Genomic DNA, 56,738 nt, shown 5'->3' on the forward strand with positions numbered 1-56,738 from the left:
GGAGCGGGATCGGTGAGGGTCAGCCAGACGTTGAAGCCGAACGAAACCAGCGTGACGACCCCGATCGTCACGAGCACGGCACGGCGACGTGCGCCGCGGAACCAGCGGACTCCGATCCATGCGGCGAGCAGGAGCAGGAGCGGCCAGACGAGATAGAACTGCTCCTCCAGTGACAGCGTCCAATAGTGCTGGACGGTCGTCGGGTCACCGGCGTTGTTGAGATAGTCCGCGGATGTGAGTGCCAGATACCAGTTCTGGACGTAGAAGGTGGACGCGATGATCTCGCGGACCTCGGCGGGCAGTGCCGAGGTGGGTGTGAGGTAGGCGGACCCGGCGACCAGGGCGCACACGAGGAGCACCAGGAGCGAGGCGGGAAGGAGACGCCGTGCGCGTCGCGCCCAGAACTGCCCGAGCCGGACGGTCCCGGTCGCGGTGAGCTCGCGCATGAGGTGCGCCGTGATGAGGAAGCCGGAGATGACGAAGAAGACGTCCACGCCGACGTAGCCTCCGGGGAAGCGGCCCGGCCAGAAGTGGTAGAGCACGACGCACAGCACGGCGATGGCACGCAGCCCCTGCACGTGCGGGAGGAAACCGGTGGGTTCGGCGTGTTCGGGAGAACGATCCTTCGGCTCCCGGGTGACGACACCGGCGGGGGCGTTGAGATTCTGGGGTCCGAATCGATGGTCGGCGGAAGGCACGAGACGACGCTAACCCGTCGGACGGCGCACCGTGCGCTGCGCCCCGCCGTCGAGGGCGACGCGCGGCATCCGTCGGGTAAGCGTTGGCTTGGCTTGCTTGCGGAATGTACTGCGTTGAGTAGCGTTTTCCTCCTGAGGCCCCGTCGAGCACGCGGGCCCATCGAAATGGAGGCGAACCCATGAGCAACACGAAGACCACCCCCGCTACCGCCGCCGACCCCACCGCCGCGTCCGCCGCCGCGCAGTTCCTGACACCGGTCGTCCTGGGCCTGCAGGCCCTCGGTGTCAACGGCAAGCAGGCACACTGGAACGTCCGCGGCGCCAACTTCATCGCGATCCACGAGCTGCTGGACACCATCGTCGCCAACGCCCAGGCCGGGGCCGACAGCGCCGCGGAGCGCATCGTCGCCCTCGGTCTTCCGGTCGACGCGCGGGCCGCCACCGTGGCGGAGAAGTCGGCTCCCACTGCGGTCGCGGCCGGCTTCGCCCCGTGGCAGGACACGGTGCGCGCGGTCATCGCCGACATGGACGCCGTGATCGCCGACCTCAAGGCCGCCATCGACGGTCTCGACGAGTTCGATCTGACCAGCCAGGACATCGCGATCGCGATCACGCAGACGATCGAGAAGGACCGGTGGTTCCTCTTCGCCCACGTGGCGGAGTGATCACGCGACGTGGGTGAGGCGTCCTCGGAGGAGGGTCGCAGAAACGCCTGTCGCCTGCAGAGCCGCGTCGTCCGCAGCCACCGGGTCGGTGTCGCACAGTGCCAGATCGGCCGGTGCGCCCGGCTCGATGCGCTGCGGTGACTGCGACCCGCCGTGCGTGGACGCGGCGAGGGCCGTGAGCGGATCGATCCGTTCGTGCCCCTGCCACGCGTCGCGCCCGTCCCGCGTCCGGTGCACGGCCGCGGCGATGGCGGCCCACGGATCGAGCGCCGACACCGGCGCATCCGATCCGAACAGCAGGTTCGCCCCGGCATCCGAGAGCGCGCGAAGCGGATAGGGCTGGGCCGTCTGGCTCGCCCAGAGCCGGTCCGTGAGGTCCCGATCATCGAGCGCGTGCTCCGGCTGGACGCTCGCTCCCACTCCCAACCGTGCGAATCGCGGGATGTCAGCGTGCGCCACCAGCTGCGCATGCTCGATGGTCCCCCACGCCCCCGTCGCGGCGAACGCGTCGAGGGCGTGGGAGTTGGCGACATCGCCGATCGCATGGATCGCGCACGCGAGACCCGCGCCGGCGGCGCGCGTCATGAGATCCCTGAGCTCATCGGGTCCGACCGTCAGCGCTCCACGGCCGTCGAGAGGGCCCGGATACGGGTGCGAGCAGGCGGCGGTGCGCGTCCCCAGGGATCCGTCGGTGATGACCTTCAGCGGTCCGACCCGGACGAGGTCGGACCCTGCCCCGCGCGCCGGATCCCCCGTGCGCAGACCTTCCGCGATCGCACGATCGAGCCACCCGGGATAGACGCCGAACTCGACGTGCAGCGCGTCGAATCCCGCCCGCGCACGGCGCGACCAGGCTTCCTCGTTCCAGGCCATGTCGAGGTCGACGATCCCCACGACGCCGCGCGCTGCGGCGCGACGCGCCATGTCCGCGACGAGACGGTCGGATTCGGCCGGCTCGACCGCGTTGAGGCGTCGCGAGATCTCGAACGCCGGTTCTTCGCGCAGCATCCCGTCGTCCGTGGGGGCGACGCCCTCGCGTCGGAACGCGGCGGAATTCAGCCACACGCTGTGCACATCGGCGTTGATGAGGTAGCTGGGCACATCGCCGGTGGCGGCATCCAGCAGGGCACGTGTCGGCTCATCCGGCCAGAGGGCGTCGCGGAAACCGTTGCCGACGCGCCGCCCGTCCCCGAGGACGGGGGCGCGCCCCATGAGTTCGGCCGCCGCCCGAGCGGATGCCGTGGCGTGCAGCGCGGTCCGCTGCGCGACCAGCGCCCACTGGGTGACGTGGACGTGGTGGTCCCAGAGGCCCGGGATGACGAATCGTCCCTCACCTTCGAGGACGTCGCCCGTCCGCGGCAGCGCGCCGGCCGGGGCGATGTCGACGACGACGCCGTCCGAGAGGTGGACGTCGACGAGGTCGTCCTCGAAGGGATCGGTGCGTTCCGCGGCACGGAGACGGACGTCCGCGATGACGCGGACCGCGGCACCGCGGTCGGGGCTCATCGTGCTCCCCCTCGTGCGCCGAAGCATGCGCGGCGGAGCTGAGGGCTCCTCGCACTCACGCCTGGCACGACGGACACCAGTAGAGCTTGCGGCCCGCCGCCTCTTCCACGACCACATTCGTCCCGCACACGCGACACGGCAGACCGGCGCGGTGGTAGACCCAGTGACGATCGTCGCGGTGCGCCATCGCGCGACGGTGGTCCTCGGGGGACAGATCGTCCATCGTCATCATCTGGCCCGTCTCGACGCCGATCGCGAGAAGTCGGGCCCAGTCGCGCCACAGCTCGCGCAGCAGCTCGACGGGGACGTCTCGAGCGGGCGTGTGCGGATTCAGGCGCGCGCGGAAGAGGAGCTCGGCGCGGTACACGTTGCCGATCCCGCTGACGACGGCCTGGTCCATGAGCACGAGACCGATCGCAGTGGGCTTGCGGGACGCGACCGCCACGAAACGATCCTCCCCCTCGCGAGGGTCTCCCACGAGAGGATCGGGGCCGAGTTTCGCGATGGAGGCGAGCACCTCGTCGGGATCCTGGATCCGGCAGGCGGTCGGGCCGCGGAGATCCGCACACGTCCGCTCCGTGAGCAGGCGGAGCCTCACCTGTCCGACCACCGGCGGGGGGAAGTCCGCGTCCCCGTCGGCGAGACCGGTGGTCTGTTCCGACATCCGCACGTGGACGCGGGCGCGCCGCGGCGCACCGATCGAGGCGAGCGAGTTCTCCCCCGCCTCGTCGAGGATCGGCTCCTCCATGGGGACGCCCCGCTGATTGGTCTGTCCCATACGGCCGTTCGCCGCGGCGATGGTGGGGTCCACCTCGATCTCGCCGGCGAAGTCCCAGGCCCCGTACATCCCGAGGTGCACGCGAAGCCACACGTCATCGGTGAACTCGGCGAACATCTGCTTGCCGACCGCGCGCACCGTCGTCATGCGCCGACCGTCCAGGAGGGCGGCGCCGTCGGCGAAGCGGCCCTGAGGACTCGACGCGCCGACGGTCTGGTCGACGAAGTTCCGCGCGAACTGCCGGGCGATGCGGTGGACGGAGTGCCCCTCCGGCATCCGGTTCAGCCCGCCTCGGGGTCGAAGGAGCTGTTCGGTGCGTCGAGGACATCTGCGGCCGACGTGTCCGCCCGCGGATCCGGCGCGAGGGAGCCGTCGATCTCGTAGTCGGCGAGCTGCCCGATGCGACGGACATGACGCTCCTCCCCCGAGAACGGCGTCGCGATGAACGTGTCGATGAAGGATGCGGCCTCGGCGAAGGTGTGCTGACGGGCGCCGATCGCGATCACGTTCGCGTCGTTGTGCTCCCGCGCGAGCTCGGCCGTCGCAAGACTCCACGCCAGCGCGGCGCGCACTCCGCGCACCTTGTTCGCCGCGATCTGCTCGCCGTTGCCCGAACCGCCGAAGACCACACCGAGGGCCGCGATCCCGGATTCCTGGTCGCGGACCACCGCCTGGGCGGCACGGATGCAGAAGGCGGGGTAGTCATCGAGCGGGTCGTAGTCCAGCGGCCCGTGGTCGATGACCTCGTGCCCCTGCTCGGCGAGGTGGTGCTGCAGCTGGGTGGAGAACTCCAACCCGGCGTGATCGGTGGCGATGTGGATACGCATGGGCCTCATCCTAGAGAGCCGGGAACCGTCGACCGGTCACGGTTTCAGACCGGACGCCGCGGGCTTGAAGCCCGCACGGACGTTCTCGCAGCACGCGGTCCGGCAGACGTCGAACCAGGGCCCCAGATCCGTCTTGTGGGGGCGATCCCCCGCGGGCGTGCCGTTGAGTCGCTCCTCGACGAGGTCCACGAGTCCGGACACGAAGACCGGGTCGATGCCGGGTGTCGGCGTGCGGACGGCGCGGAGCCCCGCCGCTTCTGCGGCCTCGAGCGCCTCGGTGTCGAGGTCCCACATGACCTCCATGTGGTCGCTCATGAATCCGACCGGGACGATGGCGACGGCCTGGGCTCCGCGACCGGGCAGCTCCTCGATGACGTCGCACACGTCGGGCTCCAGCCAGGGCTGCGTGGGCGGGCCCGAGCGCGATTGGTAGACCAGCTCCCACGAGACGTCCGCGGCCTGGGGGATCTCCGCGGCGACGGCCGCCATGACGACCTCGGCGACGGCCAGGTGCTGGGCGGCGTACGCTCCGCCCTCCCCGAAGTCACGGTGGCGGGGGTCGCCCTCGCGGGGGCCGGAACGCTGCGCGTCGGCGGTGGGGATGCTGTGCGTGGAGAACAGCACGTGCACGGATGCCGCGGGGACGCCGTCGGCGAGAAATCCCGACACCGCGTCCCGCACGCCGTCGATGAACGGCTGCACGAAGCCCGGGTGGTCGAAGTACTGGCGCACCTTGTCGATCGTGACGGTGTCGGCGAGTCCGGAGTCCTCGAGCGCGCGGGCGAAGTCCTCGCGGTACTGGCGGCAGCTGGAGAAGGACGAGTAGGCGCTCGTCGCCAGGCCCAGGAGCGTGGTGTGACCGGCATCCGCCGCCTCGGTGACCGCTTCGGTGAGGTACGGCGCCCAGTTTCGGTTCCCCCAGTACACCGGGAGCCGGAGCCCGCGCCGGGCGAGCTCCTCCTCCAGGGCAGCCTTCAACGCACGGTTCTGCGCGTTGATGGGGCTGACCCCGCCGAAGTGACGGTAGTGATGGGCCACCTCTTCGAGGCGTTCGTCCGGGATCCCGCGGCCGCGCGTGACGTTGCGCAGGAACGGGATCACGTCCTCCTGCCCCTCGGGTCCTCCGAACCCGGCGAGGAGGATGGCGTCGTAGGCCACGGGGACCTCGACGTGGGCGGGACCGGATGCCGCAGCATCCGAGGCGTACGAGACCAGCTGCTCAGTCGAACTCACCCGGCAATCCTCTCACCGTGTACGGGGGGTGGCGCCGTCTGCTGGCGTAGGCTGGCACGGTTGCCGTCGGAGCCAGCAGCGCCGGCGCGGTCCCCCTCACCCTCACCCATGGGAGCAGAACCACAGTGCCTGGAGAGAACCTCACCCGCCTGGAGGCGCAGGAGCGCCGCGCGATCGTCGACACCGCGTCCTACGACGTGGTCCTCGACCTGACGACGGGACCCGAGGTGTTCGGCTCACGGACCACGGTCCGCTTCGCAGCCACGCCCGGCGCCTCCACCTTCATCGACCTCATCGCACGCGGCGTCCGCGAGATCACGCTCAACGGGCGGTCGATCGATGCCGCTGCCGCGTTCGCGGACTCGCGGATCGCACTGTCCGACCTCGCCGCGGACAACGAGCTCATCATCGACGCGGACTGCGAGTACACCAACACCGGCGAGGGCCTGCATCGCTTCGTCGACCCGGTCGATGACGAGGTCTACCTCTATTCGCAGTTCGAGGTGCCCGACTCGCGTCGGATGTACGCGGTCTTCGAGCAGCCGGACCTGAAGGCCTCCTTCCGGTTCACCGTGACCGCCCCCGCGGCGTGGAAGGTCGTCTCGAACTCGCCCACCCCCACCCCCGAGGACCACGGGGATGGGCGGGCGACGTGGCGTTTCGAGCCGACGCCGCGGATCTCCTCCTACATCACCGCCCTCGTCGCCGGACCGTACGAGTCGGTCTTCTCCAGCCTCACCAGCTCCGACGGCCGGGAGATTCCGCTGGGCGTCTACGCGCGGAAGAGCTTGTGGGAGCACCTCGACGCGGACTACGTCTTCGACAAGACCCGTCAGGGGTTCGCCTACTTCGAGGAGAAGTTCGGCTACCCCTACCCGTTCGCCAAGTACGACCAGCTCTTCGTCCCGGAGTTCAACGCCGGTGCCATGGAGAACGCGGGAGCGGTGACCTTCACCGAGACGTACGTCTTCCGGTCCAAGGTCACCGACGCGGTCCGCGAGCGTCGGGTGGTCACGATCCTCCACGAGCTCGCCCACATGTGGTTCGGCGACCTCGTCACCATGAAGTGGTGGGACGGACTGTGGCTCAACGAGTCCTTCGCGGAATGGGCCTCGACCATCGCTACCGCCGAGGCGACGGAGTGGACCGAAGCCTGGACCACCTTCAACGCGATGGAGAAGACCTGGGCCTACCGCCAGGACCAGCTCCCCTCGACGCACCCCGTGGTCGCTGAGATCAACGACCTCGAGGACGTGCAGGTCAACTTCGACGGGATCACCTATGCCAAGGGCGGATCGGTCCTCAAGCAGCTCGCGGCCTGGGTCGGTATCGACGCGTTCTTCGCCGGCGTGGGCGCCTACTTCCGCAAGAACGAGTGGTCCAACACGGAGCTGTCGGACCTCCTCGTCGAGCTCGAAGCCACGAGCGGGCGGGAGCTGACCGGCTGGTCGAAGAAGTGGCTGGAGACAGCCGGGGTCAACACACTGTCGCCCGAGATCGTGACGGATGCGGATGGCGTGATCACGCGGTTCGCGATCGTGCAGACCGCACCCGCGGATTACCCCACCATCCGCCCGCACCGCCTCGCCGTGGGCTTCTACGATCTCCAGGAGGGCGCCCTGGTGCGCGTCCACCGTCTCGAGCTCGACGTCGACGGTGATCTCACCGAGGTGCCCGAACTGAAGGGGCGCCGCCGTCCGGATCTGGTGCTCCTCAACGACGACGACCTCGCCTACGCGAAGATCCGACTCGACGCGCGGTCCCTCGCCACGGCGATCGATCACCTCCGGGACATCAGCGACCCCCTGGCGCGGTCGCTGGTCTGGGGCGCGGCCTGGGATCAGACGCGGGATGCCGAGACCGCGGCGTCCGACTACGTCGACCTGGTCCTGCGCAACATCGGGTCCGAGACGGAGTCCACGACCGTCCGCACGACGCTCGCGCAGCTCCAGCTCGCCGCGAACTCCTACGTGGCCCCCGACGCACGCGCCGCCACCCGGGAGCGCGTGGCCGAAGGGCTGTGGACGCTCCTCCAGGGTGCCGAGGCCGGCAGTGACAGCCAGCTCCAGTTCGCCACCGCGTTCGCCTCCGCCGCGGCGACTCCGGCGCAGTGGGACCGCGTGGCGGGGCTGCGGGACGGATCCCTCGTCATCGACGGGCTGTCCGTCGACACCGATCTCGCCTGGGCGCTCCTGGTCTCCCTCGCCGCAGGCGGCCGGGCGGACGAGGCCGCCGTCGACGAAGCCCTGGAGGCGGACAACACCGCCAAGGGCGGCGAGTTCGCGGCGCAGGCCAAAGCCGCGATGCCGACGTCCGCCGCGAAGTCCGGTGCCTGGGAGCGGCTCGTGACCCGTCGGGACGCACCGAACACGATCATCCGCGCCGCGGCGGCCGGGTTCGTGCACCCGGCCGGGACCGAGGTCCTCGCGGAGTGGGTGGCGCCCTACTTCGAGATGCTTCTGCCCGTCTGGGAGTCGCGCAGCTATCAGATCGCTCAGTATCTGGTGGTGGGGCTGTACCCGGCGCCGCTGGCCGATGTGGCGTTGCGCGACGCGACGCGTGCATGGCTGACGGAATACCGGGACGCCCCGCCCGCACTGCGACGCCTGGTTCAGGAGAACCTCGCCGGCGTCGAGCGGGCTCTCGCGGCGCAGGATCGCGACGGCCAGTGATCATCGCGTGCGCCTCGGCATCCGCCCAGCGGGTGCCGAGGCGCACGATCTACACTCGGGACGATGATGCCGTTCGTTTCCCTGTTCGCCGCTGAGGAGGCGCCGCCCGAGGCTCCGCTCACGCCGGAGTGGTGGACCGACATCCTCGCCTTCCTGACCGAAGCCGGGAGGAATCTGATCGCGGCGGTCGGGATCATCGTCGGGGCACTCCTGCTCGCCTGGATCCTCCGGATCGTGATCCGGCGGGTGGTCGACCGAATCGTCGGCGGCGCGAAGTCCAAGGCCAACGTGGACGACACGCAGGCGCTCGAGCGGTCTCCGCTCGCGTCGGTGCGCGTCGTGCAGCGCACACGCACGCTCGGGTCGATCCTGCACAACATCGTCAACGTCACGATCGTGGTGATCGCGCTGCTGCTGATCGTCAACGTCTTCGCGCCGAACGCCCTGGGATCCTTGACGCTCCTGACCGCCGCCGTAGGCGCAGGCCTCGGATTCGGCGCGCAGAACATCGTCAAGGACGTCCTCAACGGCATCTTCATCGTCGCGGAGGACCAGGTGGGGATCGGCGACGTGGTCGACCTCGGGCTCGCGACCGGCATCGTGGAGTTCGTCAGCGTCCGCGTGACGCACGTACGGGACGCCAACGGCACGCTCTGGTACGTACGCAACGGCGAGATCCTCCGGATCGGCAACCTCTCTCAGGGGTGGTCGCGCGTGATCGTCGATGTCGCCGTGCCGGCGGACGCCGACATCGACGAGGTGGAGGCGACGATGCTCGACACGGCCAAGGCCCTGGCGACGGATCCGAAGTGGCGGACCCGGATGGTCGACAAGCCGGAGGTGTGGGGACTGGAATCGGTCACGGGCGACACGTTGATCATCCGCTTGGTGATGAAGACCCGCGCGAACGCCAAGGACGACGTGGGGCGGGAGCTCCGCGTCCGTCTGAAGCGGGCGATCGAGGGGATGGGGTTGAGCGTCCCGCAGCTGAACTCGGTGCTGCTCTCCGGTATCGAGGGCGCGCAGAGGGTGCGCGGGGCCAATCCGCCGCGCACCCGACCGAACCCACTCGCCCCCGCGACCGACGAGGTGCCCGCCCCCCGACCGAAGTGGCGACCCAAGCTCAAGCCCGAGGCGCCCAAGGAAGACGGACCGTCATGATCACTCCCCCGACCGGTTCGCCGACGCCGGACACCGATTCCCCGATGACCTTCTACGACCAGGTCGGCGGGCACCCGACCTTCGTGCGGCTGGTGCGTCGGTTCTACGAGGGCGTCGCCGAGGACGAGGTGTTGCGCCCGATGTATCCCGAAGAGGACCTGGGCCCCGCGGAAGAGCGTCTGCTGCTGTTCCTCGAGCAGTACTGGGGCGGCCCGGGCACCTATAGCGCGCAACGCGGGCACCCGCGGCTGCGGATGCGTCACGCGCCGTTCCGGGTCAATCCCGATGCGCGCGAGCGGTGGCTGCGCCACATGCGGGACGCGGTGGATTCGCTGGAGCTGTCACCGATGCACGAGGAGGTCCTGTGGGACTACCTCGACCGGGCGGCGCACGCGATGGTCAACACCTTCGATCGCGACTGATCAGGGCGAAGCGATCGAGCCGGTGCTCCGCACAGGTCCGAGTCCCGGAGGGCGGGAGGCGCGCACCAGAACGTGTCCGCGGACGAATGACAGTCGGGTCCAGGGTCCCGCGGTCCGCACAGGCACCTCCTCCTCGCCGGCGATGAAGCCCAGGGCGAAGGCCGCGAACGCGCAACCGCGCGCGATGTCGAGCAGGGCGGTGTCGGACTCGCCCCACACCGCCGCGCGCACGGTGTGGACGACATCCTCGCCGGGGTCTGCGGGCATGGATTCCGCCACGGCGGCGATCCCCCACTGCGCCCGCGCCGCGAGGACGGACGCGGGGAGCGTTCCGACCCTCGTCCACCCGCCGGTGGGCGCGGAGATCCCCGCCCACGGCGCCGTCCGGGCGGTCTCCGGGAGCGCGATCGCACGGGAGTCACCGGCATCCGCTGCGAGATCCGCGGCATCCACCACGAGGTCGCAGACGAGCTCGGCATCGACCTCGACCGCCCGCATCCCGAGCACCGTGGGCGTGGTGTCCAGGAGCGTCTTCGGAGCCAACGGTGCCGAGGACAGGACGAGGACGCCGTTCGCGGCCTTCAGTCGCACGTTCCCGTCACCGAGGGCGGCGGCGCGTCCGGAGAAGGTCAGGACATCGGCGGCCGCAAGCGGATCGGGGAACATCAGGCGGGGGGACATCCGACCTAAACTACCGGAGTGACCGACGACGCCTCGCCCGCCCAGGACTCCGCCGATCCCGATCCCGTGGGCTCGATGCTCGCGGTGCTGGATCTCTCCGGATCGGATGCCCGGACCACGGAGGACATCTTCGTCGGCCGTTCGCAGATGATGCCGCTCGGACGCGTCTTCGGGGGCCAGGTGCTGGCTCAGGCGATGGTGGCGGCTTCGCGCACCATCGCGGAGGACCGTCTGATCCACTCCATGCACGGCTATTTCCTCCGGCCGGGCGACTCGACGAGAGACATCACGTTCGCGGTGGATCGCATCCACGACGGGCGTTCGTTCTCGACCCGCAGGACGCAGGCCTTCCAGGAGGGGGTGCCGATCTTCTCGATGATCGCCTCGTTCCAGGATGTCGATCCCGGACTCGACCATGCAGCCGCTCCCCCGACCGACGTCCCGGCGCCGGAGGATCTGCCCGCGATCGAGGAGCACCTGCGCGGTTCGCACCCGATGTCTCAGAGGCTTCTCGCGGACCGCCCGGTCGAGGTCCGGCATGTCCCGTCGCCGGTGTATCTCCGGGTGGAAGGCGCGCACGTGCCCCGACAGGCCGTGTGGATGAAGCTGCGCCGTCCGATCGGGGACGATCCCCGACTGCACTCCGCCGCTCTGGCCTACCTGAGCGACCTGACGATCCAGGAACCCGTCCTCCGCGCCCACGGGTTGCCCTGGATCACGCCGGGCCTCAAGGTCGCCAGTCTCGACCACGCCATGTGGTGGCACCGCCCGGGACGCGTGGACGACTGGCTTCTCTACGTTCAGGAGTCCCCGAGCGCGCGCGGCGGTCGCGGGCTGTCCACGGGTCGCATCTTCACGCGAGGCGGTACGCTTCTTGCGAGCGTCGCGCAGGAGATCATGGTCCGCGCCCCCGCCGGCGCCGCCGACTGAACGGTCAGCGCCGCCGGGCGTAGACGATGGGCGGGCCCACAAACGGCTCCCACGTCGCCCGCTCGTGCTCGCTGAGCTTCAGCGGACGCCCCGAAGCGGCATCCGCCTTGACGACGATCGTCGTCGCCCGCGCGTACACCGTCTGACCGCCGGCGATCTCCCGCGGAGAGCACACCTCGTAGCAGACCTCGATGCTCGAGCCGCCCAGGCTCCCGAACCACATCTGGATATCCAGCGGATGCCGCTGGTAGGGAACCGGTGCGGTGTACTCGATCTCCTGACGGGCGACCAGTGTGAGCACTCCGCTGTGGATGCCGGAATCCAGGATCGCCGTCGGAGGGGCGGTCTCCCCTGCCGCCGGGCGCCAGAACGCACGGACACGCGCCTCTTCGAGGAGCTTCAGCATCGCCGCGTTGTTGACGTGGTTGAAGGCGTCGAGGTCACCCCATCGGAGCGCGATCGGGATGTGCAGCCGGCCGGCCTCCGCGGAGACGTCAGTCACGGGTGAGCTTGCGGTAGGCCGAACGGTGGGGCTTGGCGGCATCCGGTCCGAGACGCTCGATCTTGTTCTCCTCGTATGCCTCGAAGTTGCCCTCGAACCAGTACCACCGGTCCGGGTGCTCCTCGGTGCCCTCGTAAGCGAGGATGTGCGTGGCGATGCGGTCCAGGAACCATCGATCGTGGGTGATGACGACCGCGCAGCCGGGGAATTCCAGGAGCGCGTTCTCGAGGCTCTGCAGGGTTTCGACGTCGAGGTCGTTGGTCGGCTCGTCGAGGAGGAGGAGGTTTCCGCCCTCCTTCAGGGTGAGTGCGAGGTTCAGGCGGTTGCGCTCACCACCGGAGAGCACGCCGGCCTTCTTCTGCTGGTCCGGCCCCTTGAAGCCGAACTTGGAGACGTAGGCGCGCGAGGGGATCTCGGTCTTCCCGACCGTGATGATGTCGAGTCCGTCGGAGACGACCTCCCACAGCGATTTCTCGGGATCGATGTTGCCGCGCGACTGGTCGACGTAGCTGATCTTCACCGTCTCGCCGATCTTCAGGTCTCCGCCGTCGAGGCTCTCGAGCCCGACGATGGTCTTGAACAGCGTGGTCTTGCCGACGCCGTTCGGACCGATGACCCCGACGATGCCGTTCGGGGGCAGGCTGAAGCTGAGGCCGTCGATGAGCGAGCGGCCGTCGAAGCCCTTCTTGAGCTTCTTGGCCTCGATCACGACGCTGCCCAGGCGTGGGCCCGCCGGGATCTGGATCTCCTCGAAGTCGAGCTTGCGGGTGCGCTCGGCCTCGGACGCCATCTCCTCGTACCGCGCCAGGCGTGCCTTCGACTTCGCCTGGCGCCCCTTCTGGTTGGAGCGGACCCAGTCGAGCTCCTCGGCGAGCCGCTTGGCGAGCTTGGCGTCCTTCTTGCCTTGGATGGCGAGGCGTTCGGCCTTCTTCTCCAGATAGGTGGAGTAGTTGCCCTCGTAGCCGATCAGGCGTCCGCGGTCGACCTCCGCGATCCACTCCGCGACGTTGTCCAGGAAGTAGCGATCGTGGGTGATGGCGATCACGGCGCCGGGATACTTCTGGAGGTGCTGCTCGAGCCAGAGGACGCTCTCGGCATCGAGGTGGTTGGTGGGCTCGTCGAGGAGCAGCAGGTCCGGCTTCTGCAGCAGGAGCTTCGCCAGCGCGACGCGGCGGCGCTCACCACCGGAGAGGTTGGACACGTCGGCGTCCCCGGGCGGGGTTCGCAGGGCGTCCATGGCCTGCTCCAGCTGGGAGTCCAGGTCCCACGCGTCCGCGGCGTCGATCTCCTCCTGCAGGGTGCCCATTTCCGCCAACAGGGCGTCGAAGTCGGCATCCGGATCCGCCATCAGGGCGGAGATTTCGTTGAACCGGTCCAGCTTGGCCTTGATCGCCACGCCCTCCTGGATGTTCTCCAGGACCGTCTTGGCATCGTCGAGCTCAGGCTCCTGCATGAGGATGCCGACGGTGAAGCCGGGGCTGAGCTTGGCCTCTCCGTTGGAGGGGGTGTCCAGGCCAGCCATGATCTTGAGGATCGTCGACTTCCCCGCACCGTTCGGTCCGACCATGCCGATCTTGGCGCCCGGGAGGAACGCCATGGTCACGTCGTCGAGGATGAGCTTCTCGCCCACCGCCTTGCGTGCGCGAACCATGGAGTAGATGTACTCAGCCATGTCTGTTCCCTCTCCTTGCCGTGCGAGCGTCAGCGTCCCAGCCTACCGGCCGGTTCGGGGCTCACCAGTCGATGGGGCGGGTCTGACCGAGGAGGCAGGCGCCGTCGCCGACCACGTCCGTCACGGTGGCGAAGGGTTCCCCCGTCGCCGGGCCGACCTGACCGACGAGGCACTGCTGCCCCCATCGCACCGAGAACTGGAGAGACTCGGCGCGATTCCCGACGGTCGACAGGTCCTCCGTGACCTGCATCGCGGCCTTGTCGAAGCCGGCGGCGACGAGCGCGTCGACGTACGCGCGCCCGGATTCCTGAGAGTCCGAGGCCCAGACCTGCCCGACGATCGAAGAGAAGAACGGCAGATTGTCCTCGGCCGAACCGTCCGGAATCAAGGCATCCACCGGCGGGGCGCTGGTCTCGCTCGCGGTGACCGTCGGAGACGGCTCGGGCTCGGCTGTCGGGACCGGCACCGGCTCGGGGACGCAGCCGCTGAGGACAGCGACGCTCAGGACCAGCCCGAGGCCGATGCCGCGACGGCGGAGGGGCGTGCGGGACGGCTCGCGACGGGATCGGGACACTCTGGGAGTCTAGATCGCCCTACCGTGGCGCCCGGAGTCAGAACGGTGTTCCCTCCAGCTCTCGCGCGTCATTCGCCAGCGCCGCACCGGGCTCGACCGTCGGCCACTCCCCTGATGGGACGGAGCCGCGCGGTGCCGCGTCCGAAGGTCCGCCGACGGCATCGCCGCCACCCGGAACAGCCCAGGTGTCGGCCGATGCGGGGGCCGCGCCCTGCGGAGCCCCGTCGCGCTGGAACACCGTGGTGCCCCACATGAGGTCGGGGCCGATCGCCTCGGCGTCGATCTCCACCGCGGTGCCCTTTCCGGAATCGTTCTCCCACTCCCTCACCTTCACGCGTCCGGTCAGGACGACCCGGTCGCCCCTGTTCAGGGAACGATGAACGTGCTCCGCCAGCCGGCGGTAGGCCGACACGGTGAAGAAGCTCCGCTCGCCGTCCACCCATCCGCCGCTCGACTGGTCGAAACGGCGCTGGCTCGACGCGAGTCGGAAGGTGGTGATCGTGAGCCCGGAGGCCAGGGTCTTGAGCTGGGGCGGTGTGGCGATGTTGCCGACGAGCGTGATCTGGGCGGTCATGGTGTCCTCTTCCGGGTCCGAGACGATCCGCTCCGCGGGAGTCGCGGGAACGGTTGCCGACCACACTGCGCGATCCCCCCGCCCGCGGAAGCGGATCGTGCCCGATCTGGGGATCGTGTGCGCGGTCTCGTTCCTGGGGAGGAGGGGCGACGATGCGCGGCAGACGCGGTGAGGTCGGTTCAGACCACGGCGTCCAACGCCGCATGGCCGGTCGTGGGCGCGCCCGCGACCACGCGCTCCCACGCGCCGGCGAGGACGTCGACGGCGCGCGCGAGGGTGATCGCATCCGCGGTGAACGGCACGCGCAGGTGACGCTCGTGGCCTCCGTCCAGGGAGAACCTCGGTCCCGCCGACAGAAGGAGTCCCTCGGCCCGCGCCTGCATCACGAGCGCCGCGCTGAGCGGAGCATCGAGGGCGACCCACAGGGACACACCGCCGTGCACGGGAGGCACCCTCCATTGCGGAAGTCGCGCGGTGATCTGCGCGGTGACGGTGTCCCGTCCGAGGCGCAGCAGCTCCGCGCGCTGGGCGGTGACCTCGGGGTACTGCGAAAGCACGCGTGCCGCGACCGCCTGCTCGAACTCCGGCGTGCCCAGGTCCCGTGCCGGTCGTGCGGCGACGAGGCGACGGAGGACCGGAACCGCCGCGCGGATCCACCCCACCCGCAGTCCACCCCAGACCGTCTTGCCGAGCGAACCGACGCGCACGACGAGATCCGCGTCCTCCTCGACGAAGCCCGGGTCGACCGGGCCGCGGTCGATGTCGAGATCCGCGGTGGTCTCGTCCAGGACAAGCAGGGTCCCGGCGCGCCGCGCGACGTCGAGGGTCACGGCCCGATCGGAGGGCGTCATCGATCGCCCCGTCGGGTTCTGGAAGTCGGGCATGAGGTAGGCGGCCACCGGCGCCGTCCGCTCGAACGTCTGGATGAGGCGATCCATGTCCCACCCGGCATCCGTCGTCACCGGAACACCGACGAGGCGTGCGCCGGCCTGACGGAACGCGTCCGCGGCGTGCGGATACGTCGGGGTCTCCATGACGACACGGTCCCCGCGACCGACGACCACGCTGGCGATCAGGTGGATCGCACTCTGCGCGCCCGCGGTGATCATGACCTGCTCGACCGTCGTCGGGACGCCACGTGCGGTGTACGCCTCGGAGACGGCGGCGCGCAGCGCGTCCATGCCGATCAGATCGTAGCCCGGGCGTGCCGCCAGGGAGGGGATGTCGGTCGCGGCCTCGAGGAAGGCGGCCGCAAGGCCCGGCCACGCCGCAGGGCTCGCCTGCTGCAGATCCATCAATCCGTCGTGGGTGCCGCTCCTCGCGGGCGTCCGTCGGGGCAGCGGAAGGGTCACACTCCCCGAGCCCCGATGGCTCGCGATGTGCGCCGAGTCTCGAAGGCTCCGGTACGCGGAGGCCATGGTCGCCCGGCTCACGCCGAGTGCGGCAGCGAGATCCCGCTCCGCGGGCAGAGTCGTCCGTGGTGCCAGTCGGTTGTCCAGGCACAGCAGGCGGATGCCGTCGGCGAGTGCCTCGTAGGCCGGTTCGCGGGCACGCCATCCACCGAGCGCGGACGCGAGCGCCCTCGAGGAGATGCGTGAGTCCATCGGGCCACTTTATGCGAAGTGGCCTGGTAGGCACAGTCCAATCTTGCGCTCAACTGGTGACATGACCGTTCGACTCGTCGCCCTCGTCGCAGGCCTCGTCCTCTACGGATTCGGCTGCGCACTCATCGTCCTCGCGGGGCTCGGAGTAGACCCGTGGACCGTCCTCGCTCAGGGCATCGCCGTGCAGACCGGGTGGGGAATCGGGTGGGTGACGAATCTCGTGGGTCTGTTGGTGCTTGTGCTGTGGATCCCGCTGCGGCAGCGCCCGGGTGTCGGCACGATCGCGAACATCGCGCTCGTGGGGACGACGCTTCAGATCTCCCTCGGGTTCCTCCCCTCCCCCACGAACCCGGTCGGTCAGGCGGCGTTCCTCGTCGGCGGGGTCGCCGTCATCGGGCTGGCGTCGGGGATCTATATCGGCGCCCGCCTAGGCCCGGGACCGCGGGACGGTCTCATGACCGGGCTGAATGCGCGGTTCGGGTGGCCGCTCTGGGCATGCCGCGCCGGGGTCGAGTCCACAGTGCTGCTCATCGGTCTCGTCCTCGGCGGCTCGGTCGGCATCGGCACGCTGGTGTTCGCCGTGACCATCGGTCCCGCCGTCCACGCCTCGATCGCTCTCGTGGATCGGATCCGGTCATCGACGCGGATCCGGCTCGTGCCGGCTCGGCGCGCGCTCAGTGCTCCTCGAAGCGCGGCCAATCGCTCCCTGGGCGCATCTTCGCATGCAGCGCGCTCTTGGCGATCTCCATCGACGGATACGTGCCCGTGATCTCGCTGGCGCCGGCCATGGTCACGGTGTAGCCGTCCGCATCCTTGCGGATGCTCCCGACGACGCCGCGGGGTCCGAACGCGACCCACAGGGCGCGAGGGGGGTGGGTGGTGATCATCATCGATTTCCCTTCTCCACGTCTGATCAGAAGCTACGCCTGCCGCGCGGGTTGCGCCAGATGCACGCGGTGTCGGGGCGACCCGATAACCTGGCATCACCTTTCCCTCCGTAGCTCAGGGGACAGAGCGAGCGGTTTCTACCCGCAAGGTCGGGGGTTCGAATCCTCCCGGGGGGGCGTACGGGTGCTCGGGCGATGGTCCGTGGCGCGACGATCGGCCTCGCCTAGGCCGCGGAAGGACCGGTGACACGGTGGGGACATCCGAGAACGACCGCCTGGTGTGGATCGACTGCGAGATGACGGGACTCGACACCTCCGTCGATGAACTGGTCGAGATCGCCGTCGTCGTCACGGACTTCGAGCTGCGCCCCCTGCATCCGGGGTTCCACGTGGTCATCAAGCCGAACGACTCGGCCCTCGCCCACATGAACGAGTTCGTCACCTCGATGCACCGCTCCTCCGGACTTCTCGACGAGATCCCGAACGGCGTCTCCGTAGCCGAGGCGGAGTTCCAGGTCCTCGAGTACATCCAGAAGTACGCTCCGGTCGAAGGCAAGGCGCCTCTGGCCGGCAACACCATCGGCACCGACAGGATGTTCCTCGCCCGATACATGCCCCGGGTCGACCGATGGCTGCACTACCGCAACGTGGACGTCTCCAGCATCAAGGAGCTGTCCCGGCGTTGGTATCCCCGCGCCTACATCCATGCGCCGGCGAAGGACGGCGGTCACCGGGCTCTCGCCGACATCCTCGAGTCGATCCGGGAGCTCGCCTACTACCGCCAGGCCGTCTTCGTGCCCGAGCCCGGTCCCACCAGCGACGGGGCGCGCGCGGTCGCCTCCTCCGTGGTGTCTTCGTTCGCCTCGGGAGTGTGAGAGAATCTTTCAGTTGCCCGCGCAGGCGGGAGACATGGTGGGTATAGCTCAGTTGGTAGAGCACCTGGTTGTGGTCCAGGGGGTCGCGGGTTCAAGTCCCGTTACTCACCCCAAGTACGTGCGTGTGTGCACTTTCGGGAGCCCGCGATGAGTCTGTACCTGGGCGTGGAAGATTTCGAACGCCTCGTGGTCGACGAGCTCGATCGCCTTCCCGACGACATGGTCGCAGGCCTCGACAACGTCGTCTTCGTGGTCGAGGATCGACCCGAGGACGGTTCCCTCGATCTGCTCGGGCTCTACGACGGATGGGCACTGACCGAGCGCGACCGCTACGGAGTGGGCGAGCTGCCCGACAGTATCATCGTGTACCGCGAGCCGCACCTGGCCGCATGCGGCGACATGGACGAGCTGCGCGACGAAGTGCACACGACGCTCGTCCACGAAATCGCCCACTTCTACGGGATCGACGACGAACGCCTGCACGAACTGGGATGGGCATGATGGTGTCCGCCACCCTTCCCGCCGCCGAGATCGACACCGCCGAGGACACGCGCGGTGCGCCGGAGCGCCCGTGGCAGACCGTGGTGTGGGACGATCCGGTGAATCTGATGTCCTACGTGACCCACGTGTTCCGCCGGTACTTCGGTTTCTCCCCGTCCGTCGCCGAACGCCTCATGCTCGCGGTGCACAACGAGGGGCACGCCGTTGTGGCGGAGGGCCCTCGCGAGCAGATGGAGCTGCATGCGCGGGCGCTCCACGAGTACGGACTGTGGGCCACTGTGAGGAGAGAGCCGCATGACTGAGCGCACCGTGATCATGGAGATCACACGGATCGAGGCGGCGCACATGACGACGTTGATCTCGCAGTTCGTCGATCTTCTCGAATCCCGCGACACGGCGGGCGACGACCCGGCGCTGGGGCGGATCACACCCGACGGCTACGCGGACGACGCCGACGCAGCGGCGGAGTTCCGCGCGATGACCGAGAACGATCTCCTGGATCGTCGCCGGCTCGACGCGGGCGTCGTCCTGACGCGGCTGCAAGAACCGGCGACGCTGCCGGACCACCCGACGGATGCCGTGCTGCGCGAGAGCGTGGCGCTGACGCTGCCCCCGGACGAGGTCGATGCGTGGCTGCGCACTCTCGCGGCCGTCCGGCTCGTGCTGGCCGAGCGCCTCGGCGTGTTCGACGGGTCACCCGATGGCGATGCGGAGGAGGATCCCCGCTTCGGCGTCTACGAATGGCTCGGGTACCGCCTCGACGGACTGGTCGCCGTCCTGGACGATCCGCGCCCGTGAGCTCTTATGGAACGGCGATCACATGGGTGGCGAGAGCCTCCGGAGCGTCCCGGCGCAGGTGACGCTCCTCCTGACGCGCCCAGCGCTCCCAGTGCGGCCGAAAGGCGTCCCCGTCTCTCCCCAGCGCCCGCGCCTTGCGGGCCGCAGCGGGAGCCTCGACCCACACCCGGATGTCGCCCAAGCGCGCCGTCGCCGGTGTCAGGATTCCGCAGCCTTCGATCACGAGGGGAAGCGCCGGATCCACGGCGTACGCTTCCGCGTGCGCGCCCACCTCCCAATCCCAGCGACGCCAGACCCCGACGAGGCCACGCGCATGGGGGACGAGGATCTGCTCACGCGCCGCATCGACACCGGCATCCAATCCGTCCCATCCCGGATACATCGCGTCGAGGGCGACTTCCTGCACACGCTCACGACGAGGCCAGCGGGCGCGGATCAGACGCGCGAGCGTCGTCTTCCCGGCGCCGCTACGCCCGTCGATCATGATCACCGGGTTGGTCGCGTCGAGCCCCGCCATGGCACCGAAGACGGCGTCGGCCGCCCGGTCCAACGCAGCGCGGAGGGGATCGGCGCTACTTCTTGAGGGCGCGGATGACACGGCTGAGCGCACGGCCCGCGACCCAGACGAAGGGGATCGCCACCGCGAGGAGCGACACGAGGTTCGGCTCGAAGCGCAGGTCATCTCCGCGACGGATGTAGGCGCCGACCGGGATCGCGTATCCCCCGCCACCTCCGCCGCCGTTGCCGGACTCGTCTGCTCCGCCGCCGAAGCCGGTCCACGTCAGGGCGACGGGGATCAGGCGGACGCCACCGACGTCCTGCTGTTCGCCGTAGACGCTCTTGACGCCGAGGGCGGCGGACTGCTTGGCGAGTTCGATTGCGATGTTGGGCATGTCCCCCACGCTACCCCGGCACGCGAGTGCTGCCCACCCTCAGTCCGGCAGTCGATGCTCCGGGCGGGGGTTCGAGGGAAGTGTGCGGCCGCCGGGTGCGGGGCCGAGGAGGGTCGCTCGGGTGATCGCGCCGCGCCCGAAGCGCTCGGTGGCGGTGTCGAGAGCGGCGTCGACACGCCGCCAGTCTTCATCGGCGTCCCAGAGCGCGGGCGCCGTCGAACCCGCGGGGAGCAGACGTTCCGCGCGCAACCCGATGAGGCGGACGCTCTGGCGGAGGTCGATCCCGTCGAGGAGCGTGTGCCCGGCCTCGCCGAGCCGCTGACCGACATGAGACGGATCGGGAAGAGTCATCGACCGCGTGAGGGTGGTGAAATCCGCGAAGCGGAGCTTCAGGGACACCGTCGAGGCCTCCCAGCCACCGGCTCGCAGACGCGCGGCGACGCGATCGGCGAGCCGCAGGACCTCGGACCTGAGGATCCCCCGGTCGGCGATGTCGCTGTCGAACGTCTCCTCGTGCCCGATGCTCTTCTCGACCCGATCGGTGTGGACCTCCCTCGGGTCGATCCCGCGCGCCAGGTTCCACACGCGCTCCCCCATCGCGGGGCCGAGCGCGCGATCGAGCACCGGGCGGGGCGTCTCGCGCGCGTCTCCGATGGTGCGGATCCCCCGCGCGAGGAGGGTCTCGGTCGCCTTCGGACCGACGCCCCAGAGGGCTCCCACGGGACGGGGCGCGAGGAAGGCGTCTGTGTCGACGTCGCGCACGATGAGCAGCCCGTCCGGCTTGCTGATGGTCGAGGCCATCTTGGCCACGTGCTTGGTCGCGGCGACGCCGATCGAGCACGTCAGACCGGTGTCGTCGAGGACCCGCGCACGCAGCGTGCGCGCGATGTGCCCGGGGGTGCCCCAGAGGCGCCTCACCCCGCGCACGTCCAGGAAGGCCTCGTCGATCGAAAGCGGTTCCACCAACGGTGTGACATCGCGGAAGATGGTCATGACCTCCGCCGACGCGGAGAGGTACCGCGGGAAGTCCGGCGGAACCACGATCGCGGTCGGGCACAGCCGCAGGGCCTGGCCGACGGGCATCGCGGAGCGCACGCCGTATCGACGCGCCTCGTAGGACGCACTGGAGACGACCGACCGACTCTCGGGCGCGCCGATGATGACCGGCTTCCCGCGCAACGATGGGTCGTGTCTCTGCGCGACGGCGACATAGAACGCGTCCATGTCGACGTGGAGGATGCCGGTGCCGCTGTCATCGGCATCCGTCGTCGAGACGAGCCTTCCGGTGCCGTCGCCCCGTCCCATGAATCCCTTCTCTCCGCGATCCGCGGCAGCTGCCCCCTCCGGGGCAGCGGATGCCGGTGTCAGCTCTGCGCGCGCTCCAGTACCAGCTCCCGGACCCGCGCCGCGTCCGCCTGACCGCGCATCGCCTTCATCACCGCGCCGATGACCGCGCCGGCCGCCTGCACCCTGCCGTCGCGGATCTTCGCGAGGACATCGGGCTGGGCGGCGAGGGCGTCGTCGATCGCCGCGAGCAGGGCCCCGTCGTCCGAGACGACGGCGAGCCCGCGGGCGGCGACGACCTCCTCGGCCGTCCCCTCACCGGCGATCATGCCCTCCAAGACCTGACGGGCGAGCTTGTCGGTGAGCGTCCCGGCGTCGACGAGGCGCTGGAGCTCGGCCACCGATGCCGGCGAGATGAGATCCGCGGGCTCGCGACCCGCCGCGTTCGCGACCCGTGTGATCTCCCCGGTCCACCACTTGCGCGCTGCCGCAGGTGAGGCGCCTGCGGCCACCGTGGCCTCCACCTCGACGAGGAGTCCGCCGTTGGCGACGTCCTGGAACTCCAGATCGGTGAAACCCCAGGCATCCTTCAGGCGTCGCCGATGAACGGCGGGCGGCTCGGGGAGAGCGGCCCGCAGCTCCTCGACGAGCTCCCGGGCCGGGACGACGGGGAGCAAGTCGGGCTCGGGGAAGTAGCGATAGTCGTCGGCATCCGACTTCGGACGCCCCGGCGAGGTGGTCCCGGTGTCCTCGTGCCAGTGACGGGTCTCCTGCGTGATCGTTCCGCCATCGGCGAGGATCGCCGCCTGTCGCTGGATCTCGTAGCGGACGGCACGCTCGACCGATCGCATCGAGTTGACGTTCTTCGTCTCCGTCCGGGTTCCGAGAGGAGCGGGGTCCTCGCCCGGTCCGCGACGGGGGCGGAGCGAGACGTTCGCATCGCAACGGAGATTCCCGCGTTCCATGCGCGCTTCCGAGATCCCGAGCGAGAGCACGATGTCACGGATCGTCTGCACGTAGGCCCGCGCGATCTCCGGCGCACGACCTTCCGCTCCGAAGATCGGCTTCGTGACGATCTCTATGAGGGGCACACCGGCGCGGTTGTAGTCGACGAGTGAATACTCGGCACCTTGGATGCGGCCGGTCGACCCACCCATGTGCGTGAGCTTGCCGGCATCCTCTTCCATGTGGGCCCGCTCGATCGGCACGGAGACGATCGTGCCGTCGGTGAGCTCGACGTCCACCGAGCCCTCGAAGGCGATGGGCTCGTCGTACTGGGAGATCTGGTAGTTCTTACCCAGGTCCGGGTAGAAGTAGTTCTTCCGCGCGAAGCGGCAGGACGACGCGATCTCGCAGCCCAGGGCGAGTCCGAGGCTGATCGAGAACCTCACCGCGGTCTCGTTGACCACGGGCAGCGCGCCCGGAAGGCCCATGTCGACCGGCGCGACGAGCGTGTTCGGAGCGGCGTCGTGATTCTCGGAGTGCGCCGGGTTCGGAGCCGACGAGAACATCTTCGTCCGGGTGTTGAGCTCGACGTGCACCTCGAAGCCCAGCACGGGCTCGAAGCGCTCGATCGCTTCGTCGTAGTCCATGAGTGCGGCCTTGGCCATCAGCGGTTCCCTTCCTTCGCGGAACCCAGGTGCGGGGCGCGGTCGAGGAGCGCACCACCCCACTTCTCCGTCAACAACGTCTCGAGGGCGGCGCCCACGCGGTACAGGCGCGCGTCCTCACGCGCCGGCGCGAGGAACTGCACCCCCACGGGCAGGGAGTCTTCGGCAGCGAGTCCCGCCGGCACCGAGATCCCGGGGACCCCGGCGAGGTTCGCCGGGATGGTCGTGATGTCGTTGAGGTACATCTGCAGCGGATCGTCGATCTTCTCGCCGAGACGGAAGGCCGTGGTCGGGGCGGACGGCGTCGCGATGACGTCGACGTGCGCGAAGGCCTCGGCGAAGTCGCGCTGGATGAGGGTGCGTACCTTCTGCGCCGAGCCGTAGTAGGCGTCGTAGTACCCCGCCGAGAGCGCATAGGTGCCGAGGATGATGCGTCGCTTCACCTCGTCGCCGAAGCCGGCTTCGCGCGTCGCGGCCATGACGTCCTCGACCGTTCCGCGGGGAACGTCCACCCGGAGGCCGAAGCGCACGGAGTCGAACTTCGCGAGGTTGCTCGACGCCTCCGCGGGGAGGATCAGATAGTAGGCCGCGACTCCGTACTCGAAGTGCGGGGCGCTGATGTCGACGATCTCCGCGCCCTGGGCCTCGAGCGTCGTCAGCGCGTTCTGGAACGCCGCCCACACTCCGGGCTGGAACCCGGTCTGCGGCAGCTCGCGGATCACCCCGATGCGCAGACCCGCGAGGGACGCCCCCGAGGCTCCGGCGCGCGCGGCCTCCGCGAACGACGGCCAGGTGTCCGTGAGCGACGTGGAGTCCTGGGGATCGTGGCCGCCGATGACATCGTGCAGGAGACCCGCGTCCAGCACCGTCCGGGTGACGGGGCCCACCTGATCGAGGGACGACGCCAGAGCGATCGCTCCGTAGCGGCTGACCCCGCCGTAGGTCGGCTTCACGCCCACCGTGCCCGTCACGTGCGCGGGCTGACGGATCGAGCCGCCCGTGTCGGAGCCGAGTGCCAGCGGGGCCTCGAACGCGGCGACGGCGGCGGCGGAGCCACCGCCGGATCCGCCGGGGATCCGATCGAGATCCCAGGGGTTTCGCGTGGGGCCGTAGGCGCTGTGCTCGGTGGAGGAGCCCATGGCGAACTCGTCCATGTTCGTCTTGCCGATCGGCACGAGGCCGGCCGCGCGGGCCTTGGCGACGACCGTCGCGTCGTAGGGCGACATGTAGCCCTCGAGGATGCGGGAGCCGCTCGTCGAGGGCATGTCGGTCGTGACGAGGACGTCCTTCACCGCGAGCGGGACCCCCGCGAGCGCCCCGAGCTCCTCGCCGGCGCGGCGTCGACGGTCGATGTCCGCGGCGACGTCGACGGCGTGATCGCTGACGTGGAGGAAGGCGTGCACGTCGCCGTCGACCTCCTCGATACGCTGCAGGTGCGCGCGCGTGGCCTCGACGGCGGAGACGTCGCCGGAAGCGAGGGCGGACGCGAGGTCGGCGGCGCTCATCCGAATGAGATCGTCCATCTGCGCGCTCACTGCTCCTCTCCGAGGATGGCGGTGACGCGGAAGCGGCCATCGGCTGCGTCAGGGGCGTTCTGCAAGACCTGCTCCGGAGTGAGCTCGCCGCCCGGGACGTCCTGGCGGAAGACGTTCGTGAGCGGGATCGGGTGGCTCGTCGCGACGACATCGGGCGTGGCCACCGCGGACACCTTCGCGATGTTGTCGACGATCGCGTCGAGCTGCCCCGTGAGGCGCCCGACCTCCTCGTCGCTCAGCTGAATCCGGGCGAGCACGCCGAGATGACGTACGAGATCAGGAGTGATTTCAGACACTCGGACATCCTAGTCGGCGTGTCCCGTGCGCCCCGCCGTGGCCATAGGCTGACCTGGTGACAGCGTTCGTGCCGCCCCGCCCATGGACCGCCAGCTACGCCGCGGGCGTTCCGGAGGACATCGGCCCGATAGCGGGCTCGCTCGTGGACATCGTCACGGCCTCGGCCGCTTCCCATCCCGACGCCGTGGCGTTGGAGTTCTTCGGCAGCACCACGACCTATCGGAGCCTGGACGAGCAGATCCGACGGGTCGCCGCAGCGCTCCACGCCCACGGCGTCCGCCCGGGCGATCCGGTCGCGCTCGTGCTGCCCAACTGCCCCCAGCACATCGTCGCCTTCTACGCCGTGCTCCGCATCGGCGGTGTCGTCGTCGAGCACAATCCGCTCTACACGCCACGAGAGCTCCGCAAGCAGTTCGAGGATCACGGCGCACGGCACGCGATCGTGTGGAGCAAGACGGTGCAGACGCTGCAGGATTTCCCGCACGATCTGCGTGTGGACACGCTCGTCTCCGTCGACGTCACGGAAGCGATGCCGTGGACGACGCGAGGGGCCCTGCGGCTTCCGATCCCGAAGGCGCGCGCGTCCCGTGCCGCGCTGACGACGCGGGTGACGGATGCCGTGTCCTGGCGTTCCCTGATCGGACACGCCCCGCTGTCACCCGACCACCCGGCGCCGGCCACCGGAGACGTCGCGCTGCTCCAGTACACGAGCGGGACCACCGGCACTCCGAAGGGGGCGTCGCTCACGCACCGGAATCTCCTCGCGAATGCGGCTCAGGCGCGCGCCTGGGTGCCCACCATCGCCCGCGGCGAGGGCTGTGTCGTCTATGCCGTGCTGCCGATGTTCCACGCCTACGGACTCACCCTCTGCCTGACGTTCGCGATGTCGATGGGCGCTCGCCTGGTGCTGTTCCCGCGGTTCGACCCGGCTTTGGTCCTCAAGGTCGCTCGCCGGCGGCCGGCGACCTTCCTTCCGCTCGTGCCGCCGATCGCCGATCGGCTGCTGTCCGAGGCGCGACGCGCGGGCGTGTCGCTCGCCGGAGTCCAGGTCGCGATCTCGGGGGCCATGGCCCTCCCCCACGACCTCGTCGTCCCGTTCGAGAGCGAAACCGGCGGGTATCTCGTCGAAGGGTACGGATTGAGCGAATGTTCACCGGTGCTGATGGCGAATCCGGTGGCGGAGAACCGCAAGCCCGGAACCGTCGGGCTCCCGCTTCCGGGAACGGAGTGCCGGGTCGTCGATCCCGACGACCTCTCGCGGGACGTGCCGCAGGGCGCGGAGGGCGAGCTCCTCGTGCGCGGGCCCCAGGTGTTCTCCGGCTATCACGGGAAGCCGGAGGAGACCGAAGCCGTGTTCGTCGACGGGTGGTTCCGTACGGGGGACATCGTCACGATCGACGACGACGGCTTCGTCCGCATCGTCGACCGCATCAAGGAGCTGATCATCACGGGCGGGTTCAACGTCGCCCCGACGGAGGTCGAGCAGGTGCTGCGGCGATTCCCCGGTGTCTCGGACGTGGCCGTCGTCGGGATGCCCTCGGAGCATTCCGGAGAAGATGTCGTCGCGGCCGTCGTGCTCGACCCGGGTGTGGACGACATCGACCGCGCGGCGCTCGACGCCTTCGCCCGCGGCATCCTGACGCCCTACAAAGTGCCGCGTCGCATCGTCGTCGTGGAGGAGCTCCCGACGTCCCTCATCGGAAAGGTGCTGCGTCGACGGGTCCGCGAGGATCTGCTCTCGGATCCCCGTTCGCACACGACGCCCTGAGGAAGAGGCGACCCGCGCCACTCAGCCGTCGAGTGCCGACGGACCTTCCTCGACCAGCAGCCGGAACTGTGCGGCATCGATCACCCGGATGCCGAGCGCTTCGGCCTTCGCGAGCTTGGACCCCGCGCCGGGGCCGGCGGCGACGAAATCGGTCTTCTTGGACACGCTGGAGGCCGCCTTCCCGCCGGCGGCGATGATCGCCTCCTGCGCACCCTCCCGGCTGTATCCGTCGAGGGAACCGGTGGCGACCACGGTGAGGCCCTCCAGGACACCCCCGTGCACGACGCGCGCGCCGGGGCCGGGGTGGCCGGGGATCTCGAGCCGCGCGCCCGCGGCCACCCACCGGTCGACGATCTCGCGATGCCAGTCGACCTCGAACCAATCGATGATCGCGTCCGCGATCGTGGGGCCCACGCCCTCGACGGCGGCGAGCTCCTCCCGGGACGATGCGCGGATCGCCGTGATCGACCCGAACCAGTCGGCCAGAGCGCGGGCGGCGACGGGACCGACGTGTCGGATGTTGAGGGCGACGAGAAAGCGCCAGAAGTCCTTCGTCTTCGCCCGTTCCACCTCGGCGAGGAGCTTCACCGCCTGTTCGGACGGGAGCACAGCGCGGTGCGTCTTGCGCACGCCCGCGCGACGTCGGGTCGCGGCGTCCCAGTCGTCCGTTCCGGGCGGATAGGTCGCGGGACCGAGCTTCTGGAAAGGCGCCCGCCGCACCGGCTCCCCCGTCTGCTCGTCCACTCTCACCGCGCCCGTTTCGGCGTCGCGCACCAGGACCTCGATCGGCACGAGCTGTTCGAGCGTGAGGTCGAACAGCGCGGCCTCCGTCTCCAGCACCGGGTGCGCGGGGACCACGGGCTGGGTGAGCGCGGCCGCCGTCACCTCGCCGAGCGCCTCGATGTCGAGCGCGCCGCGCGATCCGATGTGCTCCACACGGCCGCGCACCTGCGCCGGGCAGGTCCGGGTGTTGGGGCATCGCAGGTCGATGTCGCCTTCTTTCGCCGGAGCCAGGGTCGCGCCGCACTCCGGGCAGGCCTCGGGCATGATGAACTCGCGTTCCGAGCCGTCACGCAGCTCCACGACCGGTCCGAGGACCTCGGGGATCACATCGCCGGCCTTGCGGATGACGATCGTGTCGCCGATGAGCACCCCCTTCGCCTTGACGACGTCCTGGTTGTGGAGGGTGGCCTGGCGCACGACGCTCCCCGCGACCTGGACGGGATCCATCACGGCGAACGGCGTGGCCCTGCCGGTACGTCCCACGGAGACGACGACGTCGCGCAGTCGTGTGTTGACCTGTTCCGGCGGGTACTTGTACGCGATCGCCCAGCGGGGTGCCCGGCTGGTCTGACCCAGTTCCGCATGGAGCGCGAGGTCGTCGACCTTCACCACGATGCCGTCGATCTCGTGCTCGACGTCGTGTCGGTGCGCTCCGAAGTGACGGATGAACTCCGCCGCTCCTTCCGCGTCGTCGCGGACGGCGAAATGCGCCGACACCGGCAGCCCCCACGACGCGAGGAGCGTGTACACCTCGCTCTGGGTCGCGACCGGCGGATCGGGCCACGCGCCGATGCCGTGCACGGTCAGGCGCAGTCGCGACAGGCGCTGCACCATCGCCTCGAGCTGACGCTCGTTCTTGCCCTCGCGCTTCTGCCGGAGCGACCCCGATGCCGCGTTGCGTGGATTGGCGAAGAGGCGATCGCCCACAGACGCCTGGTAGTCGTTGAGCTCGGCGAAATCCTCCACCGTGAAGAACACCTCGCCGCGCACCTCGACGAGAGCGGGGTGCCCCGAGCCGCGCAGCTCGGTGGGGATACCGCCGATGTCGCGGACATTCTCGGTGACGTCCTCGCCCACGCGACCGTCCCCGCGAGTGGCGGCCGATACGAGACGTCCGCGCTCGTATCGGAGCGAGAGCGCGAGTCCGTCGATCTTGAGTTCGCACAGATACCGGACCGCGCGCCCGGCGTCCCGCTCCACGCGGGCCGCCCAGCCGAGGAACTCCTCTTCGCTGAACACGTTGTCGAGACTCAGCATCCGCTCGGCGTGGACGACCGGGGCGAACAGCGTGCTCGACGCGGCCCCGACCGAGAGGGTGGGCGAATCCTGGCCCTGGACTTCCGGATGGAGCCGCTCCAGCGCTTCGAGCCGGCGCATCCAGGCGTCGTAGGTCGCGTCGTCGACGCGGACCTCGTCGCGTCCGTAATAGGCGTCGCGCGCACCCTGGATCAGGTCGGCGAGCCGCTCTGACTCCGCCCGCGCGGCCGGGAGATCGAGGCGCTCCACGGCAGCATCCACGGCAGGGGTCACGGGTTCCGCGTCGGTCACCTCAGCAGTCTAGAGAGGCGTGCCGACACGGGACTCATGCGGGGACGGCCGATGCGGTCCGATCGATCGTGAACTGCCCGATCACCCGGGTCCCGTCGTACAGCACCGCGGTCTGACCGGGCGCGACGCCGGAGAAGGGCTCCGCCGGGGTCACCCGGAGTCCGTCGGGTCCCCACGCGGCGTGGGCGGGGACCGGATCCGCGTGTGCGCGGATCTGCACGTCGCAGGCGAAGGCTGCGTCCTCCGGGGCAGGGCCCGCCCACGACAGTCTCGCGCCGGCGATCTCCGAGATTGCGAGCGCCTCTTTCGGGCCCACGACCACGGTGTTCGTGACCGGCCGCACCTCGAGGACGAATCGAGGTCTGCCGTCGGGTGCGGGAGTGCCCAGAGCGAGACCTCTCCGCTGGCCGACGGTGTACGCGTGTGCGCCGTCGTGTCGCCCCACCTCGACGCCGTCGGAATCGAGGATCGGCCCCGGTGCCGTCCCGACCTTGTCGGCGAGCCAGCCGCGGGTGTCTCCGTCGGGGATGAAGCAGATGTCGTGACTGTCGGGCTTGCGCGCGACACGGAGCCCGCGCGCCTCCGCCTCGGCGCGGACGATCTCCTTGGACGGCGTCGTCCCCAACGGGAACACCGTGTGGGCCAGCTGTTCCTGCGTGAGAACGCCGAGCACGTAGGACTGGTCCTTCGCGGCGTCCGACGCCCGATGCAGCTCCCAGCCCCGGGGGCCCTCGTGCACGACGGCGTAATGGCCGGTGCACACCGCGTCGAAGCCGAGCTCGAGCGCACGCTCGAGCAGCGCGGCGAACTTGATCTTCTCGTTGCACCGCATGCAGGGATTCGGAGTGCGGCCGGCACGGTACTCGGAGATGAAGTCGTCGATGACGTCGTCACGGAAGCGTTCCGAGAAGTCCCAGACGTAGAAGGGCATGCCGAGGAGATCGGCGACGCGCCGAGCGTCCATCGCATCCTCGATCGTGCAGCACCCACGGCTGCCCGTGCGCAACGCGCCACCGGCACGGGACAGGGCGAGATGCACCCCGACGACGTCGTGCCCGGCATCCACCGCGCGGGCGGCGGCCACAGCCGAGTCCACGCCTCCACTCATGGCCGCAAGGATTCGCATCGGCTCAGTCTACGAGCGTGTTCCTCGACGTCTCCCGGATGCGGCGCGGGCACGGGCGACGGCATCGGGCAGTGCGGCCAGCACGGCGGCGACGTCCTCCGCGGTGCTGGTGTGCCCGAGGGTCATGCGGAGGACCTGCCCGGCGACCCGCTCGTCCTCACCGAGGGCGAGGACGACGTGGGACGGCTCGGTCACGCCCGCCTGACAGGCGGACCCGGTGGACACGGAGACGCCCCGCTGATCGAGGAGGAACAGAAGGGTCTCACCGGCGGCGTCGGGGAAATGGATGTGGACGTTCCCGGGGAGTCGTCGTTCCCGAGAGCCGAGCAGCCGGGCGTCGGGGACAGCGGCGAGCACCCCGCGGATCAGCTCATCGCGCAGAAGGGTGAGGCGATCGGCCTCGGCGGCCAGGTCGGAGACGGCGGCGGTCGCAGCGGCTGCGAAGGCGGCGGCACCGGCGACGTCCTGCGAACCGGCGCGAAGGCGGCGCTGGTGACCGCCCCCGTGGAGGAGCGGGGTGAGCGTCGCGGTCCGCGACACCACCAGCGCGCCCGTCCCGGCGGGGCCGCCGACCTTGTGTGCGGAGACGCTGAGGGCGCAGAGGCCCACGCCCGCCGCCGCGTCACCGCGCAGGCGACGGAAGTCCACGTCGACGTGTCCGAAGGCGGCGATCGCATCGATGTGGAGGGGGACGGCGCGCTCCGCGGCGGCGCCGGCGATCGCCTCGACGTCGTTGATCGTGCCGGTCTCGTTGTTCGCCGTCAAGGCGGTGGCCAGCGCTGCGCCTTCCAGTGCGGCGGAGAAGTCGGACACGCGGATGCCGCCCTCGACGTCGAGGGGCACGGGCCGCACCTCGGCGCCGTCCCGCTCGGCGAGATGGGAGACGGCGTCGAGTGTCGCATGATGCTCGCCGTCCGGCAGCACGATCGCATCGGCGCCGGGGCGCCGGGTTCCCCACAGGCCCTTGAGCGCGAGGTTCACGGACTCGGTGCCGCCCGAGGTGAAGACCACCTCGACGGGCTCGCAGCCGATGACCCCTGCCAGCGCTTCTCGCGCTTCTTCGAGGATCCTCCGGGCGGACTGACCGTGGGAATGCACCGACGATGCGTTTCCGACCGACGTCAGCGCGCCGAGCCATGCGTCGCGCGCCTCAGGCCTCAACGGAGTGGCCGCCGCGTGATCCAGGTAGACGGTCATTCCTCCCTCGCCTGCGCCGCAGCCACCGGGTGCTCCCGCGCGTTACTACTGTAGATCGCATGCTCGGCACCTCGCTCTCCGCAGCGGCCTCCCCCGCATCCGGTCTCCTGGCCGCGGATCTCGACGATCTCGGTCTGCGACTCGGCGAAGCCGGCGGCACCCTCCGCGTCTGGTCCTCGGCCGCCGACGCGGTGGAACTCGTCGTGTTCGACGACGTCGACGCGGACTGGATCGTGGACACGCGACCGATGTCCGCCGTCGGCGGCGGCGTGTGGTCGGTCGATTCCGAGCTGCTCCGCCCGGGGACCCGCTACGCCGTCCGCGTGGACGGCCCGCAGGGTCCGAGGAACATGTTCAACCGGAACACCCTGCTGGTGGAGCCGTACTCGCGCGGCGTGACCGACAACGGTATCGGCGAATGGCGTTCGGTGGCCGTGCAAGGACATTTCGACTGGGGTGGGGTGACCAAGCCCGCCACGCCGCTGGATCGGACCGTGATCTACGAAGCGCATGTGAAGGGCCTGACCAAGCGTCATCCGGCCGTTCCGCCGGCCCTGCACGGGACGTACGCGGGACTCGCCCACCCGGCGATGATCGAGCATCTCCACTCCCTCGGAGTCACGGCCGTGCAGCTCCTGCCCGTCCACGCCTTCGGCAACGAGCTGCGCCTCCTGCAGCACGGCCTGACGAACTACTGGGGCTACAACACCCTGAACTTCTTCACCCCGCACGCGCCGTACGCGACCGCTGAGAGTCGCGCGGCCGGTCCGGAGGCGGTGCTGCGGGAGTTCAAGGGGATGGTGCGTCTCCTGCACGAAGCGGGCCTGGAGGTGATCCTCGACGTGGTCTACAACCACACCGCCGAGGAGGGCATCGGGGGTCCGCGGTCGAGTCTGCGAGGGATCGACAACAGCGCGTACTACCGTCAGGGCGCCGACGGCGCGTACATCGACGTGACGGGATGCGGGAACGCCGTCGACACGTCCACGGATGCCGCAGCCCGCCTCGTCCTCGATTCGCTGCGGTACTGGGCGCGCGATGTGCAGATCGACGGCTTCCGGTTCGATCTCGCCGTCACGCTCGGGCGGGACCGCGATCACACCTTCACCCCCGAGCATCCGCTCCTGCAGGCGATCCTCGAGGACGATGCGCTCCGCGACGTCAAGAAGATCGCCGAACCGTGGGATGTCGGTCTCGGAGGGTGGCAGACGGGGAACTTCGGCCCCGGCTGGAGCGAGTGGAACGACCGGTATCGCGACCGTGTGCGCAATTTCTGGCTGAGCGATGTCGATTACGCCCGACGGGCGTCGACGGCACCTGTCGGCATCGGCGGATTCGCCACCCGCCTGGCGGGGTCCTCCAACACGTTCACGGCCGAGCGCGGACCCCTGGCGAGCGTGAACTTCGTGACGGCGCACGACGGCTTCACCCTCCGGGATCTCGTCTCCTACGACGTCAAGCACAACCTGGGCAACGGAGAGCAGAACCGCGACGGGGCGGACACGAACCGATCCTTCAACCACGGCGCGGAGGGGCCGACGGACGACGTTCGGATCCTCACCACGCGGCGCAGGGCGATGCGCAACCTCCTCGGCACCCTGCTCTTCTCCGCGGGGGTACCCATGCTCACGGCGGGCGACGAGTTCGGCCGTACCCAGCGCGGGAACAACAACGCCTACTGCCACGACTCCCCCCTCACCTGGCTGTCGTGGGACCACGCCCCGTGGCAGGAGGACCTCGCGGCCCATGTGCGGGAGCTCACGCGCCTGCGTCGCGAGAATCCGGCACTGCGCCCGCGGCGATTCGCGCGCTCGGGCGAGCACACCCCCTCGGCATCCGTGATGGAGTGGTACGACGAACACGGCCGCACCATGTCGCACGAGAAGTGGACGAATCCCGCGCACCGGACCCTGCAGTACGTCGCCACCTCGACGCCCGAAGAGGAAGCCCTCAACCGCATCCTGCTGATGATCCACGGCAACGAGGAGCCCATCGACGTGACCCTGCCCGAGATCGAGGGGGTGTCCCGGTACGTCCCGTTGTGGTCCAGCGCCGATGAGCACCCCTCGGCGGATGTCGAGATCTGCGCCCCCGGGGACACGGTGTCGCTGTCCCCGACGGCGATGAGATTGTTCCGGGCCGAGTGACACTCCGCAAGAGCCTGTCGACCCCGACGGGGCCGATGTAGGTTCGGAGCGTGGTTACGACAACGCGCGTCGCGCATCCCCGTCCCTGGCGAAGCGCAAGCTCGCTTCCCGTCTTCGACGCCCCGCCCCAGGCCGGCGGCGAGGCGACCCGGAGCGTCCGCATCCCGCTGGCGAAGCCCCATCCCTCCGTGCCATGGGGGCCGTTCCGACCCAAGGCGTTCGCCGGCGAGGTCGTCCCCTTCACGGTGACGGCGTTCCGGGAAGGACACGATCGAATCGGGGTGCTCGTGCGTCTGACCGCGCCCGACGGCGACGTATCGCTGCACCGCCTGCGCGCTCTCGGCGACGGTTTCGACCGTTGGACCACGGAGGTGGCGCTGGTGCAGGAGGGGACGTGGATGTTCCGATTCGAGTCGTTCGCCGACGACTTCGCCACCTGGCAGCACGCGGCGGACCTCAAGATCGCGGCGGGGGTCGACGAACAGCTCATGCGCGAGATGGGCGCTCTGCTCCTCGAACGCGCCGGTTCCCAGAAGGCACGCGCGAAGGCTGAGCGCGCGCGACTCGTCCGCGCCGCAGCCGCCCTGCGCGACGCCGCCGTGGACACCGACGGTGCGCTCGTCATCGTTCGCGACCCCGAGCTGGCCGCGCTCATGCACGCTCGGCCTCTCGCCTCTCTCTACACCGTGGGTGAACAGCGCGAGCTCCTGGTCGAGCGCGACCGCGCCGGTTCCGGCGCGTGGTACGAGTTCTTCCCGCGCTCGGAGGGAGCGGAGGTCCTCGCGGACGGTCAGATCCGCAGCGGAACGTTTCAGACCGCGATCCGGCGACTCCCCGCCGTCGCGGACATGGGGTTCGACGTGCTCTACCTGCCGCCGATCCACCCGATCGGGCGGATCAACAGGAAGGGCCGGAACAACACGCTCGACCCGCAGCCCGGTGATCCCGGCTCGCCCTGGGCGATCGGATCGGACGAAGGCGGTCACGACACCGTGCATCCCGACCTGGGGACCCTGGAGGACTTCCGGGCGTTCGTGACGGCCGCACGGGAGGCGGGGATCGAAGTGGCTCTGGATTTCGCTCTCCAAGCGGCGCCCGATCACCCGTGGGTGCGCGAGCACCCGGAGTGGTTCACGACGCTCCCGGACGGATCCATCGCATACGCCGAGAACCCGCCGAAGAAGTATCAGGACATCTACCCCATCAACTTCGACAACGACCCCGAGGGCATCCGTGCGGAGGCGCTGCGCGTCGTTCGACACTGGATCGATCAGGGCGTGAAGATCTTCCGGGTGGACAACCCCCACACCAAGCCGTTGCAGTTCTGGGAGTGGCTGATCGCGACGGTGAACGCGGAGCACCCCGACGTCGTGTTCCTCGCCGAGGCGTTCACCCGGCCCGCGCCGCTGCAGTCCCTCGCGTCGGTCGGATTCCAGCAGAGTTACACGTACTTCACCTGGCGGAACACGAAGGTCGAGCTCGAGGAGTTCCTCCTGTCGCTCGCGCGGGACACGGCGGATTTCCTCCGCCCGAATCTGTTCGTGAACACCCCCGACATCCTCACCGAGTACCTGCAGTTCGGCGGTCGTCCCGCCTACCGCATCCGCGCCGTCATCGCCGCGACCGCGGCTCCCACGTACGGCGTCTACGCCGGCTACGAGCTGTACGAGAACGTGGCCCGACCGGGTTCCGAGGAGAACATCGACAACGAGAAGTACGAGTACAAGGTGCGCGACTGGGACGGCGCCGTGGAACGCGGCGACTCCCTCGCGCCCTTCCTCGGCCGCCTGAACGACATCCGACGGACCCACCCGGCGCTCGGTCAGCTCCGCAATCTCCGCGTGCACTGGAGCGATGACGACGCCGTGCTGGTCTACTCCAAGCATCTCGACGGCGATCTGTCTCCGAGCGGGAAGTCCGACACGATCATCGTGGTCGTGAACACCGACCCGCACTCCGTCCGGGAGACGATGGTGCATCTGGACACCACCGTGTGGGGTGTCCCCGCGGGCGACGCCTACGAGGTGGAGGATCTCCTCTCCGGTGCGCGCTGGACGTGGGCCGACCACAACTTCGTCCGTCTGGACGCCTTCACCGAGCCCGTGCACATCCTTCACGTCAAGGAGACCCGATGAGCGATCACGACCACGTCTGGGATGCCGTCGCCACCGGCTCGCATCACGACCCGCATGCCGTCCTCGGGCTGCACCCGGTAGCCGAGGGTTGGGCGATGCGCGCCCGACGCCCGCTCGCGGAGACCGTCACGGCAGTCTTCGCGGACGGGGAGCGCGTCGAGCTCACCCACGTTCGCGGCGGTATCTGGGAGGGGCGCCGAGCCGCCGCGCCCGGCCCCTACGAGATCGAGGCGACGTACGACGGCGGCACCGTCCACGTCGCCGCGGACCCCTACGCGCACACCCCCACCGTGGGCGAGCTCGACCTTCACCTCATCGGGGAAGGTCGGCACGAGCAGCTGTGGAAAGTGCTCGGCGCTCACGTCCGCACCCAGGACGGTGTCCCCGGAACGGCCTTCGCCGTGTGGGCGCCGAACGCGCAGGCCGTGCGCGTCGTCGGCGATTTCAACGGCTGGGACGGTCAGGGCCACGCGATGCGCTCGATGGGGTCCACCGGTGTCTGGGAGCTGTTCATCCCGGTGCTCGACGTCGGCGCCGTCTACAAGTTCGAGCTCCTCTCCCGCTACGGCGAATGGGTGACCAAGGCCGACCCGATGGCGCGTTGGGCGGAGGTCCCGCCGGCCACTGCGTCCGTCGTCACGCATTCGGACTACGAATGGCAGGACGCCGCATGGCTCGAGGCGCGGGCGCGGAGCACGCCGCTCAGCGCCCCCATGTCGGTGTACGAGCTCCACTTCGGCTCGTGGCGCCCCGGTCTCACCTACCGCGAGGCGGCCGACAGCCTCATCGACTACGTCACGGCTCAGGGCTTCACGCACGTCGAGTTCATGCCGCTCGCGGAGCACCCCTTCGGAGGGTCCTGGGGCTACCAGGTCACCGGCTACTATTCCCCGACCAGCCGGTTCGGCACTCCGGATGACCTCAGGTACCTCATCGACCGACTTCACCAGGCCGGGATCGGCGTGATCATGGATTGGGTCCCTGGCCACTTCCCGAAGGATTCGTTCGCTCTGGCCCGGTTCGACGGCGAGGCGCTGTACGAGCACCCGGATCCGCGGCGCGGCGAGCACAAGGACTGGGGGACCTACATCTTCGACTACGGACGTCGGGAGGTGCGGAACTTCCTCGTCGCCAACGCCCTGTACTGGATAGAGGAGTTCCACGTCGACGGACTCCGGGTCGACGCGGTGGCCTCCATGCTCTATCTCGACTATTCGCGGGAGCCGGACGAGTGGGTCCCGAACGTCCATGGTGGTCGGGAGAACCTGGAGGCGATCTCCTTCCTCCAGGAGGTGAACGCCACCGCCTACAAGCGCTACCCGGGGATCGCCATGATCGCGGAGGAGTCCACGAGCTTCCCCGGTGTGACCGCGCCCACCGACCACGGCGGTCTCGGTTTCGGGTTCAAGTGGAACATGGGGTGGATGAACGACACGCTGCAGTACATCAAGCGTGACCCGATGTACCGCTCGCACCATGAGGGTGAGCTGTCCTTCTCCTTCGTGTACGCCTTCAGCGAGAACTTCGTCCTGCCCATCAGCCACGACGAGGTCGTCCACGGAAAGGGCAGCCTCTTCACACGGATGCCGGGCGACCACTGGCAGAAGCTCGCCAACCTCCGCGTGTTCCTCGCGTACATGTGGTCTCACCCGGGTAAGCAGCTGCTGTTCATGGGGCAGGAGTTCGGGCAGATGTCCGAATGGTCCGAGGGTCGTTCTCTGGACTGGTGGCTGTTGGACCAGCCGTCGCACGCCGCACTCCAGCGGTTCGTCGGCAGCCTCAACCGTGTGTACCGGGATCAGTCGGCGCTGTGGTCGCGCGACAGCGACGGCGCCGCCTTCCACCGGCTCGGTGCACCGAGCTGGAACCCCAACGTGATCTCCTTCGCGCGCCGCGACTGGCACGGCAACACGGTGGTGTCGATCTCGAACTTCTCCGGCGTCCCCGTCCACGGCTTCGAGCTCGATCTGCCGGAGCCGGGTGTGTGGGAGGAGATCCTCAACAGCGACGCGGACGACTTCGGTGGATCGGGCGTGGGGAACTTCGGCGTCGTGCACGCCGGTGAGGGAGGACGTGCGCACCTGACGCTTCCGCCGTTGGGAGCGGTCTGGCTGCGCCACCGTCGCGAGGCGCACATCCCGACCCTCGCGGAATGAGGGAACGCGGGGTGCTGCCGGACATGGTCCGGCAGCACCCCGCCTCCCCTCGGGCGGGGCGGGTGACCGCGATCAGAAGAGCAGCGACGCCAGCCGTCCGCGGGCGCGGAGCACGCGCGGGTCGGTGTCGCCCACCAGACCGAAGTACTCCAGCAGACGCTCGCGGAGCGGCCCGCGTTCCGCATCGGGAAGGGCCGCCATCAGATCGAGGAGACGCTCGAAGGCGTCATCGACGTGGCCACCCGTGACATCCAGATCCGCGACGAGCAACGCCGCCGGAACGTCGGAGGGGTTCGCCGCGGCCGCCGATCGCGCCTCCGCGAGGTCGACACCCTGGACACGGTCGAGCAGACGCACCTGCCCGACTCCGGCCTGAGCGTCCGCGTCGCGAGGGTTCTCCGCCAGCGCCTTCTCGTACGCGGCGATGGCCCGCGCGTAGTCGCCCTCCTCGATCGCCGCGAAGGCCTCGGCGTGCAGCGGCGGAAGGGGGGCCTCCGCAGGCTCGGTCTCCGCCCCGTCGCCGTCCTCACGGGGAACGGTGCCGGTCACCCCATGCTGGGCAGCCAGCTGGAGAAGCTGGCCCAGCACCTCACGGACCTGCTGCTCGGGAACCGCTCCGGTGAACAGAGGTACGGGCTGACCGCCCACGAGCCCGACGACCATCGGGATCGACTGGGCGCGGAACGCCTGCGCGAGCTGCGGATTGGCGTCCACGTCGACTTTCACCAGGACGACGCGCCCGTCGAGCTCCGTGACGACCTTCTCGATGACCGGGCTCAGCTGCTTGCAGGGCCCGCACCAATCCGCCCAGAGGTCGACGACGACGGGGACGGTTCGCGAGAGCTCGAGCACCTGCGCGAAGGTGTCATCGGTCGCGTCGAAGACGAGCGAGGGCGCCGACGCGGATGCCGGGGGCGCGCCCGTTCCGGGGGTGGGGCGCGCTGCGGCCTGGCGGAGGGACGAGAGGTCCACGGCGCCGCGCAGGGCGGCTGGGGAGAGATCGGTCACGGGATCACCTTCGCTTCGAGGATGTCGGACGCGTAGCCGAGCAGACGGATCCGTTCGCTGGATCCCTGACCGGGCACGTAGAAGAAGATCTGATCGCTGAACGTCGTCTCGAACCCCGTTGCGGACTGGTCAGCCCCCGCGAGGGTCTGCACCGTGGCGTTGTTGTCCAGCTTGATGACCGCGTCTTCATTGGTGGGTCGGACCTCGTCGCTCTCCCGCACACTGACGGCGACGATCGCGCCGCTCTCCAGGGTCGCGAGGGCATAGGGCGCGAATGCGCCCTCGGTGGACGAGAACGTGAGGCTTCCGGTCGACGCAGCGGTCTGGTTGAACTCCTCCAGGCGGCGTGCACGGTCGGATGCGATGCTGGCTCGCAGCTGGTCGCCCTCCTCTTCGAAGACCTCGAAGAACTCGCTGTCCTCGCCGTTGTTGATGACGTCCGAGTAGGCGGCCGCCACCTCCTCGGGGGGCATGATCAGGAAGGGCGAGTCCGGCTGCACCTGCGGCGCTCCGACGTACGTGGGCGCGAGATCCGGCATCAGCGTGGAGGCTTCGAGGCTTCCCGCATAGGACAGCAGGAAGTCCGACCACGGATCCTTCTGCGTCAGCACCATGATGCTGGAGGTGTTGGACGATTCGTCATCGGCGACGGCGAGGAAGGACCGTGGCCACCCGTCGAACGCTTGGGGCAGGATGATCTCGAGCGAGCCCGAGACGATGGGAGCGGGCGCGGCGTAGTCCGGGATGGCCCCGCGCAATGTGTAATTGGTCGCGCGAGCGGCGAGCATCGCCCCGTCCAGGCGCGTGGCGGCGAGATCCAGGTCGAGCGCTGCATCGGCCTCGCCGACGGTGTCGGCCACGCGCTCCACGATGGTCTCAGCCTGGTCACGGGTGACCGCCGGCTGCTGCTGGCCCTCTGGTGCGATGACCGTCTGCGTCGGCGTCGGAGTGGGCGACGCGCCGAGCTGCGGCCACGCGTCTGCGGAGCATCCGGCGAGAAGCAGTACGGAGACGCCGAGCGCGGGGACGGCGAGGATCGGCCGGCGACCTCGTGAGAGCGCACGCCGCACGCCACCGGCGCTGATGACCCCCTTGCGCGAAGCGCTGTTCGAAAGATCGATGGGCTCCGTCACCGGGACGGGGAGCCCCTTGCGACGCGGACCCTTCGAGCGGCGGATGTGTCGGATCGCGAGGAAGTACAGCCAGACGCCGACCGCCATGACGATCGCGCCGCCGACGATGAGGGGACCGGCCCACGGCGTGCGATTGGTGATCGGCCACGTGACCGACAATTCCGTCGGCGCAGCGGACTCGCCGTCGGCAGCGAGAAGCACGGAGAGGTCTTCCGGAATCTGGAGGGGGGTGACCAGGTCGTCGGTCTGCTCGTACTCGGCCAACCACAGGTCCGATCCGCGGGGATCGCGCGTCGCGGGGGCCGGATCAGAGCTCACCGCATCCGCCCCGCCCTCTTCGGTGTCCGCATCGGGAGTTGTGGCCGGGTCGTCGGCGCCCGGCGAGTCCTCCCCCGCCGCCTCGGTGATCGCGGGTTCGATGTCGGTGGTGATGAGTGCGCCTTCGTCTCCGACGGTGACGGCCGTGTATGCGGTGTCGGAGAGCCAGGCCTGCATGTCCGTCGTCCGCCCATAGGCGGCGAAGATCTCCCCCTCGCCGTCGGCGCGGAGCGTCTGCGCACCGGGATACATGTTCATGACGGCACCGTCGACGAGCACATAACGGGCGTCGCTGTCGATCACGGCGCTGGCACTCTGCGTCGTCGGTCCTTGGAAGACGGTGCGCTGAGCGATCCCGGCGCCGATCATCAGCGCCGCGAGGACGAAGGCCGCGACGGCCCACACGAAACGCACGGAGAAATCCTTCCCGAGCCGGCCCATGGGTCATCGGGCGACGGACTCGACGTTTCAGAGTAGCGAAATCGACCTGAAAGCGCCCCGGGAGCGCCCAATGCCCGTGTGTGCGGCATCCCCTGCGTATCCTGACCACACGCGTCTGCGCGACGCCGTTCGATCCCTGGAGTCTCCATGAAGGTGCACAACCCGTTCCGCGTGGCGTTCGTCGCGACTCTCGGTGTCGGATTGGGGCTTCTGTTCATCGGCAGCATCCAGACGCTGTCCACGATCCTCCTCTACGTCGGCACCGCACTCTTCCTGTCGCTCGGCCTCGACCCGCTGGTGGGGTGGCTCGAGCGCCGCGGGCTGCCCCGCTGGGCGGCCGTCCTGGTGACGATCCTCGGAGTCCTGGCCGCATTCGCCGGGGTCATCCTCATCGTCGTCCCCGTGATCGTCGGACAGATCGCGCAGCTGATCGCCCAGGTGCAATCCGTGGTGGAGCGCGCGGATTGGGACCCGATCACCGATGTGCGCGAGTGGATGGCGGCGTCGTTCCCCGCGCTCGACGTCGATCGCGTTCTGGCATACGTGCAGGAATGGGTCGACTCCCTCGATCTCGGCGCCATCGGCAGCGAGATCGGTGGCGGGATCTTCGTCGTCGGCGGCGCCGTCATCGCCGGCCTCGCGGGAGCCTTCATCGTTCTGATCCTGACCATCTACTTCACCGCCTCCACGCCGAGTCTCAAGCGTGCCGTGTATCAGCTGGTCCCCGCCTCCAAGCGAGCCCGCGTGATCGATCTCGGTGAGCAGATCACGGACTCCGTCGGCTACTTCGTCATCGGGCAGGGAAGCCTCGGGGTGATCAACGGCGTCCTGAGCATGATCTTCCTCAGCATCATCCAGGCACCGTTCCCCGCCGTGCTCGCTGTGATCGCCTTCTTCTTCTCGCTGATCCCGCTGGTCGGCACCCTGACCGGCTCGACGATCATCGTGCTGATCTGCCTCGGTCTCGGGTCTCCGACGACCGCGATCGTGGCGGCGATCTACTACCTGATCTACATGCAGCTCGAGGCGTACGTCATCGCCCCGCGGATCATGGGCCGCGCCGTTTCCGTCCCCGGCGCGGTCGTGGTGATCGCCGCATTGGCCGGCGGTTCGCTGCTCGGACTTCTCGGCGCCCTCGTCGCGATCCCGATCGCGGCCAGCATCCTGATCATCTACCGCCAGGTGGTCATCCCCCGCCAGAACGAGCGGTGACTCAGGCGGTGCCGTCCGACCACTCGGTGGCGAGCGGCAGCGCACCCGGGTTCACTGCCGCCACGATCTCCGTGAGGACCCGGCGGGTCTGGTTCTCCCCGACCCACAGGTGCTTGCCCCCCTCGACGGCGATGAGCGCAGCGGCGGGAACCGACGCGAACCGCTCCCGTGCTTCGTCCGGTCGCAGGTAGTCGTCGAACTCGGGGACGAGGACCACGAGCGGTCGCGGATCTCCGGCCCAGGCGGCGACGTCCTCGTCGGTTGCTCGGTGCAGCGGCGGCGACAGCAGGATGGCGCCGTCTATCGCATGATCGCGCCCGTACTTCAGCACCAGCTCCGTTCCGAACGACCAACCCACCAACCAGGGGTGCGGGAGGGATCGCGACGCGACGAAGTCCATGGCGGCGGCGACGTCGAACGCTTCGTTCCGACCACCGTCGAAGGCTCCCTCGCTGGTTCCTCGCGCGGAGGTCGTGCCTCGGGTGTTGAACCGCAGAACCGCGAGGTCCGCGAGAGCGGGCAGACGACCGGCCGCCTTCCGGAAGATATGGGAGTCCATGAACCCGCCCGCGGTGGGGAGCGGATGACAGGTCACCAAGGTGGCGACCGGGTCCCGGTCGCGCGGAGTGGCGAGTTCGCCGACCAGGGTCAGACCGTCGATCGTCTGCAGTTCGATGTCCTCCCGGCGCGCGGGCAGAAGCATCGGTCCACGGATCTCCATCTCAGTTGATCCTCCAGCAGTGCGTGTGCCAGTGTCGGCGACCCGCCAGGTCGGCGGAGTCCCCCAAGATGCCCGATGCCCGCCACACGACGACGTGCGCCGTCCCGGGGACGATGTCGTTCGGACATCCGGGGCAGACGTACGGCTTCTGCGCCTGCGCCGCCGCGATCGGCTGCACCGTCCACTCGACGCCCCGTTTCATCTCGGTGCGTTTGAAGCCCGCCAGCAGGCGGGCGAAGGATTCGTCGTCGCCGGCGGGCTCGGGGCGGCGACGGTGGGAACGGGGCATCGGGTCAGTACCACCCGACGCTCTGCGAGTGGCCCCACGCCCCGCACGGCGCGCCGTAGCGGGCACCGATGTAGCCGAGGCCCCACGTGATCTGCGTCGCCGGATTGGTCTCCCAATCCGCTCCGGCGGAGGCCATCTTGTCGCCGGGGAGGGACTGAGGGATGCCGTATGCCCCGCTCGAGGCGTTGTAGGCGTTCACGCGCCAACCGGACTCGCGGTTCCACAGGGCGACCAGGCACGCGAACTCGTCGTCGTTCCAGCCTCGCGCGATGACCATGTCGTACGCGATCGCCTGAGCCGACCCCGGATCAGGCGTGACGAACGGCGGCTGCCAGGCTGCTGACTCCGCCGCCGGCGGGCCTGCGGTCTCGACGGGCTGCTCCGGCTCCGGCTCGGGCGTCGGGGTGGGCGTGACGTAGACGGTGTAGTTGCCGCGATCCAGCACAGCGGCCTCCGCCGCGGCGTCGCCGCCACTCGGCGCGGAGACCTGAGCGTCGGCCAGCGAGTTCGCGTAGAGGCTCACCGTCGAGGTCGTGGTCGCCGAGGGCGCCTCGGCGACGGCGAGGCCGGGGGGACCGATGTAGGCGGCTGCGAATCCCGTCACCGCGACGACGCCGAACACCGCGAGCACGTCGCGACGGCGCGAGCGCCGAGGCGCGGGACGGCCCATCGCCCGGGGCCGTGTGCCCGACGTCTGCGACTCCGTGCGAGCCGCATCACGGAACGCGCGGCGCGTGGTCAGCTCCTCGGACGGTGTCACAATGGGCCGATTCTACCGAGCGGTCACGGGAGCTGTCACCCCGGTGCGGAGCGTCACGAGACGGCCAGCATGACCTCGACGACCGCGTCGAGAACAGCGTCGACCTGGCCCTCGTGGTAACCGCCGCGCTGCATGCGGAATGCCACCGAGCGCACCTGCTCGACGCTCACGGGAGAACCGTCCTCGAGGTAGCGCGCGATCTTGTCCGCGACCAGGTCGACCTCGTCCACCCGGTAGCCGTATCGCAGGAGTCCGACTCTGCGGAAGCGATGCCCGCGCGGACGCGCGAGCCGGTCGAGGACGACCTGTGCGGTCTCCCGGGTGCGGCCCACCCATCCCTCCACACCGTCCGAGGAGAGCGCGGCTTCCCTCTCCCGCAGAGCGAAGGCGTCCTCTATCCGACCGAGGGCTGCGTCCACCGCCGCGATCACGTATCCCTCGCGGACGAGGGGGAAGGCCACCGCTCGCACGTCGGCCGCGCTCAATCCGGCATCCGCCTGCTCGAAGGCGGTCCGCGCGCGGGCGAGGAACTCCTCCACAGCGACCTTGTCGTAGCCCCGGTCGCGGCCGCGCGTCTCGGGGAACATCGGGGACGACGTGTCACTCATGCGATCACCAGAGGGGAGAAGAGGTAGTACAGGGCCAGTGCCGCCATCGCGGACGGGAGGATCGAGTCCAGCCGGTCGAGGACACCGCCATGCCCCGGAAGCCACGAGCTCATGTCCTTGATGCCGAGATCGCGCTTGATCATCGATTCGCCGAGGTCGCCGGCGGTCGCTGTGCCCAGGATCACCAGGCCGACGACGATGCCCGCCCACCACGGCAGGGACAGGAGGAAGACCGCCGAGAGCACGCCGGCGATCACGGCCGCCGCGGCTGCGCCCGCGAAACCCTCCCACGTCTTCTTGGGGCTGATCTTCGGCGCCAGCGGGTGCCGTCCCCATGCGAGGCCGCTCGCGTACGCTCCGGTGTCCGCTGCCACGGCGATGATGACGAACGAGAGGATCCACCATTGCCCGCCCTCCTGCCGGAGCAGGACGACGCCGAGGCTGGCGAAGAAGGGGACGTAGAGCTGCACGAACGCGGAGACGAGAGCATCCGAAAGGATCGCGCCTCCGGGGCGCCCGTCGTCGGCGACCATCTGGCGCAGGAGTCGCCACACGACCACGAACGCCACCGCGGCGAACACCGTCACCCAGTGCAGCCACGGATCGAGGATCGCGGGCAGGAGCACCAGGACCGTGCCCGCGACCAGTTGCGGGACGAGGTCGACGCGGCGACCCGATGCGGACAGCGCACGGGAGAATTCGAAGACCCCGAGCAATGCGGCGCCGAGCGCGAAGACGAGGAAGAACCACTTCACGAAGAGCAGGGTCGACAAAACCACCGCGCCGATCGCGAGGGCGATCACGATCGCCAGGATCAGATTGCGACCGGTGCGCTGCTTGATCCGCTCATTGGCCTCTTCGAACTCCGCCCGCGCGTGTGCGACATGGCTGTCGAATTCGCTGCGTGCGGCGCGCACGTGAGCCTGGAACGCCGCGGACGGTTCACCGGCCTCACGCGCACGCGCAGCCTGCCGGCGGGACAGCGGCGGAGCCGGCTCCCCCGGCACCTCCGCGGGGCCACCCGAGCGATCGGACATGGCGTGCGTCAGACTTCCAGAAGCTCTGCTTCTTTGCGCTTGAGCGCCTCGTCGATCGCGTCGACGTGGGCGCGCGTGAGCGCGTCCAATTCCTTCTCGGCCCGGACGAGCTCGTCTTCGCCGACCTCGGACTTCAGTGCGTCGAGGTCGTCCTTCGCCTTGCGGCGGATCCCGCGGACGTGCACCTTCGCGTCCTCGCCCTTGGTCCGCACGAGCTTGACGTACTCCTTGCGACGCTCCTGGGTGAGCTCGGGCATCGTGACCCGGATGATGTTGCCGTCGTTGCCCGGATTGGCTCCGAGGTTCGGCGCGTCGCGGATCGCCTGCTCGATCGCCTTCAGCGCCGACTTGTCGTAAGGGGTGACGACGATCGTGCGCGCCTCGGGCGTGTTCAGCGAGGCCAACTGGGCCAGGGGCGTCGGCGAACCGTAGTAGTCGACCATCAGCTTCTGGAAGAGCTGCGGGTTCGCCCGACCCGTGCGAACGGTGGAGAAGTCCTCCTTCGCCGCTTCGACGGCGCGATCCATGCGCTCTCCGGTTTCAGCCAGGACGTCCGCGATCACAGTGTCTCCTTCGCGTTGGGGTCGGTTCAGTCTACTCAGCGGCGTGCGTCACGCCGTGACCAGCGTGCCGATGGAGTCGCCGAGAAGCGCGCGGGTGACGTTGCCCGCGGGCTCCATGCCGAACACCCGCATGTCCATCTTGTTGTCCATGCAGAGGCTGAAGGCGGTGGAATCGACGACCTTCAGCCCACGCTGGAGTGCATCGAGGTAGGTGATCCGGTCGATACGGGTCGCGGACGCGTCCTTCTTCGGGTCGGCGGTGTAGACGCCGTCGACCCCGTTCTTGGCGACCAGCACCTCGGACGCGCCGATCTCCAGAGCCCTCTGGGCAGCGACGGTGTCGGTCGAGAAATAGGGCAGGCCGGCTCCGGCGCCGAAGATCACGACGCGACCCTTCTCCATATGCCGCTCGGCGCGTCTGGGGATGTACGGCTCGGCCACCTGCGTCATCGAGATCGCGGACTGCACACGTGTGGCGGCACCCGCCTGCTCGAGGAAGTCCTGGAGGGCCAGCGCGTTCATCACGGTCCCGAGCATGCCCATGTAATCGGCGCGGCCACGGTCCATTCCGCGCTGGCTGAGCTCTGCGCCGCGGAAGAAGTTGCCCCCTCCCACGACGATGGCGACCTCGACCCGATCGACCGCTTCGGCGATCTCCCGCGCGATCTGACCGACCACATCGGGGTTCACGCCCAGCTGGCCTCCGCCGAACGCCTCGCCGGAAAGTTTCAACAGGACGCGGCGGCGCCCGGTGGACTCACTGATCAACGGTCTTCCTCTCGTCTGACGACAACCTACGGCATGACAAGGGCCCGCATCGGCGAACGATGCGGGCCCTCAGGCGAGTCAGGCGCCGACCTTGAACCGGGCGAAGCCGGTGAGCGTCAGACCTGCGTCCTTGGCGACCTGAGCCACCGACAGCTTGTTGTCCTTGGCGTAGTCCTGGTCGAGCAGCGACACCTGCTTGAAGAAGGCGTTGACACGGCCCTCGACGATCTTCGGGAGGGCGGCCTCCGGCTTGCCCTCGTTGCGGGAGATCTCGGTGACGATCTCGCGCTCCTTCTCGACATCGGCCTCGGGCACCTCGTCGCGGGAGAGGTAGCTCGGGTTCGCGAACGAGATGTGCTGCGCGAGGCTCCGCGCCGTCTCCGCGTCATCGCCCGAGTAGGCGAGCACCACGCCGACCTGGGGAGGCAGGTCCTTGCTGGTCTTGTGCAGGTAGATCTCGAACTTGTCGCCGGCGAGGGTCGCCACGCGACGGAGCTCGACCTTTTCGCCGATGATCGCGGCCTCGTCGGAGATGAGCTGCGCGACGGTCGAAGAACCGGCGGGAGCGGCGAGAGCAGCCTCGGCCGAGTCGGCGTGCGCGGCGGCCGCGGCATCCAGGACCTGATCGGCCAGCGCGATGAAGCGGTCGTTCTTGGCGACGAAGTCCGTCTCGGTGTTCAGCTCGATGATGGTGACCTTGCCATCGAGCTCCTTGGCCGCGACGAGACCCTCGGAGGTGGATCGGTCGGCGCGCTTGGCGTTGCCCTTCGCTCCCTTGAGGCGCAGAATTTCGACGGCCTTCTCGAGGTCGCCGTCGGCCTCCTCGAGCGCCTTCTTGGTGTCGACCATGCCGGTGCCGAGCTGCTCACGCAGCGTCTTGATGTCGGCGATCGTGAAGTTTGCCATGGGTGGCGGCTCCTTGTTTGGTGACGGTGTCAGATGCCGCGGCGGGGCGTCGTGAAGACGCTCCCGCCGCGGCGAAGGATGGACGTGCTTACTTGGCTGCTTCGGCGTCGGTCGCGGCCTCTGCGCCCGCGGCGTCGGCCGACGACTCGGTCGCGGCCTCGCCCTCGACGGCCTGCTCATCGGCGACGGCCTCGTCAGCGGCCTTCTCGGCCTCCGCGACATCGGCGACCGCCTCGGTGGATGCCGAGGACTGCTCCGGCGCGCCCTGCTCGAGCAGCTCCCGCTCCCACTCCGCGAGCGGCTCAGCGGCCTGCTCCGCCTCGCCGGCGGGCTGGTGACGCTGGATGAGCCCCTCGGCGGCGGCGTCGGCGATGATGCGGGTGAGAAGGCTCACCGACCGGATCGCGTCGTCGTTGCCGGGGATCGGGTACTGGAACTCGTCGGGGTCGGCGTTGGTGTCCAGGATGCCGATGACGGGGATGCCGAGCTTCGTCGCCTCGTTCACGGCGAGGTGCTCGCGCTTGGCGTCCACGACCCAGATCGCCGACGGCGTCTTGGTCATGTTGCGGATACCGCCGAGGGACTTGTGGAGCTTGTCCAGCTCGCGCTTCTTGAGCAGAAGCTCCTTCTTGGTGAAGCCGCTCTCCGCCGGGTTGTCGTAGTCGAGCTCCTCGAGCTCCTTCATCCGGGCGAGACGCTTGGAGACCGTCTGGAAGTTGGTCAGCAGACCGCCGAGCCAGCGCTGGTTGACGTAGGGCTGGCCCACGCGCGTCGCCTGCTCGGCGAGGATCTCCTGAGCCTGCTTCTTGGTGCCGACGAACAGGATGGTGCCGCCGTGCGCGACGGTCTCCTTGACGAACTCGTAGGCCTTGTCGATGTAGCTCAGCGACTGCTGGAGATCGATGATGTGGATGCCGCTGCGCTCGGTCAGGATGAAGCGCTTGACTTTCGGGTTCCACCGGCGGGTCTGGTGTCCGAAGTGAACGCCGCTGTCGAGCAGCTGGCGGATGGTGACGACGGCCATGGCCGTACTCCTTGTCTGGGCGTTGTCGCCCCTTGCGGTTGTTTCGCACCGAGCCGGTGGCCGGTGTCCCTGGTGCCCGGCGCACTCCCACCCTGTGAAGGGACCGAGGGGAGGAACGCCGCGTGCGGCTGACCGCACGTTCGGGCACGCGTAGTCATCCCGACGAGCGGGATGCGTCTGCCAGTGTATCAGTCGGCCCTCCTCCCCCACGGCGCATCGCGTCGACCTTTCCACCGACTCCGGCGGACGCCGTCCGCGATCGGACCCCGCGGCTCAGACTGCTCGCATGACACCGCGTGCTCTCCGATCCGTCGTCGTCGCCGCATCCGTCCTCCTGGCGCCGCTCCAGGGCATGGGAGCGGCGGATCACCCCGACCTCGGCACCACCGCCCTGGCACCTCCCGACGGGTCGTGGACGTGGCCGATCTCCCCTGCCGCGCTCGTCCGCCCGTTCGAACCGCCTGCCCACGCCTATGGCCCGGGGCACCGCGGCATCGACATCGGGTCGACTCCGAGGTCCCCCGTCCATGCGCCGGCAGCGGGAATGGTCGTCTTCGCCGGGCGGGTCGTGGATCGGCCGGTCATCTCGATCGACCACGGCGACGGCGTGGTGAGCTCGATGGAGCCGATCGATCCGACGGTCGTGGTGGGCGATGTCGTCGTCGCAGGTTCGCGGATCGGATCCGTCTCTTCCGAAGGCCACGGAGCACCCGGGCGGCTTCACCTCGGCATCCGCGTTCACGGCGCGTACGTGGACCCGCTCGCTCTGCTGTCCTCCCCCGCGCGGGCCGTCCTCCTCCCGTGTTGCTGAGACAGGCACCTCACGCACGCGGGTGGGCGCGGCGGTAGCTCGCGTGCAACCGTTCCGTCGACACGTGCGTGTAGATCTGGGTCGTGCCCAGGCTGGCGTGCCCCAGCATCTCCTGCACGGCGCGCAGGTCGGCTCCGCCGTCGAGCAGATGCGTGGCTGCCGAGTGGCGGAGTGCGTGCGGACCGGCGGTCCGTCCGATCTCATGGCCGAGCAGCCGTGACACCACGTCGTACGCCGAGCGGGTGTTCAAGCGCGCCCCCCGCGCCCCCAGGAAGAGCGCGGAGCCCGCGGCGCCCGCGCCGCGTTCCGCCAGTGCGGGCCGACCCCGCACCAGGTAAGCGGCGAGGGCCCCCGCAGCGGCGTCGCCGTAGGGCACCACGCGGTCCTTCCCGCCTTTCCCCGATACCCGGACGGTCTGTCGTCCGGCGTCGACTGCGTCCAGGTCCAGACCGCACGCCTCCGCGACCCGCAGCGCGGACGCGTAGATCAGCTCGACGAGGGCGTGATCGCGCAGCGCGATCGGATCTCCCCCCTCGGCGCGACCGGCGAGTTCGCCCAACACGCGGCCCAGTGTGTCCGCCGCGGCGACCCGGGGCAGGGTGCGACCTTTCCGCGGCGCGGCCAGGCGAAGACTCGCATCGATGCCCACCCGCCCGGTCTCGGCGGCCCACGCGAAGAATCCTCGGACGGACGCGATCCGGCGGGCGAGGGTCGCACGGGACGCGCCCCGTTGGGTGGCCGTCCAGAGCCAATCCCGGAGGTGGTCACGGGTGACGTCCGCGAGCGGAATCTCCGGGAGCGACCGCTCGAGATCGACGAGATCGGAGCGGTACGCACGCAGAGTGGCATCGGATACGCGGCGCACGGAGGAAAGATGAGCGAGGTAGTCCTCGACGGCGGCGTGCACCTGCATGAGATCCACTATCGCCCACCGCGCGTGCGCGCCTCCGCCCGCCGCTCCGAAGGCGCGCGGGTTCATCCACCCCGGAGCCAGCCGTCCAGGACGCGACGTGCCCGGCGTTCCAGTTCCAGCATGCCCAGACGTCCCGCCACGTCGGCTTCGGCGAGACCGGTGTGGCGCGCGATCGCCGTCACGCTGCGCGGCGTGCGCGAACTGAGGGCATCCCGCACCCGTCGGGAATCGCTGTCGACGGATGACTCGCCGGGACTCGCGCGCTCCGACGGCGAGTCGGCGGGGAGCGCGCCGATCAGGTCCGCGACGTCGTCGACCCCGGTCACGCAGACCGCGTCGTACTCCCGGAGCAAGCGGTGACAGCCCGCCGACGCAGCGCTGGTGACGGGGCCGGGGACAGCCCCCAGAGGGCGCCCGAGCGCCGAGGCGTGACCGGCGGTGTTGAGCGAGCCGCTCCGCCAGCCGGCCTCGACCACGACGGTCGCCGCCGACAGCGCGGCGATGAGGCGATTCCGCTGGAGGAAGCGCCAACGCGTGGGTGCGGTGCCGCACGGAACCTCGCTGATCACGACGCCTGTCGCCGCGATGTCGCCCAGCATCCCCGCATGCCCCGCCGGGTACGCGCGATCCGCGCCCCCCGCGAGGAGAGCCATCGTGACGCCGCCCGCGCGGAGGACGGCACGGTGCGCCGCTCCGTCGATGCCGTACGCGCCGCCGGACACCACGGCGACGCCGCGCGCGACCAGGCCCGCTCCGAGATCGATCGCGACGTGTTCTCCGTAGGCCGTCGCGGCCCGCGCACCGACGATCGCGACTGCGGGACGGTCCGAGCCCAGCCGCGCGGGGTCACCGCGAACCCACAGGGTGAGCGGGCTGTGCACCCCGAGGTCATCGACCGCTGACGGCCACAGCGGATCCCCCGGCACCAGCAGGTGCACGCCGTTCGCGCGTGCCGTACGCAGCGCGGCGGCGACGGCGCCGGCGTCGATCCGGGGGCGCCACCGCTCCTGGGCGCGCGCCAACGTCTGTGGGTCCCCTACTCCGGACAGCAGACCGTCGTGCGTGACCAACCGCAGCGCCTCGACACGGCCCAGCGCACCCACGACCGCCCCCGCGACGCCGTCCCCCGGCTCGGCGATCACACTCCACTCGGCCGCCGCGTACCGATCGAGGGCGGCCTGGTCGTCGAGATCGTCAGCCCATTCACCCAGGACGCTCCGCACGACGCGCGGTCGCAGGTCGAGGCCGCTCATGCCGCGGCACCCCGCTTCAAGAACAGTGCACGCCCGATATGGTCCGCGGCCAACCGGTCGTGTCCCTCGAGATCTGCGAGCGACCACGCGACCCGCAGCACGCGGTCGTAACCGCGGAGGGTCAGCGATCCTCGATGCAGTGCGGCATCCAGCGGACGGCGTACGGTCGGATCCGGCGCATACGGGCCGTCCCTGAGCCAGGTGCCGGGTACTCGCGCGTTCAGGGTCCAGGGGGTCCCGATCAGGCGCCGTCCCATCCGCGCCCGCGCCTCGGCCACGCGATCTCTGGCCTGATGGGTCGTCATCGACGGCGGGAGCGCATCCCGCTGGGCCACCGCGACGCGCTGCACCGTCAGCTCGATGTCGATCCTGTCCAGGAGCGGCCCCGACAGGCGACCCAGATACCGGCGAATGGCCGACGGCGGACACGCGCACGATCCGCCGCGGATGCCGTAGTCGCCGCACGGGCACGGGTTCGTGGCGAGGATCAGCTGGAATCGTGTGGGGAAGTCCGCGCGCCACCCGGCCCGATCGATGGAGATCATCCCGCTCTCGAGGGGCTGGCGGAGGGCATCGAGGGTCCCGCCGGGGAACTCCGCGGCCTCGTCGAGGAAGAGCACGCCCTCGGACGCCAGCGCGATCGCACCCGGGCGCATCGTCCGCGAGCCGCCGCCCACCAAGGACGCGACGCTGGCGGAGTGATGCGGCGAGACGAACGGCGGCGTCCGATCGAGCGTCGCCACCCGCGCACCGCTCAACGACGCGAGACTCGCCACGGCGAGAGCCGCGTCGTCGTCGAGAGGCGGGAGGATACCGGGCAGTCTCTTCGCCAGCATCGTTTTGCCCGCGCCTGGTGGTCCGCACATGAGGAGGTGGTGGCCGCCCGCCGCAGCAGTGACGAGCGCTTCCACCGCCTGGGGTTGCCCGAGGACGTCCGCGAGTTCTCCGGCGTCGGCGTAAACACGAGGGGTGGTCGTGCCCGGGACGGGCTCCTGGTCTGGCACGACGACCTCCGCGCCGTGCCAGGAAGCGACCTGCGCCAGGTTGACGGCCCCGAGGACCTCCGCGCCCGGGACGAGTTCCGCTTCCTCCCGGTTGGCGGCGGGAACCACGATCCGACTCCGTCCGGCCCGCACGGCGGCGATCACGGCGGGAAGCACACCAGGGACGGGGCGCAGCCGGCCGTCGAGACCCAGCTCTCCGAGATGGACCGTGCGCGCCAAGGAGGCGGCATCCATGCCCCCTTCCGTAGCCAGCGCGGCCACGGCGATCGCCACATCGAACCCCGCCCCTTGTTTGGGCAGGCCTGCGGGCGACAGATTCACCGTGATCCGGCGACGAGGGAGGGGAAGCTCGCTGTTGACGCACGCGTTGTGCACCCGTCGGGCCGCTTCGCTCAGCGAGCGGTCCGGGAGTCCGATGATCTTGAACTCGGGCGTCTGCTCGCTCAGGTCGGCTTCCACCTCGACGCACTCCCCGTGCGCACCCACGATCGCCACCGCCCACGTCCGCGCCACGCCCATCAGATCTCCACGTCTCGGAGGTGCTCGAGCTCGGCGACGGAGGGATCGCGTCCGGTCAGCCCGATCACGTCGATGCGCAGCCGGCGCCCCCGGCACATCTCGGGGTGGGCTCCGATCCAGGCGATCCCGAGACGCCACAGTCGCGCCCGCTTCCGCGCGTCGATCGCCTCGAACGGATGCCCGTAGCCCCGTCCGCTCCGGGTCTTGACCTCGACGACGATGACGGCGTCGTCTCCGAGGGCGACGAGGTCGATCTCCCCCGCCGGGGCACGCCAGTTCCGGTCCGCGATCTCGTACCCGAGGCTCTCGAGGTAGTGCCCGGCGCGAACCTCGCCCGCCCGTCCGATGTCGTCTTTTCTCGCCATACCGGCATCGTGCGGTACCGAGGTCATCGGCCGCGGGCCATGCCCGTCATCGGTGGATTCCTCGACGACGCCGTAGCCCGCGCGCGCCTTGGGGAGGAGGGTCAGGTGTCGAGCGAGAGTTCCTCGGGGAGCTGGAAGTCCCGACGGGAGAGCTCTTCGACGTTGACGTCCTTGAACGTCAGGACGCGCACGGCCTTGACGAAGCGGTCGGCGCGGTAGATGTCCCACACCCACACGTCGGTCATGGAGATCTCGAAGTAGAAATCGTGCTCGGTGTCGCGTCTGACGACGTTGACGTCGTTGGCGAGGTAGAAGCGCCGCTCGGTCTCCACGACATACTGGAACTGCACGACGACATCGCGGTACTCGCGATAGAGGGCGAGTTCGAGTTCGCGGTCGTAGTCTTCGAAGACGTCGTCATCCATGGTTTCTCCATCCTAGGCGGGCGGCGGCCGCGCGCGTGCGAGCCGCCTCCGCCTCAGAACAGCGTCGGACCGTCCCCCAGGCTCCACGAGCGGCGGTGGTGGACGCTCGCGCCGTGGGCGCGGAGTGCCGCGCGATGCGTGGCACTCGCGTAGCCCTTGTTCTCGTCCCATCCGTACAGAGGTGCGTCCTCGTGCATGGCGACCATCAGCGCGTCCCTCGCGACCTTCGCGATGACCGAGGCGGCGGCCGCGGACGCGCAATCCCGGTCCGCCTTCACCTGGGTGCGCACGCGAGCGGCGCTCCCGGGCGTGAGCGAGACGTAATCGTAATTGCCGTCGAGGAGCACGACCGCGTCATCGACGGCCGTCCCGTGCGCGCGGAGATCCGCGAGGGCGCGAGACGTCGCGAGCGACATCGCGCGCATGATCCCGATCTCGTCGATCTCCGCCGCGCTCGCCCAGCCCACCGCGCTGGCGCGCACCCAGTCGCCGGCCCGGCGTGCCACAGCCACCCGGTGCGCGGGCCGAACGAGCTTGGAATCACGAAGACCCGTCGGTACGCGTCGACGCGCGTCGGCTGCGTCGATCGCGACCGCGCCCACCGCGACCGGCCCTGCGAGAGCACCACGGCCCACTTCGTCGCACGCGACGAGGATCGGGAACTCCTTGAGCAGGCGTCGCTCGAGGGAGAGGCGCGGCTCGACGACGGTCACCGCGGCGACGCCCCCGATGCCGGGGTGGGGTCGGGGACGCCCGCGAAGACGTCGTGATGGAAGTCGGAGAGCCCGAACCGGTCCAGCGGCCAGGTCACGAGGAACGCACGTCCGACGAGGTTGTCGATCGGAACGAACCCCTGCCCCGGCTGTTCGGTGTTGTAGCGGGAGTCCTTCGAGCGATTGCGATTGTCACCGAGCACCCACAGACTGTCGGCCGGCACGGTGACGTCGAAGTCGATCGCCGACGCCGGCTCTCCGGATCCGAGCTTGGTGTAGGTCGTCTCGTCGACGGGCACGCCGTTCACCTCGATCTGTCCGAGCGCGTTGCAGCAGACGACCTGGTCTCCCGGGAGTCCGATGATGCGCTTGACGAGGTGGTCGTCGCTGTCCGACGCGCTCAAGCCGACGAGGGACAGAACCCAGTCGATCGCTTCGACGAAAGGCGCGCGCGGCGGGGTGTTCGACGGGGGGAGCCAGCCGCCGGGATCTCGGAAGACCACGATGTCCCCCCGCTCGTAGTCACCGAAACGGGGGGTGATCTGATCGACCAGGATGCGGTCGCTCACCTGGAGCGTGTCCTCCATCGACCCCGACGGGATGTAGAACGAGCGCACGACGAATGTCTTGACGAGGAACGAGACGAGGATCGCGATCAAAATGATGACCACGACGTCGCGGAGGAAGCTCCACAGGCCGCGTCGGCGGGAACGCCGGGTTTGCGTCGCTGCGGATCCGGCGGCTGCCTCGTCGGCGACGGTGTTCTCGGTGGTCATTCGCGTCCTTCACCCGGCACGCCGGCGATCGGATGCCGCATCCAGGGTCGCACATCGCGCGTGCGCCGATGACGGCGATGTCGGGGTTTCGGGGTGTGTTCACGGGCGGAGAAAGGCGAATGCCCCGGTGCACGCACCGGGGCATTCGTGGAATCGCGTCGCTCAGCGGTCGCGCTTCTCCTTGATCTTGGCCTTCTTGCCGCGCAGGGCGCGGAGGTAGTACAGCTTCGCGCGACGCACATCGCCTCGCGTGACGACCTCGATGTGGTCGATGACCGGGGAGTGCACGGGGAAGGTGCGCTCCACGCCCACCTGGAAGCTGATCTTGCGCACCGTGAAGGTCTCGCGCACGCCGTCGCCGGAGCGACCGATCACGATGCCCTGGAAGACCTGGATACGAGAGCGGTTGCCCTCGGTGATGTTCACGTGCACCTTGACGGTGTCGCCGGGCGCGAAGACGGGGATGTCCGACCGCAGCGAAGCTGCGTCGACGGAGTCGAGGATCTGCATGATCGTCTCTCTCTGCGGCCGCCACAGGTCGACCGCGGATGAAGGGGAAAGGGATGTCGTGTGCCCGGGGTCGATGACCGGATCACCGACGGGCTCCCCTGAGGCAGAACCGTTCGGGGCACAAATGAGTATTCTGCCACGGATCGGGCGCGGGTCAAAAGCGCCCGGGCCCGGGAGGCTCCTGCTGTTCGGAGACGACGATCACGTCAGGGGTCGTCTTCTCCGCCGCGGGCTGCTCGGTCGGCGGCAGGAACGCGATTCCTCCCCGGGCTCTCAGTACCGCTCCGGACGGCCGCGCCTCACGCCACAGTTGCCACAGGGACAGCCAGAAGACCGCCACTCCGGCGACGACGGCGAGGAAGAAGGCGAGTCCCCACCACTCCGGGCGGAAGAAGCCGAGCGAGACCACCAGCGCCTGCCAGGTGCCGACCCCGAGGACGTCCCACCATGAGACCGCGCGATCACCACGCACCGTCCCTCGCGCGCGGATCAGTGCCACGAGCACCAGCTGCCAGACGAAGACTCCCGGAACCGCGAGCACCAGCACCCACAGCAGCGCCCATCCACCGGCGTTGAAGACGCCCCAGCCGATGAGCAGCCAGAGCGGCAGAAGGAACGCGGC

At 69.6% G+C, this 56,738-nt stretch carries 56 protein-coding genes and 2 tRNA genes (2 of these 58 running past the window's edge); 18 read left to right on the plus strand and 40 right to left on the minus strand.

Annotated elements, in window-relative coordinates; genetic code table 11:
- Window positions 1–698 carry the 5' portion of an acyltransferase family protein gene (locus tag KZC50_RS11805; protein WP_310891801.1) on the minus strand. The gene continues 1,447 nt to the left of window position 1, outside the view, so 698 of the gene's 2,145 nt are visible here — the first part of the coding sequence; the start codon lies at window positions 696–698; its stop codon lies beyond the left edge, outside the window.
- Between the two features lie 179 nt (window positions 699–877).
- On the opposite strand from KZC50_RS11805, the gene KZC50_RS11810 reads away from it, so the two are divergent.
- Window positions 878–1,363, plus strand: a complete 486-nt coding sequence (locus KZC50_RS11810; RefSeq protein ID WP_301135395.1) for a Dps family protein — start codon at window positions 878–880, stop codon at window positions 1,361–1,363.
- Here the strand turns inward: KZC50_RS11810 and KZC50_RS11815 are convergent, their stop codons facing one another.
- From KZC50_RS11815 to KZC50_RS11830, 4 genes are read right to left on the minus strand one after another with little or no spacing between them, the layout of a single operon-like run.
- Window positions 1,364–2,869, minus strand: coding sequence for an amidohydrolase (locus KZC50_RS11815; RefSeq protein ID WP_310891802.1), 1,506 nt, complete (start codon window positions 2,867–2,869; stop codon window positions 1,364–1,366).
- A gap of 55 nt (window positions 2,870–2,924) precedes the next feature.
- Window positions 2,925–3,923, minus strand: coding sequence for an Fpg/Nei family DNA glycosylase (locus tag KZC50_RS11820; RefSeq protein ID WP_310891803.1), 999 nt, complete (start codon window positions 3,921–3,923; stop codon window positions 2,925–2,927).
- Window positions 3,924–3,928: 5 nt separating this feature from the next.
- Complete coding sequence (locus KZC50_RS11825; RefSeq protein ID WP_301135400.1) at window positions 3,929–4,474, minus strand: ribose-5-phosphate isomerase; 546 nt, start codon at window positions 4,472–4,474, stop codon at window positions 3,929–3,931.
- Window positions 4,475–4,510: 36 nt separating this feature from the next.
- Window positions 4,511–5,707 (minus strand): ferrochelatase, encoded by a 1,197-nt coding sequence (locus tag KZC50_RS11830; RefSeq protein ID WP_301135402.1) that lies wholly within the window; start codon window positions 5,705–5,707, stop codon window positions 4,511–4,513.
- A 125-nt stretch (window positions 5,708–5,832) separates the two neighbouring features.
- Here KZC50_RS11830 and pepN point away from each other — a divergent pair, with 125 nt between their 5' ends.
- From pepN to KZC50_RS11845, 3 genes are all read left to right on the plus strand, one after another.
- Window positions 5,833–8,379 (plus strand): aminopeptidase N, encoded by a 2,547-nt coding sequence (gene pepN, locus KZC50_RS11835; RefSeq protein WP_310891804.1) that lies wholly within the window; start codon window positions 5,833–5,835, stop codon window positions 8,377–8,379.
- 66 nt (window positions 8,380–8,445) lie between these two features.
- Window positions 8,446–9,540, plus strand: coding sequence for a mechanosensitive ion channel family protein (locus tag KZC50_RS11840; RefSeq protein ID WP_310891805.1), 1,095 nt, complete (start codon window positions 8,446–8,448; stop codon window positions 9,538–9,540).
- The gene (locus tag KZC50_RS11845; protein ID WP_301135406.1) at window positions 9,537–9,962 is read left to right on the plus strand and encodes a globin; all 426 of its coding nucleotides are present in this window, start codon (window positions 9,537–9,539) and stop codon (window positions 9,960–9,962) included. Before KZC50_RS11840 ends, KZC50_RS11845 begins: the two co-directional genes overlap by 4 nt.
- Here KZC50_RS11845 and KZC50_RS11850 read toward each other — a convergent pair whose 3' ends face one another.
- Complete coding sequence (locus tag KZC50_RS11850) at window positions 9,963–10,643, minus strand: DUF8185 domain-containing protein (RefSeq protein ID WP_301135408.1); 681 nt, start codon at window positions 10,641–10,643, stop codon at window positions 9,963–9,965. It lies immediately after the preceding gene.
- A gap of 75 nt (window positions 10,644–10,718) precedes the next feature.
- Here KZC50_RS11850 and KZC50_RS11855 point away from each other — a divergent pair, with 75 nt between their 5' ends.
- Entirely contained in the window at window positions 10,719–11,573 is an 855-nt protein-coding gene (locus KZC50_RS11855; protein WP_301135417.1) for an acyl-CoA thioesterase, read from the plus strand.
- A gap of 4 nt (window positions 11,574–11,577) precedes the next feature.
- Here the strand turns inward: KZC50_RS11855 and KZC50_RS11860 are convergent, their stop codons facing one another.
- The 5 genes from KZC50_RS11860 to yczR all read right to left on the minus strand — a co-directional run bounded on the left by KZC50_RS11860 (window position 11,578) and on the right by yczR (window position 16,499).
- A complete protein-coding gene (locus tag KZC50_RS11860) occupies window positions 11,578–12,075 on the minus strand; it encodes an acyl-CoA thioesterase (protein WP_310891806.1) in 498 nt (165 codons plus the stop codon).
- Window positions 12,068–13,747, minus strand: a complete 1,680-nt coding sequence (gene ettA, locus KZC50_RS11865; RefSeq protein ID WP_310891807.1) for an energy-dependent translational throttle protein EttA — start codon at window positions 13,745–13,747, stop codon at window positions 12,068–12,070. Before ettA ends, KZC50_RS11860 begins: the two co-directional genes overlap by 8 nt.
- Window positions 13,748–13,808: 61 nt before the next feature.
- A complete protein-coding gene (locus KZC50_RS11870) occupies window positions 13,809–14,321 on the minus strand; it encodes a DUF6993 domain-containing protein (RefSeq protein WP_301135412.1) in 513 nt (170 codons plus the stop codon).
- A 37-nt stretch (window positions 14,322–14,358) separates the two neighbouring features.
- On the minus strand, window positions 14,359–14,895 hold the full coding sequence (gene ssb, locus KZC50_RS11875) for a single-stranded DNA-binding protein (protein ID WP_310891808.1): 537 nt from the start codon (window positions 14,893–14,895) through the stop codon (window positions 14,359–14,361).
- Between the two features lie 179 nt (window positions 14,896–15,074).
- Window positions 15,075–16,499, minus strand: a complete 1,425-nt coding sequence (gene yczR / locus KZC50_RS11880) for a MocR-like transcription factor YczR (RefSeq protein ID WP_310891809.1) — start codon at window positions 16,497–16,499, stop codon at window positions 15,075–15,077.
- A gap of 61 nt (window positions 16,500–16,560) precedes the next feature.
- Between yczR and yczE the strand changes: the two genes are divergently transcribed.
- The 7 genes from yczE to KZC50_RS11915 all read left to right on the plus strand — a co-directional run bounded on the left by yczE (window position 16,561) and on the right by KZC50_RS11915 (window position 19,560).
- On the plus strand, window positions 16,561–17,268 hold the full coding sequence (gene yczE / locus KZC50_RS11885) for a membrane protein YczE (protein ID WP_310891810.1): 708 nt from the start codon (window positions 16,561–16,563) through the stop codon (window positions 17,266–17,268).
- A gap of 222 nt (window positions 17,269–17,490) precedes the next feature.
- Window positions 17,491–17,563, plus strand: a tRNA-Arg gene (locus tag KZC50_RS11890).
- Between the two features lie 74 nt (window positions 17,564–17,637).
- On the plus strand, window positions 17,638–18,261 hold the full coding sequence (gene orn / locus KZC50_RS11895) for an oligoribonuclease (protein ID WP_082334739.1): 624 nt from the start codon (window positions 17,638–17,640) through the stop codon (window positions 18,259–18,261).
- Between the two features lie 37 nt (window positions 18,262–18,298).
- Window positions 18,299–18,374, plus strand: a tRNA-His gene (locus KZC50_RS11900).
- A gap of 34 nt (window positions 18,375–18,408) precedes the next feature.
- Window positions 18,409–18,762 carry a metallopeptidase family protein gene (locus KZC50_RS11905; RefSeq protein WP_310891811.1) on the plus strand — a complete coding sequence of 118 codons (354 nt, stop codon included), beginning with the start codon at window positions 18,409–18,411 and terminating at the stop codon, window positions 18,760–18,762.
- Window positions 18,753–19,064, plus strand: coding sequence for an ATP-dependent Clp protease adapter ClpS (gene clpS, locus KZC50_RS11910; protein WP_301132810.1), 312 nt, complete (start codon window positions 18,753–18,755; stop codon window positions 19,062–19,064). The genes KZC50_RS11905 and clpS overlap by 10 nt, the downstream gene beginning before the upstream one ends.
- Complete coding sequence (locus KZC50_RS11915) at window positions 19,057–19,560, plus strand: DUF2017 family protein (protein WP_301132812.1); 504 nt, start codon at window positions 19,057–19,059, stop codon at window positions 19,558–19,560. Before clpS ends, KZC50_RS11915 begins: the two co-directional genes overlap by 8 nt.
- Window positions 19,561–19,564: 4 nt before the next feature.
- Here KZC50_RS11915 and KZC50_RS11920 read toward each other — a convergent pair whose 3' ends face one another.
- From KZC50_RS11920 to gatC, 6 genes are read right to left on the minus strand one after another with little or no spacing between them, the layout of a single operon-like run.
- A complete protein-coding gene (locus KZC50_RS11920) occupies window positions 19,565–20,110 on the minus strand; it encodes a nucleoside/nucleotide kinase family protein (RefSeq protein WP_301132814.1) in 546 nt (181 codons plus the stop codon).
- A gap of 22 nt (window positions 20,111–20,132) precedes the next feature.
- Window positions 20,133–20,453, minus strand: a complete 321-nt coding sequence (locus KZC50_RS11925; RefSeq protein ID WP_301132816.1) for a hypothetical protein — start codon at window positions 20,451–20,453, stop codon at window positions 20,133–20,135.
- A 39-nt stretch (window positions 20,454–20,492) separates the two neighbouring features.
- Window positions 20,493–21,758 (minus strand): DNA polymerase IV, encoded by a 1,266-nt coding sequence (dinB, locus tag KZC50_RS11930; protein WP_301132817.1) that lies wholly within the window; start codon window positions 21,756–21,758, stop codon window positions 20,493–20,495.
- A 59-nt stretch (window positions 21,759–21,817) separates the two neighbouring features.
- Entirely contained in the window at window positions 21,818–23,347 is a 1,530-nt protein-coding gene (gene gatB / locus KZC50_RS11935; RefSeq protein WP_310891812.1) for an Asp-tRNA(Asn)/Glu-tRNA(Gln) amidotransferase subunit GatB, read from the minus strand.
- Window positions 23,347–24,870: an Asp-tRNA(Asn)/Glu-tRNA(Gln) amidotransferase subunit GatA gene (gatA, locus tag KZC50_RS11940; RefSeq protein ID WP_301132819.1), complete on the minus strand. Its 1,524-nt coding sequence runs from the start codon at window positions 24,868–24,870 to the stop codon at window positions 23,347–23,349. Before gatA ends, gatB begins: the two co-directional genes overlap by 1 nt.
- An 8-nt stretch (window positions 24,871–24,878) precedes the next feature.
- Complete coding sequence (gene gatC / locus KZC50_RS11945) at window positions 24,879–25,178, minus strand: Asp-tRNA(Asn)/Glu-tRNA(Gln) amidotransferase subunit GatC (RefSeq protein ID WP_053548303.1); 300 nt, start codon at window positions 25,176–25,178, stop codon at window positions 24,879–24,881.
- Window positions 25,179–25,234: 56 nt separating this feature from the next.
- On the opposite strand from gatC, the gene KZC50_RS11950 reads away from it, so the two are divergent.
- Window positions 25,235–26,947 (plus strand): long-chain-fatty-acid--CoA ligase, encoded by a 1,713-nt coding sequence (locus KZC50_RS11950; protein ID WP_310891813.1) that lies wholly within the window; start codon window positions 25,235–25,237, stop codon window positions 26,945–26,947.
- 21 nt (window positions 26,948–26,968) lie between these two features.
- Here KZC50_RS11950 and ligA read toward each other — a convergent pair whose 3' ends face one another.
- The 3 genes from ligA to KZC50_RS11965 are packed head-to-tail and all read right to left on the minus strand — an operon-like array spanning window position 26,969 to window position 31,601.
- Complete coding sequence (gene ligA / locus KZC50_RS11955) at window positions 26,969–29,278, minus strand: NAD-dependent DNA ligase LigA (RefSeq protein ID WP_375294599.1); 2,310 nt, start codon at window positions 29,276–29,278, stop codon at window positions 26,969–26,971.
- Between the two features lie 34 nt (window positions 29,279–29,312).
- Window positions 29,313–30,404, minus strand: a complete 1,092-nt coding sequence (gene mnmA, locus KZC50_RS11960) for a tRNA 2-thiouridine(34) synthase MnmA (RefSeq protein ID WP_310891814.1) — start codon at window positions 30,402–30,404, stop codon at window positions 29,313–29,315.
- Between the two features lie 9 nt (window positions 30,405–30,413).
- Window positions 30,414–31,601: a cysteine desulfurase family protein gene (locus tag KZC50_RS11965; protein ID WP_301132823.1), complete on the minus strand. Its 1,188-nt coding sequence runs from the start codon at window positions 31,599–31,601 to the stop codon at window positions 30,414–30,416.
- Window positions 31,602–31,660: 59 nt separating this feature from the next.
- Here KZC50_RS11965 and glgX point away from each other — a divergent pair, with 59 nt between their 5' ends.
- The 3 genes from glgX to glgB are packed head-to-tail and all read left to right on the plus strand — an operon-like array spanning window position 31,661 to window position 38,039.
- Window positions 31,661–33,748 (plus strand): glycogen debranching protein GlgX, encoded by a 2,088-nt coding sequence (glgX, locus tag KZC50_RS11970; RefSeq protein WP_310891815.1) that lies wholly within the window; start codon window positions 31,661–31,663, stop codon window positions 33,746–33,748.
- 50 nt (window positions 33,749–33,798) lie between these two features.
- A complete protein-coding gene (locus tag KZC50_RS11975; protein WP_375294600.1) occupies window positions 33,799–35,883 on the plus strand; it encodes an alpha-1,4-glucan--maltose-1-phosphate maltosyltransferase in 2,085 nt (694 codons plus the stop codon).
- Window positions 35,880–38,039 (plus strand): 1,4-alpha-glucan branching protein GlgB, encoded by a 2,160-nt coding sequence (gene glgB, locus KZC50_RS11980; protein ID WP_310891816.1) that lies wholly within the window; start codon window positions 35,880–35,882, stop codon window positions 38,037–38,039. Before KZC50_RS11975 ends, glgB begins: the two co-directional genes overlap by 4 nt.
- Before the next feature lie 72 nt (window positions 38,040–38,111).
- Here the strand turns inward: glgB and KZC50_RS11985 are convergent, their stop codons facing one another.
- Together KZC50_RS11985 and KZC50_RS11990 are read right to left on the minus strand one after the other, a co-directional pair.
- Window positions 38,112–39,047, minus strand: coding sequence for a tetratricopeptide repeat protein (locus KZC50_RS11985; protein ID WP_310891817.1), 936 nt, complete (start codon window positions 39,045–39,047; stop codon window positions 38,112–38,114).
- The gene (locus KZC50_RS11990) at window positions 39,044–40,912 is read right to left on the minus strand and encodes a DUF8094 domain-containing protein (protein ID WP_310891818.1); all 1,869 of its coding nucleotides are present in this window, start codon (window positions 40,910–40,912) and stop codon (window positions 39,044–39,046) included. The genes KZC50_RS11985 and KZC50_RS11990 overlap by 4 nt, the downstream gene beginning before the upstream one ends.
- Before the next feature lie 174 nt (window positions 40,913–41,086).
- Between KZC50_RS11990 and KZC50_RS11995 the strand changes: the two genes are divergently transcribed.
- Window positions 41,087–42,151, plus strand: coding sequence for an AI-2E family transporter (locus KZC50_RS11995; RefSeq protein WP_053548310.1), 1,065 nt, complete (start codon window positions 41,087–41,089; stop codon window positions 42,149–42,151).
- Between the two features lies 1 nt (window position 42,152).
- On the opposite strand, the gene KZC50_RS12000 is transcribed toward KZC50_RS11995, so the two are convergent.
- The 9 genes from KZC50_RS12000 to rpsB all read right to left on the minus strand — a co-directional run bounded on the left by KZC50_RS12000 (window position 42,153) and on the right by rpsB (window position 48,827).
- Window positions 42,153–42,872, minus strand: a complete 720-nt coding sequence (locus tag KZC50_RS12000) for an alpha/beta hydrolase (RefSeq protein WP_301132831.1) — start codon at window positions 42,870–42,872, stop codon at window positions 42,153–42,155.
- A 1-nt stretch (window position 42,873) separates the two neighbouring features.
- Window positions 42,874–43,161 (minus strand): Rv1322 family protein, encoded by a 288-nt coding sequence (locus KZC50_RS12005; RefSeq protein ID WP_310891819.1) that lies wholly within the window; start codon window positions 43,159–43,161, stop codon window positions 42,874–42,876.
- 4 nt (window positions 43,162–43,165) lie between these two features.
- Window positions 43,166–43,921 (minus strand): aggregation-promoting factor C-terminal-like domain-containing protein, encoded by a 756-nt coding sequence (locus KZC50_RS12010; RefSeq protein WP_310891820.1) that lies wholly within the window; start codon window positions 43,919–43,921, stop codon window positions 43,166–43,168.
- Between the two features lie 53 nt (window positions 43,922–43,974).
- Window positions 43,975–44,529, minus strand: coding sequence for a DivIVA domain-containing protein (locus tag KZC50_RS12015; RefSeq protein ID WP_310891821.1), 555 nt, complete (start codon window positions 44,527–44,529; stop codon window positions 43,975–43,977).
- Entirely contained in the window at window positions 44,526–45,566 is a 1,041-nt protein-coding gene (locus KZC50_RS12020) for a phosphatidate cytidylyltransferase (protein ID WP_310891822.1), read from the minus strand. The genes KZC50_RS12015 and KZC50_RS12020 overlap by 4 nt, the downstream gene beginning before the upstream one ends.
- A gap of 8 nt (window positions 45,567–45,574) precedes the next feature.
- Window positions 45,575–46,129, minus strand: coding sequence for a ribosome recycling factor (gene frr, locus KZC50_RS12025; RefSeq protein WP_053548316.1), 555 nt, complete (start codon window positions 46,127–46,129; stop codon window positions 45,575–45,577).
- Window positions 46,130–46,177: 48 nt separating this feature from the next.
- Entirely contained in the window at window positions 46,178–46,897 is a 720-nt protein-coding gene (gene pyrH, locus KZC50_RS12030; RefSeq protein WP_053548317.1) for a UMP kinase, read from the minus strand.
- 78 nt (window positions 46,898–46,975) lie between these two features.
- Complete coding sequence (tsf, locus tag KZC50_RS12035; protein ID WP_301132840.1) at window positions 46,976–47,803, minus strand: translation elongation factor Ts; 828 nt, start codon at window positions 47,801–47,803, stop codon at window positions 46,976–46,978.
- Window positions 47,804–47,891: 88 nt separating this feature from the next.
- The gene (gene rpsB / locus KZC50_RS12040) at window positions 47,892–48,827 is read right to left on the minus strand and encodes a 30S ribosomal protein S2 (RefSeq protein ID WP_053548319.1); all 936 of its coding nucleotides are present in this window, start codon (window positions 48,825–48,827) and stop codon (window positions 47,892–47,894) included.
- A 286-nt stretch (window positions 48,828–49,113) separates the two neighbouring features.
- Between rpsB and KZC50_RS12045 the strand changes: the two genes are divergently transcribed.
- Window positions 49,114–49,638 (plus strand): murein hydrolase activator EnvC family protein, encoded by a 525-nt coding sequence (locus KZC50_RS12045; RefSeq protein WP_310891823.1) that lies wholly within the window; start codon window positions 49,114–49,116, stop codon window positions 49,636–49,638.
- 10 nt (window positions 49,639–49,648) lie between these two features.
- On the opposite strand, the gene KZC50_RS12050 is transcribed toward KZC50_RS12045, so the two are convergent.
- The 9 genes from KZC50_RS12050 to KZC50_RS12090 all read right to left on the minus strand — a co-directional run.
- Window positions 49,649–50,551 carry a tyrosine-type recombinase/integrase gene (locus KZC50_RS12050; protein ID WP_310891824.1) on the minus strand — a complete coding sequence of 301 codons (903 nt, stop codon included), beginning with the start codon at window positions 50,549–50,551 and terminating at the stop codon, window positions 49,649–49,651.
- Between the two features lie 62 nt (window positions 50,552–50,613).
- Window positions 50,614–51,804, minus strand: a complete 1,191-nt coding sequence (gene dprA, locus KZC50_RS12055; RefSeq protein ID WP_310891825.1) for a DNA-processing protein DprA — start codon at window positions 51,802–51,804, stop codon at window positions 50,614–50,616.
- On the minus strand, window positions 51,801–53,327 hold the full coding sequence (locus tag KZC50_RS12060) for a YifB family Mg chelatase-like AAA ATPase (protein ID WP_310891826.1): 1,527 nt from the start codon (window positions 53,325–53,327) through the stop codon (window positions 51,801–51,803). The genes dprA and KZC50_RS12060 overlap by 4 nt, the downstream gene beginning before the upstream one ends.
- Entirely contained in the window at window positions 53,327–53,692 is a 366-nt protein-coding gene (locus KZC50_RS12065; protein WP_310891827.1) for a YraN family protein, read from the minus strand. The genes KZC50_RS12060 and KZC50_RS12065 overlap by 1 nt, the downstream gene beginning before the upstream one ends.
- 101 nt (window positions 53,693–53,793) lie before the next feature.
- On the minus strand, window positions 53,794–54,117 hold the full coding sequence (locus tag KZC50_RS12070; protein WP_053548323.1) for a DUF2469 family protein: 324 nt from the start codon (window positions 54,115–54,117) through the stop codon (window positions 53,794–53,796).
- A gap of 53 nt (window positions 54,118–54,170) precedes the next feature.
- Entirely contained in the window at window positions 54,171–54,830 is a 660-nt protein-coding gene (gene rnhB / locus KZC50_RS12075; protein ID WP_053548324.1) for a ribonuclease HII, read from the minus strand.
- Complete coding sequence (lepB, locus tag KZC50_RS12080; RefSeq protein ID WP_310891828.1) at window positions 54,827–55,606, minus strand: signal peptidase I; 780 nt, start codon at window positions 55,604–55,606, stop codon at window positions 54,827–54,829. Before lepB ends, rnhB begins: the two co-directional genes overlap by 4 nt.
- A gap of 162 nt (window positions 55,607–55,768) precedes the next feature.
- Window positions 55,769–56,116, minus strand: a complete 348-nt coding sequence (gene rplS, locus KZC50_RS12085; protein WP_053548326.1) for a 50S ribosomal protein L19 — start codon at window positions 56,114–56,116, stop codon at window positions 55,769–55,771.
- Between the two features lie 154 nt (window positions 56,117–56,270).
- Window positions 56,271–56,738, minus strand: the 3' portion of a protein-coding gene (locus KZC50_RS12090; protein ID WP_053548327.1) for a hypothetical protein. 39 nt of this gene lie beyond the right edge of the window; 468 of the gene's 507 nt are visible here — the last part of the coding sequence; the start codon falls outside the window, past its right edge — the gene reads right to left on this strand; it ends in the stop codon at window positions 56,271–56,273.

The organism is Microbacterium aurantiacum (genome assembly GCF_031625015.1).
Lineage (GTDB): Bacteria > Actinomycetota > Actinomycetes > Actinomycetales > Microbacteriaceae > Microbacterium > Microbacterium aurantiacum.

Coding starts and splice junctions, on each gene's coding strand:
- KZC50_RS11810 (WP_301135395.1), top strand. CDS start 878: ATGAGCAACACGAAGACCACCCCCGCTACCGCCGCCGACCCCACCGCC.
- KZC50_RS11815 (WP_310891802.1), bottom strand. CDS start 2,869: ATGAGCCCCGACCGCGGTGCCGCGGTCCGCGTCATCGCGGACGTCCGT.
- KZC50_RS11820 (WP_310891803.1), bottom strand. CDS start 3,923: ATGCCGGAGGGGCACTCCGTCCACCGCATCGCCCGGCAGTTCGCGCGG.
- KZC50_RS11825 (WP_301135400.1), bottom strand. CDS start 4,474: ATGCGTATCCACATCGCCACCGATCACGCCGGGTTGGAGTTCTCCACC.
- KZC50_RS11840 (WP_310891805.1), top strand. CDS start 8,446: ATGCCGTTCGTTTCCCTGTTCGCCGCTGAGGAGGCGCCGCCCGAGGCT.
- KZC50_RS11845 (WP_301135406.1), top strand. CDS start 9,537: ATGATCACTCCCCCGACCGGTTCGCCGACGCCGGACACCGATTCCCCG.
- KZC50_RS11850 (WP_301135408.1), bottom strand. CDS start 10,643: ATGTCCCCCCGCCTGATGTTCCCCGATCCGCTTGCGGCCGCCGATGTC.
- KZC50_RS11855 (WP_301135417.1), top strand. CDS start 10,719: ATGCTCGCGGTGCTGGATCTCTCCGGATCGGATGCCCGGACCACGGAG.
- ettA (WP_310891807.1), bottom strand. CDS start 13,747: ATGGCTGAGTACATCTACTCCATGGTTCGCGCACGCAAGGCGGTGGGC.
- ssb (WP_310891808.1), bottom strand. CDS start 14,895: ATGACCGCCCAGATCACGCTCGTCGGCAACATCGCCACACCGCCCCAG.
- yczR (WP_310891809.1), bottom strand. CDS start 16,499: ATGGACTCACGCATCTCCTCGAGGGCGCTCGCGTCCGCGCTCGGTGGA.
- yczE (WP_310891810.1), top strand. CDS start 16,561: ATGACCGTTCGACTCGTCGCCCTCGTCGCAGGCCTCGTCCTCTACGGA.
- KZC50_RS11905 (WP_310891811.1), top strand. CDS start 18,409: ATGAGTCTGTACCTGGGCGTGGAAGATTTCGAACGCCTCGTGGTCGAC.
- clpS (WP_301132810.1), top strand. CDS start 18,753: ATGGGCATGATGGTGTCCGCCACCCTTCCCGCCGCCGAGATCGACACC.
- KZC50_RS11915 (WP_301132812.1), top strand. CDS start 19,057: ATGACTGAGCGCACCGTGATCATGGAGATCACACGGATCGAGGCGGCG.
- KZC50_RS11925 (WP_301132816.1), bottom strand. CDS start 20,453: ATGCCCAACATCGCAATCGAACTCGCCAAGCAGTCCGCCGCCCTCGGC.
- dinB (WP_301132817.1), bottom strand. CDS start 21,758: ATGGGACGGGGCGACGGCACCGGAAGGCTCGTCTCGACGACGGATGCC.
- gatB (WP_310891812.1), bottom strand. CDS start 23,347: ATGGCCAAGGCCGCACTCATGGACTACGACGAAGCGATCGAGCGCTTC.
- gatA (WP_301132819.1), bottom strand. CDS start 24,870: ATGGACGATCTCATTCGGATGAGCGCCGCCGACCTCGCGTCCGCCCTC.
- mnmA (WP_310891814.1), bottom strand. CDS start 30,404: ATGCGAATCCTTGCGGCCATGAGTGGAGGCGTGGACTCGGCTGTGGCC.
- KZC50_RS11965 (WP_301132823.1), bottom strand. CDS start 31,601: ATGACCGTCTACCTGGATCACGCGGCGGCCACTCCGTTGAGGCCTGAG.
- glgX (WP_310891815.1), top strand. CDS start 31,661: ATGCTCGGCACCTCGCTCTCCGCAGCGGCCTCCCCCGCATCCGGTCTC.
- glgB (WP_310891816.1), top strand. CDS start 35,880: ATGAGCGATCACGACCACGTCTGGGATGCCGTCGCCACCGGCTCGCAT.
- KZC50_RS11995 (WP_053548310.1), top strand. CDS start 41,087: ATGAAGGTGCACAACCCGTTCCGCGTGGCGTTCGTCGCGACTCTCGGT.
- KZC50_RS12000 (WP_301132831.1), bottom strand. CDS start 42,872: ATGGAGATCCGTGGACCGATGCTTCTGCCCGCGCGCCGGGAGGACATC.
- KZC50_RS12005 (WP_310891819.1), bottom strand. CDS start 43,161: ATGCCCCGTTCCCACCGTCGCCGCCCCGAGCCCGCCGGCGACGACGAA.
- KZC50_RS12015 (WP_310891821.1), bottom strand. CDS start 44,529: ATGAGTGACACGTCGTCCCCGATGTTCCCCGAGACGCGCGGCCGCGAC.
- KZC50_RS12020 (WP_310891822.1), bottom strand. CDS start 45,566: ATGTCCGATCGCTCGGGTGGCCCCGCGGAGGTGCCGGGGGAGCCGGCT.
- tsf (WP_301132840.1), bottom strand. CDS start 47,803: ATGGCAAACTTCACGATCGCCGACATCAAGACGCTGCGTGAGCAGCTC.
- rpsB (WP_053548319.1), bottom strand. CDS start 48,827: ATGGCCGTCGTCACCATCCGCCAGCTGCTCGACAGCGGCGTTCACTTC.
- KZC50_RS12045 (WP_310891823.1), top strand. CDS start 49,114: ATGACACCGCGTGCTCTCCGATCCGTCGTCGTCGCCGCATCCGTCCTC.
- KZC50_RS12050 (WP_310891824.1), bottom strand. CDS start 50,551: ATGCAGGTGCACGCCGCCGTCGAGGACTACCTCGCTCATCTTTCCTCC.
- dprA (WP_310891825.1), bottom strand. CDS start 51,804: ATGAGCGGCCTCGACCTGCGACCGCGCGTCGTGCGGAGCGTCCTGGGT.
- KZC50_RS12060 (WP_310891826.1), bottom strand. CDS start 53,327: ATGGGCGTGGCGCGGACGTGGGCGGTGGCGATCGTGGGTGCGCACGGG.
- KZC50_RS12065 (WP_310891827.1), bottom strand. CDS start 53,692: ATGGCGAGAAAAGACGACATCGGACGGGCGGGCGAGGTTCGCGCCGGG.
- KZC50_RS12070 (WP_053548323.1), bottom strand. CDS start 54,117: ATGGATGACGACGTCTTCGAAGACTACGACCGCGAACTCGAACTCGCC.
- lepB (WP_310891828.1), bottom strand. CDS start 55,606: ATGACCACCGAGAACACCGTCGCCGACGAGGCAGCCGCCGGATCCGCA.
- rplS (WP_053548326.1), bottom strand. CDS start 56,116: ATGCAGATCCTCGACTCCGTCGACGCAGCTTCGCTGCGGTCGGACATC.